The sequence below is a fragment of the Peribacillus sp. NPDC096540 genome, assembly GCF_050278525.1.
In the GTDB taxonomy this organism is placed as follows: domain Bacteria; phylum Bacillota; class Bacilli; order Bacillales; family DSM-1321; genus Peribacillus.
Genome location: NZ_JBNNTG010000011.1, coordinates 1 through 43,376 on the forward strand (window position 1 = coordinate 1; position 43,376 = coordinate 43,376).

The window sequence follows — 43,376 nt, forward strand, 5'->3', positions numbered from 1 at the left end:
TCAGTAAGATCTGTCTCGGTTACTTTTTCGCGAATATGGCCATAGCCTTTTTTAAGATTTCAACTTCTTGCTTTAACCGAAGGTTTTCCTTCTGTATGGCGGCTAATTCCTTTGGAGTCATAGACTCTTCCCCTATACCAATAGGGGTAAATTCTTTAACCCATTTATAAATGGTAACTTCTGATACGCCATATTCGCCGCTTAATTCTTTGACCGAATTACCCGAGTGATAAAGATCTACAATAGTCTTCTTGAATTCATTATTATATTTTTTACTTGTATTCTTACGTTCCAAGACGGACACATCCTCTCAAAAATTATTGTAAGGACTTAACTAAAATGTGTCCATGAAACTATACTAACTCCATTAATTAGATAACCTTACGGATTAAAGTTACTTCAGTAATCAAACTCATATGAGGAAATTGGTAATAAAAGTAGTCCAACAGATGGAAAACATGGAAAGAGTATGCCGTAAATAATGCAATGAATATCTTTGTGAAGGCGATCCAGCACGATCTAAGGTTTCCTTGAATATTTTATGAAGTCCACGTGTATTCAGTTGCTTATTATTTTTATTATAAAATATCGGTTTATAATGGTTTTGCTGTTCTTAAAGTCGTTGTCTGTAATACAATCGGGTGAAGGGGGAGGAGGCGTTCTTTTTTTCCTTTCCCTCGAACTAAAATCGTATTGTTGTCTAAATCGACTGCTCCCATAATAAATCTACTAATTCTTGTCGTCTCATTCCTGTTGTAGCTAATTTAAACATCAATTCATTACTTGCGGTCGTTAGTCTTGTTCCAATTAAGCAAATAATTTGTGCAGCATCTGTAATGCCATGTATTTGAATCGATCGGTCATTTTGCTTAAAAACTCACCGTAGATCTTTAAATCGAATGCGTAACTAGTTAAGGTGTTCACGGCATAATTTTTCTCAACTTCTAGGTACATGAGATAATTATCCGAAGCTTGAACGTAATTCATAATTATCAGACCTCCTGGGAATTATTCAGTCCAACCCAAGGAATTATGTTCGAAACCATTTATTATGAGAACTAACCGACTTATCGGAAGCAGCATTGAATATTATAGTCAACTTGAACCAAGTTAGGGGACAATAATGCGATCACTTGATACTATTATGTTTTATTCTAGTTTACATAATATATATTATAGGAAGTTATATTTTAATTATAAATACTGTCTCATATCTTAAGAATACTTAACTAAATGAGACAGAAACTCAGATTTTATAATTTAAAACTGTTTTAATGAATTTTTAGATATTATATGCTAGTTAGTAAAAAATCAAGGAAATATCTTATTTCATAATTTCGTTAAAATTTTAATCATTTATCATTTTATCTTATGTTATTTAATTTATCTTAAATTCAATAATTACCTGCTAATTTCATCTGCTGCTTACATAAATGATTTTTAATCTATATTTTTACCCGGATCTAATATTTATTTAATCAGTGGTTTTTTCAGATTTTTTCCCAAATTAAATCCAACTTTAATTATCAGAATGTTTGCTCACGATTTGTTTCTATAAAAGCTTTTGCGAATTCAGCAAATATATTGCTCTGTACTTGGTATTCTTCAGCGTTAAAGACTAAAAGAACTAAAACGAAGAATTTATTATTCTGATATATATAATTATCAGCAAAATGAGAAATATTTCGGGTTAACACCTCGGAAAAATTATATAACAATAATTTATATGCAAAAAAAACTAAAATTCCTTATGTGAATTGAATAAGTCCTTCAAAAATTACGAACTCAAATATCATAGGTTCCGCTTACTAATAAGAAATCATATGGTCTTCTCTCTCTACCCACATAATTCTCATAATACCGTTAATATGCTTTATTATTAGTTATCTATTTAATGCTAATGCTACTTAAACAAAGTTGTGCTTGAAGCTGTTAAAGCAACGATTAGATTAAATAACTATCAGAAATATGTTAATTAATATAAAACATTTTAATCAACTATTAAATCCGCTTATATGCAGATTAATGCTGACTTAATTGACCTTTCTTATTAAGCACACTGGGGAATATAGGAAATAACGATAGATAAAAACAAAGGGGTTCTGCCTTCATATGAGCAAACTTAAATACATAATAACGAAGATATTATGACTTATAATGTTTAACGTAACATAAAGTTTGAATATTTTTTCCACAATATAAAGCATAATAATGTTCAAATAGCTACTAAGTCATTTCAAGTAGTATTCTGTATTGTACTAAAAAATCACTAAAAAACATTTCGAGAAAAGGATTCGAAATTCAAATGTTCAGCATAAAAATAGCTTTAAGGTAAAATAAGTTACCGAATATGAAATCATTTTCAAACAAATAATAAGGACCACTTATTGTGGCCCCTTTTGTATCTGTTTTACTAAATAATCAATCCGTATCTTAGTTTCATTTAGGTCTTGTAGCTCTTATTTTCGCACTTTCACCTAGCTCACGAGAAAACTCTTCATTAACACGATCCGGTTCTATTTTTAAGTTTTTGGGAGTTTGAGGTAATGATTTTTTTCTGCTAGATGATTTTTGATTGATTGACCTTCCCATAATATTGCCTCCTAACGAATTTTTAATCTTTATTAGTATGGCTAGGAATCACAATAATATATCTTTAGACTTGCTCATGAACAAATAATTTTATCAACAGTTTTTAGGACACCTCCTTCTTATTTAATAAGGCTATGTTATAGTTCTTGGTTGATTTTGAATATATCGTAATCATTTGTGGTATCCTGATTGTAATTATTGACAAAAGGGGCAATTCAAATGACCCTGGCGAAGATATTAGCTGATATTTCTTCTTTGAGCATAGAGATAAAGAATATATCTTAGGGTTTCTTATACGCCAAGCTCATTTATTTAACTGTCATCTTTTTACTAAGCTTTGTTAAATAATATTGTTGATTTTAATGCAAATATAAGGGAACCCCGATATGATGAGGTTCCCTCCTTTGTTAAACTAACGCCCTCTTTAGTACACTAAGAAAAAGACGTTTATTTTGTAGTTTTCTCTTTTACATTGCGTTTTACTTGTAATTTATACAAGACAATTGTCCATATTAAAGTAAAAATGATCATAGGCGTAAGAAGTAAGAGAATGAAAAATGTATTTACGCTAGGCACTGAAAATGGGTGGCTATAATAATTAACAGGCAATTTAACTTCTTGATTTCGTTGGAATTGTCTTAGAAAGTATAAAAATCCGCCTAATAGCAAGGAAAATAGGGAAGGAATGATTAATACCCTATTTTTTTTGAAAAAGCAAATAAATAAACGATGACAAAGCTTAAAATGGCACAAATTAGACAGTAATAATGATTAACATAAAAGAGCTCCTACCATTTTTATATATATATTATATAAATAGAGGATTTATCTATGTAGATTAAGGAACTTATATTATTCCTTTAAAGCCATTCAAAGCAACTCTATTCGTAACTATTCATCTACATTATTATAGAACATAAATTCGCTTTAAAAATATCAACAGAGTTATTTAATATAGCTAAAAAAATGGCTTGTAAAATTTAAAAAGGCTGCCCCCAAGCTTCTTCAACTAACGCCCCCGATAGTTGAAGTAGATTTATTCATAAGATATTACTAAGGGACTAATCACAATACTTTTTGTATTTGTCTAAAATGATGAATATCGTGTTCTACTAACCCGGAAAGATAGCTAATGAGTGATATGTTATTTTTTCCAATGATAAAGTCCTGTGTCCATAACGTATCGGATAAATCATTCAATGTATTTATAAGCTTTTTCCTAATTGCTATAAATAATTTAATCGTTTCATCCTTTGACCTGTTCTTACTTTCAATAGATGCTTGGTGATTTATCAATTCAGCATTTGGGCTTATTGGTAATTGAGTAAGCAAGTATGGGCGCCGTTGATTCAAAACAAATTCATCCCAAGGTATCAAGTGTCCAATTATCTCAGCAATAGTCCATTTACCTTTATCTATTTGAGTTCTCCATTTCTCCTCAGATAAATTTGTTAAACTTTTCACCCAGCCAATAGATTTCTCATAGTGAGCTATTATTTGCTTCTTATCAATATACAACTATACCAACTCCATTAATTTATCTTTCAATCATTTATTCATTTCAAGATAAACACTATTAAGTCCTTCTTGAGCTAAACTAACTCGCTAATTTAAGTAAGCACCTTCACAATCCAGGATTTACTTTAACAAGATTATCCAATCATTTTTTTTAAAAATCGCGAACTTTAATTGAACGAGAATTAAGCCATCCTTTTATTCTTATAGAAAAGGATGGCAATTTTATGCTTTGGGTATTCCTTTATTCTAAAAATGCACATGGATATTCATCAACACCTGAAACAAGGTGCTTTTATTCCCCATAAAAATAGAATAGGAAAATCATATGCGTTTGCTTATTCTATATGAAGCTAGGTTGATCAAGTTCGAATCGATTCGACTCGATTTTGGATATATTCCAACGAACCTTTAGCTTCAAGAACGATTTGTTTAATAAGTTCATCAACTGTTTTGACTTCCTTAATTAAACCGACTGATTGACCGCATGACCAGATCTCTCCGTCTAAATTCCCTTCAAAATATACACCTTTACTTCTTTGTCCCGTTATTAGCGGGATTAATTCTTCTATAGTGGCTCCCTCATTTTCTAGTCTGTCTACCTCTTTACTAACAGTATTTAACGCTACACGCGAAGGACTTCCTATATTTCGCTGTATGACGATAGTATCCGATTCATTTGCTGAAACCATCCAGTTCTTTACGTTATCATGAATAGGGGCTTCTTTCGTGGCCATAAAGCGAGTTCCCATAACAATCCCTTCAGCGCCGAGTGCCAATGCACTGATAAGGCCTCTACCGTCTGAAAAGCCTCCGCCTGCTAGTACAGGTATTTTAACAGAATCAACCACTCTAGGGAGCATTACAAGCGTTCCTACATCCCCCATGCCTGGATGGCCCCCCGTTTCATTCCCTACGATAACAACCGCATCGACTCCTAATTTCTCTGCAGGCAGTCAGTTTTTGACACTTGCAACCTTATGAATGACAGTAAAACCATGCTCTTTAAGTTTGGCATTAAAACTTCCGGGCTTCGTCCACTGGTTTCAACAATTTTCACATCTTCCTCTACTAAAATATCAATAAATTCTTCATTTGGAGTAGCAGTTTGACTAGGAAATAGATTCAGATTGACAGCAAAGGGTTTCTTCGTTAATGCTTTTACTTTGCGTACTTCATCACGAAGACCTTCGGGTGTAATCTGTATTTTGGAGGTTATGATACCTAATCCACCTGCTTCAGATACTGCTGCTGCAAGTGGAGCTCGACCAACTTGAAACATTCCACCGCAAATAATCGGATATTTTATTCCTAATAATTCAGTAATTCTCGTTTTCATATGCCATACCCCTCTCTATCCTTATACATTCCGCTAAAAATAAATTAATCTTTTATTCCTTGAAATTTCACATCCTTGACTATAGACCATATTTATGAAGCCGCTTGTAAAATGTACTTCTAGGAATATCTATCAATTTTGCAGCTGCGGTGACATTTCCTTGTGTCCTTTGCAAAGCCTCTAGCATTAAATCTTTTTGTATTTTTTCTCGCGTAGTCAGGTCATTTCCTGTAATACAATTTTTATCAATTTCCTTTGCAGACTGGCAATCCGCTTGATGCGTAATCTCTAGGGAATGCATAGAATTTAATAATTGTTCATAATCTACTAGTCCATCTTGAAGCAAGATAGACAAGCGTTGCAGAGCATTTTGTAGTTCTCTTATGTTTCCTGGCCAATTGTAACCCTTTAAACTATCTAATAATTCTTCTGTTAATGGAATATTCCAGTTATTCACTTGACTAAGATAGCGGACAAGATACGGAATATCATCTTTCCTTTCCCTTAAAGGTGGTACAAATACAGGATAAACATTTAAACGATAATATAAATCTTGACGAAAGGATCCTTCATTTACAAGCTCTGCAAGATTACGATGTGTTGCTGTAATAATTCGAATGTCTAAAGAAATGCTTTTTGTACCACCAATCGGTACGATTTTTCTTTCCTGAAGTACACGCAATAAGGCCACTTGCATCGCATGTGAAATTTCACCAATTTCATCGAGAAAAATGGTCCCTCCTTTAGCCTGCTCAAATTTCCCTTTATGCCCTTGACGCTTAGCCCCTGTAAATGCGCCTTCGACATAACCAAATAATTCACTCTCCATTAAATCTTTTGGGATGGCCCCGCAATTTATGGTGATAAACGGTCCTTTTTTACGAGAACTATTTTCGTGAATAGACATAGCAACAAGCTCTTTTCCAACCCCTGTTTCACCAGATATATAAACATTAGCTTCTGTCGGTGCAACAAGCTTTACTTTATGTAAAGTGTTTTGAAACGCTTCACTAATACCAATTTCACCCTTGAAATTAAACACTTTAGATAGCGAAGAAGTTGGAAAAAGCCAATTTTGGGTATGACTAAGACCTTCTGATAAAAATAAACACTTTCCAGATACCCTTTTATCTTCTTCAGAAAAAAGAGGAGTTTCCTTTTCAATTTGGTATCCATAGTTTAAAAAATCAGACAGTCTCATTCCAATAGATTGAGAAATTTTTTGACGGACTTGTTTGCTGGCGGAAATGATGATTTCTTTATGATTACAAACAATAAAAGGGTGGTTTGGATAAGCTTCTGCTAGCTCAATAGATTGCTGAGTTAGTGCCAACTCTCTTTTATAGGAGCGAACCCCCATCTCCTGTTCTATCGTATACGCCAGAGTGGCAACCATACCTAGCATTGATGGATGAAAATAATCAACCGGACACGATATATCTAAAACGCCCATTAACATTCCATCTTCATTAAAAATAGGCATTGCAGAACAACTCCATTTATGTGAGGCAATAGAGTAATGTTCGGTGCCTTGTATCATTACTGCCTCCCCCGTTTTCAAAGCGGTTCCAATTGCGTTTGTTCCAACTTCCCCCTCCGTCCAGCGTACGCCTTCCACAAAATTTATTTTACCTGCTTCATCCAGAATTTTTTCGTTTCCTGAGAGGGAAAGAACATATCCATCAGGGTCCACTAATAAAGCCATCATTCCAGACTCTTTAATCGCTTGGTTCATCCTTGATAATTGGGGCGATGCTACATCTAGAAGTAAAGAGTTTTTTTCTCTTTGAAGGATCAATAAATCATTTGTTAACACATGCTTACCTTTATTTAGATACGGATTGACCTGTTCTTTTTTACAACGATGCCAAGATTCCTTAATTCGCTTGTCCAAACGATTTGAATCGAGAACCCCCTCACTAACAAAACGTTCCCATGTACGTAGATAACAACTAGTGGATAACATATAATCCTCCTCTAATCATCTTAAATATTTTCAACATTCATTTGAAAAATAAAAGCATGTCTTATCAATCAAGAGAAATAATACCGTGGAGTAATAAAAAGGATGTTAATCGAGGTCCACTTTATTATAGTAGATTATGTATACGCTTACAATATTTTGATTACTATTAACAAAAACTTCACAATAAAAGCTTCACATGATCATTCACGTGAAGCTTACTTATTAATCATTTATGCGTATTTCCTAGTCCTATATTGATTGTTTTTATGAAAAAATGACGCCTCCATCAATCATGATAGATTGTCCTGTCATATAGTCAGAATCTGGTGAGGCGAGATACGATGCAAACTTCGCAACATCTTCTGGGGTCTCAGGTCGTCCCAAGGTAATAGAATCCGAAAACTTTTTAAATGCCTCTCCTTTTCCCAGATTCATATATTGCCCCATTTTTTCATCGATAAGATCCCACATTTGTGTACCGACGATACCTGGACAGTATGCATTAACCGTAATTCCAAACTGAGCCAATTCTTGTGCTGCTGCTTGTGTAATGCCTCTAACAGCAAATTTAGTAGCTGAGTAAGTTCCTAGTAGGCTAAACCCTTTGTAACTAGCGATACTGGCAGCACTAATTATTTTCCCGCCTTCTTGCTTTTTCATTTGCTCAGCCGCCGCTTGCAGACAAAAAAGCACACCATTTACATTTATATTAAAAATCTGTTCAAGATCTTCCTGAGTCACTTCAAGCAATGGTTTAATTTGAGCAATTCCTGCATTTGAAACCATAACATCAAGTTGTCCAAACTGATCAACAACTTGATCAACCATATTGAATACTTCATTTCTTTTACTTACATCAGCTTTCACTGCAAAGCTTTCACGTCCAAGTTCCTTAATTTCGTTTACGACCGATTCGGCGCTATCCAAATTGACGTCGTTAATCACTACATTCAATCCATCTTGAGCTAGTCGTAAAGCAATGGCACGTCCAATTCCACGACCTGAACCAGTGACAATCGCTGTTCGATGACTAATAACCATACAAAATACCCCCTTTATTCAATAGGTTCAGTTCATTTAAGTATGCACTGCTTGGCCACTAACGCTTAATAATGCTTCATGTATGGACTCTGACAAGGATGGATGGGCTGATATTAGGTCTTCCATAATATCTGTCGTTATTTCTGCATGCAGTATGACCGTTCCTTGACCAATTAATTCTGTCGCGTGTGGGCCAACTATGGAAAATCCAAGAATCTCATTAAATTGAGGATCTACTACGACTTTGACCTTTCCAATCTGTTTGTTTGAAATGGCAGCTTTTCCATTTGCGGAAAAAGGAAATTCCCCAACTTTAATATCACCATATTTATTTCTAGCTTCTTTTTCCGTCAAGCCCACGCTGGCAATCTCAGGAGAGGTATAAATGCAGCGTGGTATTGCTCGGTAATTTACATTAATCACATGTCCACATGCATTCAGAGCAGCTACTCTTCCCTCATGAAAAGCTACATGGGCAAGTTGGATTCCACCAATCACATCACCACAAGCATAAATCGAAGAATTACTTGTTTGCATTTGATTATTTACAGAAATTCCATGTCTGGAAAAATCAATACCAATATTCTCTAGATCCATTCCGCTTACTCTCGGCTTTCTCCCTATTGAAACAAGTACGTAATCAGCACGAAATTCTTCAAAACTGCCATTACCTTTATCTAAAAATACCTTCTTATTATTAGTGTTCATGTCTTTGACAGATGTGGTGGTATGGATAATTACACCATAGCTTTCCAATTCTTTATGTAGGACTGCTGAGATTTCTTCATCTTCCCCTGGAAGCAGCTTTTCTCCCATCTCAACGATTGTGACCTTGGTGCCCATTCGACTATAAATACTTGCAAACTCGCATCCAATTACTCCGCCTCCGATAATAAAAAGTGAAGAAGGAATAGAGGGGAGTGACATGGCTTGACCACTATGGATAATCCAACTACCATCAAAAGGGGCAAATGGTAATGGAATCGGTTCGGAACCTGTAGAAATAATAACTTTATTAGCTTCAATCTCTTCATATTTATCTTCGTTCTCTATCCGAAGTCGGTAACTCGTTATAAAAGAAGCTCTTCCCTGAATTACTTTTATTTTATTTTTTTTCATTAAATATTGAATGCCTTGGACAAGTGTCGATACAATACCTTTCTTTCGTTTCTGCACCACCTCCCAATCGATTTCAATAGAGTTAGATGGAAAACGTATCCCTAATTCGCCTGCATTTTTCACCAATTCATACGTATCAGCACTTTCTAACAAGGTCTTCGTTGGCATGCATCCTTCGTTTAAACAGGTTCCACCAAGTGGTCCTTCGACAACCAGTGTCACTTCTTTTCCCTGCTGGGCAGCAGTAATAGCCGCTACATACCCAGCTGGACCTCCTCCGATAATAGCTATACGATTCAAAAGATTTCCTCCTTTTTCTATAAAAGCATGGTCATTGGCTCTTCTAAATACCTTTTTATTGTTTGTAAAAAGGCTGAAGCGGGAGCTCCATCTAAGACACGATGATCAAAGGTTAAACTGAGTGGCAAAATAGTTCTTCTTTCCAACGTATCTTCAATATAGAGCGGAGTATCATAAGCAGAGCCAATTCCAAGAATTCCTGTTTCCGGGGTATTTAAAATCGGTGTGAAGTGTTCTACACCGTATGCACCCAGGTTGCTAATAGTAAAAGTAGAACCATTCATTTCTTCAGAAGGCAATTGACCTTCACGAGCAAACTTAGCTAGTTCCTTACCTTTCTTCGATAACTGCCTTAGTGTACAGGCGTCCGCATTTCTTATAACTGGAACAACTAACCCCTTTTCCAAGGCAACAGCTAATCCCAGATGTACATGCTCAAACAAATGAATTTTATCTTCTACATATGCACTGTTCATTTTAGGGTGATCTTTTAATGAAAGGACAACAGCTTTTGCAACAAAGTCTGTGACCGTCAGTTTACCCTCATCATGTTTTTGGATAATTTCTGTAGCTTGTCTTTGCAATTTGATTAAATCGGTTACATCTGCTTTCATCGTAAGAGTCAATTGAGCACTACTTTGTAAGCTATCCTGCATACGTGTGGCAATAATTTTCCGCATTCCGTTTACAGGAATCTCCTGTGTTTTCTCTTTAGATTGCTCAGGGATTAAGATACTTTCTTCTTTATTTTCAGGCATTGATTCAGGTCTCTTAATTGCTTTCTGTACATCATCTTTAGTAATTCTTCCACCTGGTCCAGTGCCTTGAATTTTCTCAATATCAAGATTAGCTGCTTGTGCCATTTTACGTGCAACCGGGGTAATCATCACACGATCTCCATTTTTACTCATTGGCAAAAGAGGTGGCTCTATATTTTCCGTTGTTTCTTTTTTGTGGTTTTCCGGCTGGTTTTCTTCAGCAACAGGCTCATTAACCATTACGCTTTCATTGGGATTTCCGATATAACAGATAACTGTTCCAGGAGGGACGCCTTGTCCCTCTGGTACAGCTATGTTTAGTATTGTACCTTCTGACGGTGACTCGATATCCATTTCTATTTTCTCAGAATTAATGCTGGCTATTGCTTCGCCCTTTTCTACAGTATCGCCGACTCCCTTACTCCATTCCGAAACAGTACCTTCTTTCATTGCCATGCCTAATTTCGGCATTACTACTTCTACAGCCATATCTCTTTTCTCCCTTCAGCATTGTTTCTTTGCCTATCATTGGTTTCTTGCTTCAGGCTCCAGCTTTCGATGACAACCGCCAAAAAGGTGGAGCCTTTTTCATTTTTACTTACACCCCAAGATTAGATGGTTCTCCTAACAATTCTGATACAACTTTAATTACTTTCTCTGATGTAGGAAGATAGATATCTTCTAGTGGCGGAGAAAAAGGTACAGGCGTATGTGGTGCAGTAATCCTTTTTATTGGCGCATCAAGCGTATCAAACCCTTTATCCGCGACCAATGCTGCAATATCTGTGGCCATGCTGCACCTTGGATTTGCTTCATCTATCACAATAAGCCGATTTGTTTTCGCGACGGATGAAAGAATCGATTCTTCATCCAGCGGTGACAAGCTCCTTGGATCAACAATTTCAACTTCAATGCCTCTACCAGCAAGTTGTTCCGCAGCATCCATTGCGGTATGAACTTGTTTACCGAGAGCAACGATGGTTAAATCTGAGCCAGGCCGCTTTATTTCTGCTTTTCCGATTGGAATCGTATAATAACCTTCTGGAACCTCACCTACCATGTTATATAGCGTTTTATCTTCAAAAAAGATGACTGGATCATTATCCTCGATGGCTGAGAGTAACAGCCCTTTTGCATCATAAGGGGAAGATGGGACAACTACTTTCAGTCCCGGAATACTTGTAAACAAGGCATATAAGCTTTGTGAATGCTGAGCTGCTGCCCTAAATCCTGCACCATGCATCGTACGAATCGTAACAGGAACTTGCGCTTTTCCTCCAAACATATAACGGAACTTGGCCCCTTGATTTAAAACCTCGTCTAAACAACTACCAATAAAATCGTTAAACATTAACTCTGCAATAGGACGTAATCCCGTAGAAGCAGCTGCCATGGCTGCTCCCATATAACCTGCTTCGGCAATAGGAGTATCTAAAATGCGGTCACGACCAAATTCTTGCACTAATCCTTTTGTAACCCCCAAAACTCCACCCCATGCTTCATCATCTTGAAGGTGATCAACTTCTGCTCCACCGGCTACATCCTCTCCCATAAGAATGATATTTTCATCTTTTCTCATTGCGAGCGCCATTGCTTCATTTATTGCTTGTGACATACTGATTTTTCTACTCATCCCAAATTCCTCCTTTTATTGTTTAATAAGATACATAAACATCGTTTAATAAATCGGATGCCTCTGGATAAGGGCTTTCTTCACTAAACTTGACAGCTTGTTTAATTGCCTCTTCAACTGAATTCTCGAGGGAAACCAATTCCTTTTCAGCTATCAGATTCTGATTCAGTAAGTATTTTCTAAATTGAGCAATTGCATCTTTTTCTTGTTTATGTTCTTTCTTTTCTTGTTCTTTTTTATATTTCTGAGCATCGCCTTCAAAGTGTCCATAATTTCTATAGGTTACGCATTCTATTAAAGAAGGACCTTCTCCTCTGCGAGCTCTTTGAACTGCTTCTTCTGCTGCCTGGTAAACAGCTATTACATCTTTCCCGTCCACTCGAACTCCGGGGATATTGTAGCTTATTGCACGATCCGCTATCGTTTTACAACTAGAAGCATAGTTAAAAGGTGTCGCTTCACCGTAACCATTGTTTTCAGCAATAAAAACAACAGGTAGATTCCAAATAGCCGCAAGATTAATCCCTTCATGAAATGTGCCATGATTATTAGCACCATCTCCAAAAAAACATACACTTACATGATCCGTTTTTTTATACTTGGCAGTTAATGCTGCACCACAAGCAAGTGGAAAACCACCACCGACAATACCGTTTGCCCCTAACATTCCTTTATCTAAATCGGCTATATGCATGGAACCGCCTTTTCCTTTACACAGCCCTGTAACTTTCCCATAGATTTCAGCCATCATCCCATTAAGATCGCATTCTTTAGCAATACAGTGACCATGCCCCCGATGTGTGCTTGTAATGCTGTCCTTTTCATTAAGGTGAGCACACACTCCTACTGCCACCGCTTCCTCCCCAGCATACAAATGAACAAATCCTGGTAAAATTCCCTTAGCAAATGATTCATGAACTTGGTCTTCGAATTTTCTAATCTCTAGCATTTTTTTGTACATCCAATAAGCCTTGTCCTGTGATAATTGAATTTCTTTAGTTTGAATCGTTTCCATATTCCAGCCCCCAATCTTAATAATGAGTCAATAATATATAGTGCAATTTACATGCCAAAATGGAAGTTCGCTATACTAGGAATTTGTCCATTATCTTTAGAAACAAAACGAGACAAAATGAGATGGTTGTCTCGTTTTGTCTCGTTTTAAACAAAAAATTGATAAAGAGGGTTCTAGAATTTTTCATAAAGAATGTATTTATCATGATATAGCATGCGAAATTGATAGCTACTATTAAATAGTAGTTTAAAGACTAATAGAGATAGGGACAAAAGAAGACGGAGCCATTTTGCTCCGCCTATATTTGTATCTTTGTAATAAAGTTTGATTAAAAGTAGGTCACTAAACCTCATTTGGTAGCAAATACAAAGACTCCATTTTGAAAAAAGTTTGAACAAAATGGAGTAGCTTTTTAAGACTAAATATATGATTTCCATAAAAAAGTTTGATCAGTACTGTTGACCAGCTCCTAAGATTGAAGTAAAGGACCTTTTAGTGAAGAAGTCATCGCTTCCACTTATCTTATATAAATCACACATTATGAAATATATGTTTTTTACCATTCCATTCGATTATTAGTTCTTCTATACCTAAAATTGCTTGGCTTATGTTGTTTGTTCTTGAATCCATTCTTTGTCAGATAAAACTGAATTATTAAAGCCTTCGTAAGCTTTTTCAGGATAAGGATTTCTGGATATTGGAAAGAAATAAATACATATCGTTCTAACTCTTTGGTAAGAGGATGTGGCGATAACGGTTCCTTTAATAATTTGTCTATTAGCAGTAGGGCATCTACTATCATATTCAAATTGTCTTGTCAAATCATAGCAAATACTTAGTTCGTGGCTGTTCAAAAGTTGATATTTAATTGCTTGTTTAACATATTTCTCAGTAACGTTCAGATTCCTATAATAAGTAAATTCCATAGAATTACCTCCACTTATAAGAAAAAGTTGAGTAGCAACCCTGTAAATGAAGTAAATCCACCTGTTAGGTGGAAGATCGTTCTGATTAACGTGCAGTACAAAATTACAGATAAGGCCCCGTTTGTTTAAGTAAGTCGATAGCTGGCATAATAATCTTTATTATTTATTACTAAAGTATTTAACTTTAAAACTATTTGTTTAGATATCTAAATATATTCCGCTTGCTTATGTTTATTAAATTTGCTAATATAACTGACGAACGTTCGTTAAAATTTGAGGTGATATTATTGAAAAGTAATGAAATTAAGGAAGCCGCTCTAAAATTTTTCACGATTCATGGTTATGAAGGTGCGTCCCTTTCTCTAATAGCTGAAGAAGTCGGTATGAAAAAGCAATCCATTTACGCCCATTTTAAAGGCAAGGATGATCTTTTTCTGCAAGTTTTACGTGATGCGAAAGAGACGGAGCTATCTTCAAAACTCCAATATTTTAGTGAAATTGATTCACAAAGTCCCGAAAAAGATTTATACGGATTTCTACAATTGGTAATCGATCTTTTCCAAAAAAATGAGCAGTTAAAGTTTTGGTTACGTATGTCTTTTTTTCCGCCAGCACATCTTGCGAAAGCAATCGAAAAGGAAGTAATCGATATCGAAGAAAAGGTGCAGGCGATACTCGAAAGTAAATTCCAGGATTGGATCAATGCCAAATTAATCGTCGAAGATGCAGCCATAACGCCGACCTATGCTTTCTTGGGAGTAGTGGATTCCATTCTGCTGGAGCTTGTATACGGCAATGATGAGAAACGGCTGAAGGATAAATTAACAGCCTCTTGGAAAGTGTTTTGGAGAGGTATTTCACAAAAATGATTCACAAGAAAGTGGTGTTACTACATGAATAAACCAATTAAAGAACAAAAGGCGGTATTAATTATTCTTCTAAGCAATATATTCATTGCTTTTCTGGGAATTGGACTAATCATCCCCGTTATGCCGTCATTTATGAATATCATGCATTTATCAGGAAGTACGATGGGCTATCTTGTTGCTGTATTTGCGGTATCACAGCTTGTTATGTCACCATTCGCGGGTCGTTGGGTTGACCGTTACGGCAGAAAGAAAATCATCATTATCGGCTTATTCCTTTTTGGTGTTTCAGAACTTATCTTTGGTGTAGGCACGAACGTATCCGTGTTTTATTTATCAAGGATCCTAGGGGGAATCAGTGCCGCCTTTATTATGCCAGGTGTTACTGCATATGTTGCAGATATTACATCTGTTCAAGAAAGGCCAAAAGCAATGGGCTATATTTCAGCCGCCATTAGCTTGGGCTTTATAATAGGACCTGGGATCGGTGGCTTTATTGCAGAATTTGGTATACGCTTACCCTTCTTCCTTGCAGCGGCCATTGCTTTTTTAGCATGCCTTTCATCAATATTCATCTTAAAAGAGCCGATGACAAAGGAACAGCTTGCAAAAGTTTCTGCTAATACAAAGCAAACAAACTTTATTGGCGATTTAAAAAGATCACTTAATCCACTTTACTTTATTGCGTTCATCATTGTATTTGTACTCGCTTTTGGTTTATCAGCCTATGAAACTGTTTTTAGCCTATTTTCTGATCATAAATTCGGCTTCACGCCGAAGGATATTGCAATTATCATTACAATAAGCTCTATTTTCGGAGTTGTTGTGCAAGTATTTATGTTTGGAAAACTGGTAGATATCCTCGGCGAAAAAAAGCTTATCCAATTATGTTTAATCGTCGGTGCAATTTTTGCGGTAGCGTCCACTATGATCTCTAGCTTTTTGGCAGTTCTTGTGGTAACTTGCTTCATCTTCCTTGCATTTGACTTGCTTCGTCCGGCATTGACGACATTTTTATCAAAAGCTGCCGGGAAAGAGCAAGGATTTGTAGCTGGAATGAACTCAACCTATACGAGCTTAGGTAATATCTTCGGGCCAGCGATGGGCGGAATACTATTTGATATAAACATCCACTATCCTTATCTTTTTGCTGCTGTCATTATAGTCATTGGCCTCGGTATTACAGTCATGTGGAAAGAAAAACAGTTGGAAGAAAACTTAGCAAATAATAATTAGAAAAGCGTAGGGCGCCTTTGAACAATCAAAAAACCAGGTTGTTCCTTCGATGATCATACAAAGTAGCTTTCCTTATGGAGATAGACACTTTTTCTAACTCGAAAAGTTATACTTTCTTATCTTTGTATCTAAACCCTTTGTCCATATTGAACAAGGGGTTTAGATTTTCTCTACTAATAAATTTCCGTTGAGTCGGAATGTTAGATTTTAAACGTGTTTTAGGTAATTCTTTACCCTTTTAGCTTCTTCCGCTCTCGAGCCAACCAAGCCATTTTTTAAATATAAAATCCTTCTGCGTCATCTTCATTTAATAATCTCAAAGAGACTTCTTCATCAAACTTATGTATAAACAAGTTTTTCTCCTCCTTTGCTTCTCTCCTCCTTCGTCTTCTAAGAAAAAAGTTACTTCACATTTTTTTCACCAAGCTGCTACTTTCTATAAATAAAAAATATCCTGCATTAAACAGGATATCTTATCAAACCACTCTTCGTCGGAACTTTTTTTTAAACATCGTGACTTTATTTTAAAGACACTGTATTCCTAGAATATTTTTTCCTCATTTAATTCTAATGCTAATTCTTTGAAAAATTGAAGCGATTCAGGATTACCCATTGAGTCTGGATTCACTACCTTATCAAACTCAAACCCTAATAGTACTTTGCGAATTGGCACTTCCATTTTCTTTCCGTTCAATGTTTTTGGTATTTGTTCAACGGCATAGATTTGGTCTGGGATAAAACGAGGAGAAACATTCCCTCTAATTTGTTCCTTAATTTTTGCTTTCAGGGAAGGATCTAAACTATTTCCAGACTTAAGAACAACAAACATCAGCAACGAAGAACCACGCCCAAGCACTTCTCTATCAATCACAAGACTTTCCATTACCTCGTCAATCGCTTCAACGACCCGGTAAATATCACTTGTTCCCATACGTACTCCAGAACGATTAATCGTCGAATCTGATCGTCCATAAATGATACAACTGCCTTTGTCGTCGATTTTTATCCAATCACCATGTTTCCATATACCAGGATACGTATCGAAATAACTCTCGTAGTATCTTTTCCCATCTTTGTCATTCCAGAAATAAAGCGGCATGGATGGCATTGGTTTAGTAATGACCAATTCTCCGACATCATTAATTAAAGATTGGCCTTGTTCATCAAAGGCTTCAACATGAACACCTAATGCCCGCCCCTGTATTTCGCCAATTCTAACTGGTAATGTAGGAACACCTCCTACAAATCCAGCACAGACATCTGTTCCGCCACTCGATGAACTGAGCCAGATATCCTTTTTAACATTCTTATACACCCACTTGTATCCGTCACCTGATAATGGAGCTCCTGTAGAAAAAAGAGCTTTCAATTTCGATAGATTATATTTCTCCATTGGCTTGATTCCTAATTTCATAGAATTCGTTAGAAAAGGGGCACTTGTGCCAAAGAATGTCATGCCTGTATCTTCAGCCAATTCCCAAAGAGTATCCATGCTAGGGAAGGACGGACTACCGTCATAAAGAACTATTGTCGCTCCATTAAGCAAACCACCCATTAGCAGGTTCCACATCATCCAACCAGTCGTTGTGAACCAGAAAACTTTATCTTCGGAAGTCATACTTTGATGCAATCGTGTGGATTTAAAATGCTCTAATAAAATGCCCCCATGCCCTTGTACTATTGGTTTTGGCATTCCGGTTGTACCTGATGAATAGAGGATCCAAAGTGGGTGATCGAATGGAACACTTTCAAAAGATAGTTCCGCTGTTTCGTTTATAAGGGTTGACCATGGTATTATTTCCTTCAGGGTTACCTCAAAGTTCGTTTTATCTATGTACGGAATCAACACTGTATGCTTGATAGTGGCTATTTCCTTTTGCAGCTGCGAAACCACTGAGGTTTTATCATAGACGTTCCCATTATACTGATACCCGTCAACAGCCAGTAAAACAACCGGTTCAATCTGCTTGAAGCGGTCTATGACACTTCTTGCCCCGAAGTCAGGTGAACAACTCGACCAGATGGCACCTATACTTGATGTTGCCAAGAAAGCTATGACGGTTTCAGGGATATTTGGCATATAGGCCACGACACGGTCACCTGATTTCACACCAAGTTTCCTTAATGAGTGGACGACAGAGGCAACTTTTTCTTTCAGTTCTTTCCAACTTACCTCTTGCTTCTTGATATGCTCGGAACGGAAAAATATCGCCGTTTTTTCTTCTTGAGCATTCGATAATGCATTCTCTGCATAATTGAGTCTCGATCCTTCAAACCACTTTGTACCCGGCATCATATTATCCGCTAAAACCCTGTCATATTTTCTTGCAGCTTTTATTTCGCAAAAATCCCATATTGATGCCCAGAAGTTCTCTAGCTCCTTAACTGACCATTTCCATAGCTCATGATAATTATGAAACGCTAAACCTTTCTTTTCCTTTAACCAATCTACGTATTGAGTCATTACCGTTTGCTCGATTTGTTCTTTTGTCGGTTCCCAAATGATTTGTCCACCTGCAAGCGTTTTCATTATAATCATCTCCCTATGGCATCAAATATTTTATTGAATTATTTCATATAATTGGTAGTTTAATTAAATGATAAAGTATTCTGTCAAAACCGTCAATTCACTCAAACTTAGGATGGATTAATTCTTTTATGTATCAATTTCGTTTCTATGAATAGGAAGTGTAATACAAAAGCAAGTTCCTTTCCCTTTCACACTTGACACACTGATAGTCCCATTCATATTTTTGATAGTACTATAAGTAACCATCATACCTAGTCCTGTTCCTTTTTCTTTTGTCGTAAAATAAGGTTCACCTAAGCGGCTTATTTGTTCCTTTGTCATGCCAACACCTTTATCTTGAATCTTAATTTGGAGAGTAGTGGAGTGAAGGAATAAATGTATGTATAGTTCGCCATTAACTGGCATCGATTCGATGCCATTTTTAAAAACATTAAACAAGCTCTGTTGAAATTTTTTGCTATCCCCTATGATATAATAAGCGTCATCTTCCAATAGAGATAATTTTAAGTCTATTCCTTTCATGTTTGCCAAGGGCTTAATAATATTTACCGCATCCTGAATCTCCTTGGACACTCTTAAGTGTTCATTATTTTCAGGTGTTGTTGCTGCAAACGTTAAATAATCATTTATGACTTCTGTAGCTCGATCTAATTCCTGCAAAGCGATACTTGCATACTTTACCTTTGTTTGCGAAGATACGTCCTCTTGTAACATTTGAATATATCCTCTAGTTACAGTAAGGGGATTACGAACTTCATGTGAAATACTTGCAGCAAGGTGACTTACGATTTCTAACTTTTCTGCTTTCACTATTTTTTCCAGAATCTGAAAATTCGTAAGTATTACCTCCCACAGAATAATCACAACAACAATGCCAACGACTTGGATTATAAAGTATTGTTTCCATAGACTGATACCTATATTGATTCCAAATACTTGTGTTGAAATAAACTGTGTAAGAACTTGAAAAATAAAGATTAATAATATACTGACGATATTTTTTTTTAATAAAGACATTTTTAAATAATATTTAGAAATAAAAAATGATGAAATACCAATTAACGGAAAAGTGATGCACGAAATATAAAATCCATTTTCTCCCCCCGTTAAATAACGAATAATCAGTGTGATGGCTATTAATAAAAAACCTAATCGATAACCTCCATATAAACTACCTATAAGAAAAGGAATCCATCGAAGATCCCAAACAAAGTGTTCTTCGACAACCACTGGAAATAACATACATAGAACAAGTGAAAGAATAGGAAAAATGGCTAAAAACCAACCTTTTAATGCATCTAAACGGTACACGTATTTCACTAGATACACCATTTGCAATAAAAAGATGGGAAGAAGGATTAATAAAAAGTTAACCAGTAAATCTTTGGTCATAAGATTCATATTCACACCGAACTTTCAATGTTTTGCGAAAATTTTGAAATGCATATAAATCATAACAAGATAGGGAATTTTAAGCTAGTATAATAATTGAGTAATTTTCTATAAAGATATATGTAATTCACTGAGGTACATCACTGAATACGAAACAAAAAGCGGTCGATTTTGTCTGAAAAATGAATAGGGGAGAACTCCTTCTAAAAAGACAAAAAAAGCACTGAAACAAATTAGTACTTAGTCATGTCAGTGCCTCCAGATATAATTCTTAATAAAGAGCTGTTTTCGCGAGCATAGTAATCGTTGCATCGTCCATTGGAGGATTGTGAAGTCCCGCACGTACATCTCTGTAATAACGTTGCAATGGATTCATCCTTTGTAAGCTTTTGGCCCCAACTACCCTCATCGCTTTATCGACAATGGATATTGATTTGTTTACGACAGATAACTTAACTGCACCCAACTCTTTCGATAATTCATCATGATTTTCAGCTTGTGTTTCCCATTTTCCCGCGACAGAATAGAGGAAATGGCGTGCTTCAATTAATTCCAGTTCAATTTCTCCAATCATTCTTTGAACATTTGGAAGATCTCGAATTGGTCCTGGCAAGCTATTTGGTGAATAAGTCTTCGCAAATTCGACTGCATAATTTCTCGCTGCCATTGCTATTCCTAAATAGCAAGCTGGGATATGTAACAGCCAGGATTCAGGATTCTTTTTGCCAGGTTTGCTTTGCATGACATAATACTTATCTGGAAGGATGACTTCATTTAACACTAAATCATGACTTCCTGTACCCTGCATAGAAATCATATCCCATGTTTCTTCTATACTTATCCCTTTTATGTTTCGATGAACCAAAAAGGTGCCAAGTTGCTCATCCTGAGGTACCCAGGCTGTAACAAGGAAAATATCCAGGACAGGTGATAGGGTCGTAAAGGTTTTTTTGCCATTCAATACCCATTGATTACCTTTTTTGATAGCTGTCGTTTCCGGACGTCCTCCACGGGTCGGACTCCCTGTTCCTACCTCTGATGCAGCCGTGTTGATGAGAGCACCTTTGGACACCTCATCAAACAATTCGTCCATGACCTCTTTTTCCCATGGTCTTTTTTCAGTCAGAGAAAGTACCGTTCCGACATGCCAGCCAATTCCTAAAGCAGTTGGACCACAATACTCGGCTATTTTTTCCTGGCTAAGGAGGAAATCATACAAGGAACCACCATTACCTCCATACTCTTTTCCTAGCGTTAATTTAGGATACCCGAAATCCTTTAACTCCTGAATATTTTCAAAAGGAAAGCCTTTTGATTCATCAAGATTTTCAGATCTTCCGGAAAAAGGCTTAATCACTGCCTCTAATCTTTGTATATATTCCTTTTGCTCTGCTGATTGAAAAAACGACATGAAAATCATCCCTTCTATATATGTAAAACAAAATCCTATACCATCTAGCAGTGTAAACAGCATCTGCTAAAACTCAGCTTTATCATATCACTTTAGTGGTGATTACTTTTTGAATTTGCCCCATTAAGAGTCGATGTCTTCATTTTTATATTGTTTATTAGCATTCTTATAAGCTTCTTTCGCTTGATTCATATCTTTATTTTCTATGAAATATGCAATGGCAGCTTGACCGATACCATAAGTAACAGCTCCCGCTACGGCACCTGAAACAGCAAGACCAGCGCCTGGAATAAATCGAACTGCAGCCCGAACACCTTCCCTGACAAGCAGACCAATTCCGACGTTAATTCCTAAAGCTGTGATGAATTCACTTGCAGTTTTCGTATTGATATCTTTATCTGCGATAAAACCAATCACAACAATCATCAGGCCTTGGATACCAGTCAATATTGGAAAATCAGCAAAAGGGATGGGCTCGGCACCGATTAGACTGGCAATGGCTGTAAACGTACCCACGATTGTCCGCGCAAATTTCTTCTTAACGAATTGGCTCTGTATCGCCTTTGCTGTCTTTAGTTTCGCTTCACTGGGTAAGGCCTCAATTAAGTAATCAGAAAGCAAATCGATGTTCCAGCGCATGTCATATTCAATATTTCCCTTTTCATCAAAATCAATATATGAACAAATTGGAATGATGTTCAATAGTGGGATATCACTTTCTTTAAACCGCTTAGACATTAAACCGATGGCCTCATCAATATGCTGTTTTTTCTTCGGATGGGCATCAAAAGGTACTTGCTTATAATGTGGCGGATCTAATTCATCAACTTGGGTGATAACACAGATTACTGGCACATCATAATGATGTTTATCTTTCACAATTTTCCGCAATTTACTTAACTCTTGTAAATCCTCTTCAATCCGAGAATCCGTTTCTTTTGCTTTGATTAAGAAAAGAAACACATCCGGCTGTTCCTCAGTGACCGCTTTAATTAATTCATCCATTGGTGTCACTTCTTCATAGTCTTCCGTAGGAGTCTCACTCTCACCCAATCCACGAGAGTCCAGCAGACGAATTTTAGGTTGGGAATCACTCGGATACCAAAGCCATTTACCCTTACCAGTTCCTGATTTAACGGAGCTAACGTATTGCCGTTCCTGGCCAAACATTGCATTAATTAGTGACGACTTACCTGAACCGCGCCTCCCAACAAGAGCAATTCGCGGTTCCCTGGCATCAACCGTCATCGTTTTAAGCCTCAAAAGCTGATCGAGCATTTTGTTCTTTTTCGATTCTGAAATAGGTAATTTATCGACCTGACCTTTAATAAACGTAAACAAACTGCCCATTTCATCGTGTTTCTCTACCATGTGTATTCCCCCTTGATAAGAACTGTTTTATATAATATTCACCCCTGATTGGTTCAACTTAAGCATGTTCATCGAACCATCCCTTCAGCTTAAGGGGATATACTGTTCTTCAGGAATCTAGAACTGGATCAAATCGTTCGTTTTTGTCAGGATTTTTCTTTTAGAAACATAACCACACTGGCCATGTATTTTTGAATCTCCTGTACTTGATAAGCGGCTGAATCAGCAATCTGTTTGTAATGATGTTGTCCTTCATCAGTAATTCGTAAATAACGTTTTGTACGTTTTTCACTTTCCCATCTGCCAACAAGCAGACCGGTCTCTTCCATCTCATGAGATAAATCGTATAAATACCCGTTAGAAGCAATCCAACCGAACTGATTTTTAAGCAGGTCCCCAATTTCCCCCATATAAATGGGCTTCTTTTTGAAAGCCGCCTTCAATGTGACATAACGGACTAAGTCCTTTACGGATATTATTTTCGAGAAATAAGATCGGTATTCCTCAGGAAGTTCGTTCACAACAGGAGGGTTTTCACCTGAACCTTTTAAATCGAACATGAAGCGGTCAATGACATTTTTCACTTCAGAAAAGCGTTCTAGAAAATTCTCCTGGTACCATTTATAAAGCTCTTTCCCTTTGTCCGTAATTTGATAAAAATTTCTTCCTTTGTTCGTGTATAATGATAAATGGCCGGATTCAACAAGAGTATTAGAAATCTTACATAAGTAGTCATAGCTATGCACTTTTCCAGTAAACAAATTTTTCAGGTCCTGATGAATCGCCCTTGGATAATTCGTTTTTACTGTTAAAGAATGGAGTAAAAAAATCGTTAAAAATTCTCTTTGGCTTAAACCAACCGATTCTACCGTTGTAGACAGTTTTTCCCCTTTCTTCACTGTCAAAACCTCCTTTATATTGTGTATCAGTTAACTCGTTAGAATAAATATTTCTTCGTCCTCCCCTTATTATCCTGCGCTACCACATAATAGTAAAGTTTTTAATATCTAATCCACTTAGTACTAGAGTTAGGAATTTTATCTATTATCGATTAATAGAATTCTGAATATTCTGTCGATGTCTTTCCTCGAATAAATAGTTATATGGAAGACATTAAAAAAGCAACGACCCATTAATAGGCCGTTGCTTTTTTAAATACTTTTATTGTTCCGTTAAAATAATCGGAGCTTCTTTTGTAATAACAAGAGTATGTTCATATTGAGCGGAAAGTTTGCCGTCCGTTGTTCTAGCGGTCCAGCCGTCTTGGTCCATTTTCATATGCCATGTTCCTGCATTCAACATTGGCTCGATTGTGATGACCATTCCTTCTTTCAGACGGGCACCTTTACCTGGTTTACCATAATGTAAAACGGTAGGGTCTTCATGCATTGTTTTACCAATGCCGTGTCCTGTGAAATCACGGACAACAGAAAATTTTTCGCCTTCTGCATAAGATTGGATCGCATGCCCAATGTCGCCAAGGCGATTGCCTGCCCGGGCAACTTCAATACCTCTATAAAGTGCATTTTTAGTTACATCCATCAAACGTTGAGCTTCCTCGGAAACCTCACCAACTGCATATGTCCACGCTGAATCCGCCAATCCACCATTAAGATTCACGACCATATCAATCGTTACGATGTCTCCCTCTTTCAAGGCTTTCTTCTGCGGGAAACCGTGGCAAATTACATCATTCACAGATGCACAAGTTGCATATTTGTAGCCATTATAGCCCTTTTGTTCCGGCGTTGCACCGTGCTCAGCTAGATATTTGTCGACAAACTCTTCAATTTCCCAAGTTGTAATGCCAGGCTTAATCATTTTAGCGATTTCTCTATGCGTCGCAGCAAGAAGCTTGCCTGCTTCATGCATCAAATGTATTTCTCGTTCACTTTTTATTGTAATCATTTAAAATCCTCTTTCGTTTATTATCTTTTCTGATTGAGACTCCTTATTTATCATATGCCTTTTTTTATATAAAAAGCAACCAAAAACCCGGTAAAATTACCTGGTTTATAATTTGATCGCTTTTTCTGTATCCGTAATCGGCTGGTAACAAACATGATTCTCACAAATATAAATCGTCGTATCATCGATTAGACTTTAATTACTTCATAAAAGCGCCCTTTTCTTGAATAAAGCTCAAGGATTAAAATATTTACAAAAACTGGGTAAAGGGATAATAAAACTAAAACAATAATAGTTACATATTTTAAAAATCTTTTTGCTTTCAAGAGTTTTATTTAATAGGCTCTGTTACATTTCATTGCTGATTTTTATAACCATGAAAAAAAGACCGAAAATTCGGTCTTTGTACTAAACATTCAAATCTCTTTTTTTATAATAAACATAGGTTACGACCAAAAGTGATAGAATCAATATTAGTGAAATTACTACAAAGATTACATCCAAACCGCCGCCATACATCACATTTTTCGATTCAAAATATTTAAATGGGGTAAAATATCTTAAGCCTTCAATGTTCTCATTCAAATCAATAACGATTGATAACATATACGTAAGTAAAAGGATTCCAGTAGCTGCTGACGCAGCCGTTTTTGGTTTCTTTTTTACAGCAGCGAGTGCGCTGCCGATAACCATAAACAAGACCTGCAAAAAGAACATTGCCGCCATTAATATGGCGATTTCACCATTAACCTCCTCACCATCGCTGTATTTCCCTAAAAGAATAATGGACGAAACGAATGTTGCGAGATTAAAGATCACGATATTTGTGAATGCTGCCAATAGCTTAGTTGTAATGACTTTACTTCTAGATACTGGTTTTACAAATAAAAACTCAGATGTTTTATCCCGTTCTTCTTTGGCAATAATGGTTGCTCCGAGCATTACTGCATGAATGGTTGCCATTAATAATAAATAGAGAAAAAGCATACCATAGTAGCCGCTGGCCTTCGTTAAATCTAAATCACTAAAACCCAATACAGCCCGCAGCGATTTTGGAATATCTGCCATCAAATCATTTATCGATTGGCCCGATGACGAATACGCTTCATATTTAGTCATTCCTGATGCCACCATAAGGAAGACACCGATGCTCCAAAATATGAGCGATTTTCGATGATACTTCAATTCTTTTAAAAATATATTCATGACCAATCCCCTCCATTTAGCTTCCCACAAGGAAAGCTAGCATTCTTAAACAGCATGTATATCCTTCTTGTTATAGACGACATAACTAGCTGCAATGGCAAGAATAATAATAACTGCACCAACAATCAAAAATGTTGCTTCATAGCTGGAATGTTTAATGATATAGGCGGTGTCGAAATATTTAAACGGCGAAAAATAACGTTTCACTTCATCACCTGTGGTATCACTGAACATTCCCACAAAGTAGAAAACAAAGACGGTAGCAAGCGAGACGGTCAACACGGATTTGATCTTTTGGAAAATAACGGAAATTATGATTCCTAAGGCTAAGAATATCAGTTGAATGAAAAAAATTGTAAGCGACAGCAAAAAGAAAATTTTCAAGCTAAAATCATCAGTCTTGACTTGTAATGTCACAAAGCTAGCTGCAGCGAAATAAACGATATTTGTCATGACAATCGAAACCAAAGCTGCCAATAACTTGGCTGTCAAAATTTTAGTACGGGAAAGAGGCTTCGTTAGCAAAAAGTCCGCTGTTTTTTCACGGGCTTCCTTGCTGACAATGGAAGTGCCTAGATTCATTGCCTGGATTGCTGCGCAAAGAGTAATAAACGATAATGGGAAGCTATAGAATCCTATAATAGTAAAGAAATTTTCTTGATTAAACCCGAGTGCATTTCTTAACGCCTCTGGATAATTTTCCAATATTTTAATAAAATCCTCTGCATCCTCAGCAAATGAAGAATACATCGACATAAAAATAACGATTATCACAATTAACGATAGCGACCATATGATCGTAGACTTTCGATAAGCCTTCAATTCATGCATAAAGATATTCATTGTTTCTTAGGCCTCCTTTTCGTAATAATGCATAAAGATCTCCTCAAGGTCTGGCTCTTCGATCCACAGATTCGCGATATCAATTTCAGAGATTCTTTTCATCACTGTATTGATATTACCTCTAAATAAAAAGCTGATTACGTTATTGTTAACCTCTAATTTATTGACCCCGCCGATTTGAAAGTAATTCTTGTCTAGGGCTGATTTCGTCTCAATTTTAAACTTTTTATAGTTGCTTTCTTGTAACGTACTAATCTTTTCTACCGTTACGATTTTACCTTCTTTAATGATGGCAACTCGATTACATAATCTTTGAACCTCGCTAAGGATGTGCGACGAAAATAGAATCGTAGCACCTTTTTTATTCTCTTTCTCTAATTGTTCAAAGAATTTTTGCTGCATTAATGGGTCGAGCCCGCTCGTGGGTTCATCCAAAATAATGAGTTTAGGTTCATGGAGCAGCCCTTGAACAATCCCGAGCTTCTTCTTGTTTCCTAAAGAAAGGTCATCAATTTTTTTATTGAGATCCAAGTCCATAATTTCTGCTAACTCTTTGATTCTCTTACTACAATCCTTTTTATAAAAGCTGGCTGAGTATTTTAAAAGTTCCTTTACTTTCATATTGTCATAGTAAAAAACTTCTGATGGTAAATAGCCAATTTCCTTTTTTATTTCTGGAGCAAATCGAATACAGTCTTTCCCAAAAATCGTGGCGCTGCCGCTCGTTGGGTAAATGAGCGATAATAATGTGCGAATCGTTGTCGACTTCCCAGCACCATTAGGTCCAATAAACCCGAAAATTTCACCCTGTTCAACATTAAAACTAATATCGGATATTCCTCTTGATTTGCCGTAAGTTTTGGTTAGATTTTTAATTTCTATTGCGTTCATCTATAATACCTCCCTTTTTTCTCCTCAGTCAGTTATGCGGCATGACCAATTTTTATTCGTATAAAGAATTCCTTAGTATTTCCAGGTATTCTTCCATTTCTGCCATTGTCTCCTCGCTATCGATTTGCTCTAGGGATAGGGACAATGCTTTTTCTTGCATTTGATAGGCAAACCCTTCCAATGTCCAATTAATAATGTTGATCGCCTTTTTGATATCAACCCCTTTTTTAAATTTAGAAAGATCAATATCGAAAAATAATTTATTAAAGGCACTTTCGAACAATTCCTTCGCCCTGCAGTTTATATCAATTTTCACTGCAGGTGATGAGTCTTTATAGATTGACTTAATGAAATTTAACATTTCAGGATAAATTTCATATATTTCAATTTTCAGCAATGCGATTTGCCGATAGCGGACAAAAATGTCTTTTTCTTCCCAATTTATTTTTTTCATAATTTTTTCCATTAGAATATCAATCATATGTTCATACAAGAATAAATATAATTGCTTTTTATTTTGGAAATAATGGAATAACAACCCCTTTGATATTCCCGCTTCCTTAACGATTTCATTGGTCGATGCCTTATCATATCCCTTCTGGGCAAATTCCTTTATCGCAGCATTTATTATGCGGTCTTGTTTTTCCTTATCCAAGTTCAAAAATTTTGAAAACATAGGGGCGGCCCTCTTTTCTTTCATTCTAAAAAATTACGGTTGACCACATCAGTCAATACAATTGTACTCTCGCTGACCTCTCTGGTCAATGGTGTTCAAGCTATATTTTTTAAAAAAAAATGAAATTTTTGTATTTGTAACTCCGGAATAATGTTTGCTCAAATTGATACTATTAACCTTGATAAACGAACAAAAAGAAAGAGCGTGTTTTGAAAAAGATTTTGATCAAAAACGCGCTCTTAATATATTCATTTGAATTATTCATTTATAAAATTTCTGTGTACCTTCCTCCATTAAAGCGCTCGTTAATTGAATAAGGATCTTAACGTTTAGATTTTCAAGAAATGCTACACCAATTGTGTATCCAAGATAAGAAAGGATAAGCCCAACACCAAAGGTGGTTACTGTATTTATTTATAGTGCGACTGAAATTAATAAAAAGATGGTTTTACAGTAAATCATATAGACCCATGATTTGTAATTGGGTACAGGTTCCCATTTAAGGCAAATGAAACTCTACCTGTTTCCTCAGATACTACCAGTACAAGAGCATCACTTCGTTCAGTTAAACCTAAAGCAGCACGATGGCGTGTTCCAAGCTTTTTACCCCCTGATGATCTGTCTGAAAGTGGAAGGACATTTGCTGCGGAATCAATATGATTAAGAGTAACCAGTACAGCACCATCATGTAGTGGATTTCCAGGAAAAAAAATTGATTCCAATAAAGAATGGGTTAATTCTGCTCCAATTGAAATTCCTGGTTGAATCAAAGATTCAAGAGAATCTTCCCGTTGAATCACAATTAAGCCACCATGTCTCAGATTCGACATATTTTGTACGCAAATTGATAATTCGGGATATTTGTCCGTAAACGGAGACAAATAACAGTTTAAATAAAAAGTTGCAGCTTTCATATCAATGTATACAAAATTCTCTTTGATTTTTTCAAAATTCCCAAGAAGACAATAGTTTTCATTATCCATTGCTTCTAAGTTATTCTGTAATGCAGTTATCACTTGGCGAATATCCTCTTTTAATATTTGTTTCATTGGTGAAAAATCGCAATTGCTATTATTCACTGACGCGCACCTCCCTACTATTATTTCACTTATTTTTTTTGCAATAATCCATCATTGAACGCAAAAAGCTCAGTCTATGTTTTCATACTATTTTTTATCAATTTACAGCTTTTTCAATCTATATATTAATGTACTTAAGTTTGTCTTCGTGAGAATTATTTATTCATTTAATGAAAAAAGCATGTTAAGCAAAACCAGTTTCTATTTCTCTTCATTCATCTTTGACACAAATCAGGAATGACTTTACATTTTTTTATGTCATAAGGGCAAGGTAAGACAATAAATATGTTAAGAAGATATTATATATATGAGGTGGTATAAAATGCCTTACGTAACTGTATTTGACCGAGGAACTTTTGAAGTTGAAATGGGTAAAAAGTTAGTATTAGCACTGGAAGAAAACGACATTAATATTCTCCATCGATGTGGAGGGAAAGCAAAATGTGCGACTTGCAGAGTAGAAATATTGGCAGGTGATTTTTTTGAGGTAACACATAAAGAAAAAAAGGCCTTTGAGGATAAAGGAATTGAAGATCATTTGCGTTTATCCTGTCAAATTTTCGTGAATGGAGACATAACCATTCGACCGATCATGACTGTAGAAAACTCTGGAATTGCCGCTGGACCAAGGCCAGCTGACTAAATTGGACCAATATTTTATGTGAAATAAGTCTGCAAAGTTCGCTGGCATTTCTGGAGATGAAAATAAAAACAGAATCAGTTCTAACGAAAACATTACACCCTTTCAAGAGGTATATGAGGTAAAGGAGGTAATTGTATTCTAACCGGGTCTCCGGGGTGAACCTCACCACTCTCCATAACTATGCTCATTATTCCTGCTTTCCGTATCAAATGCCCCTGCTTATCACGGTCTAAAACTGCTTTCATAAGACCTGATTTAAATTGATCTATTTGGACACATGGATTTCGTAAGCCTGTTACTTTAATAACTGCTGTTTCCCCAATATATAGAAACGTATCCCTTGGTAATCCAAGCAGATCGATACCTTGTGTGGTGATATTTTCACCCATTTGTCCAGCTGTAACATTAAAGCTATCTTTCAACTCATCTAATAATTCTGAGTGGATTAGATGAACTTGTCGCAGGTTAGGTTGATTTGGGTTACTTGCTACACGTGAACGATGCTTAACTGTTTTACCTAAATGGGCATCTCCTTCGACTCCCAAACCTTTCAACAGTTTTATACTACTGCAATTTTCCTTACTAAATGTGTGTTTATCACTTTTACTTACAGCTATTACTATTCCACTAGCCGAGCCAATTTTTTCGTAATTCATTATCATTCAACTCCTTATAATACTTATATTTGACATATTTATTAAAGTATCCTGCCCTTTTAGTTGAAGATTAAGGAAAATTAGTATCTAATTCAATTAATGGCGCTTTTCCGCAATAAAAAAAGGATCTTCAATCCGAAGATCCTTTTATACTGCTGCTTCAATGAAACCAATTATCTCTTTGGATGAAGCGATTTTAAAAAAGGATTTAAAAAATTTTTTCAACTAGACGAAATTTATTCGGAGTCATGCCAAATGCAGCTTTAAACTTTTCGATAAAATAGCTAGTACTTGAAAAACCTACTTCTAATGAGATTTCTGTAATCGAACTTTTTGTTCGAACTAATAGCTCTTTACTTCTATCTAAGCGGTAAGACAATAAATATTGAAAAGGCGTTCGGCCCAGATGCTTTTTGAAAAGCCGATTGGTTTCAGCTCTACTTAAAAAAGCAACATTCGCGACATCATCTAGTGTGATTTTACTTCCATAATGATGATGCATATATCGCAATATTTCTTTTACTCTTGGATCGTAAACTACTTTTTTCTGTCCATGATTAGGTGCGATGTTCGTGACCAGACGTTCAATACAGAAAAGGTACTGTTGTGTAATCACTAATTCATATCCAAAAGATTTGTTCTCATACGAGACAAATCCGTTTTTGATTGCTTCAATAATGTCATTTTGCCAATCGATACTTGGAGAAAAAGGAATAAAAGGAACTTTTTCATTTTGAATAAGGAACCCTATATACTTCTTTTCAATATACGAACTGGCTTTATGCACACCTATATTCCAACAAATATATCGGCCATCATATGAATCGGCATGTACTTCATGAATTACTCCTGAATTAATAAAAATCCCTTCTCCTTCATTTAAGTTAATTTCTTCACCATTAATTTGAAAACATACATGACCTCCTGTTACAACCACAAACTGTAACTCCTCATGCCAATGAAGTGGGATGTAACCAACAATATTTTTCCGAATATTAGTATGATAGAAAATGACAGGCCAGTGTGAGTCTTTGTATTGTACAAGTTCTTGGTACTCTGAATTAATAGAAATGTTGTAGATTTGCATTTTATCACCTCAATATTCTTATATTTTTAGAGATTAATTCGCTATTTATACACTTTAATATTCTATATATTGATTATATCTTAATATTGATAGGTGATTATATGAATAAACAAAATCGTTTAATAGGAATATTCTTTGTCATTTTTGGAGCTAGTTTTTGGGGGATTGGTGGGACAGTCGCGCAGCATCTGTTTCAATCAGGTAATATCGATGTGGATTGGTTTGTGACTACACGACTGTTAATCGGGGGGATTCTCTTGCTAAGTAGCCAATTAGTGAGCAGTAATCGTAAGCAACTTTTTCAAATTTGGAGGGAAACGACCAGTCGGAATCGGTTAATCATCTTTAGTCTTTTCGGCATGTTACTTGTTCAATATTCTTACATGGCTTCCATCGCTCTCGGCAATGCTGCAGTAGCTACATTGCTACAATACTTAGCACCGATTTTTATCATTTTTTATTTCATTGTAAAAGGGATTCAAAAATTAACTCATTCCGACCTTTTGGCCATTAGTTTGACACTCCTTGGTACTTTTTTATTATTAACGAATGGATCGTTTCATAATTTATCTGTACCCTATACAGCTGTTATTTGGGGAGTTATTTCAGGACTATCATTAGCTTTTTACACACTCTATGCACGTTCGTTATTGGAGTCCTTTTCATCCGTAATTGTTGTTGGCTGGGCTATGTTACTTGCCGGAATTGTGATGAATTTTGTTCATCCTATTTGGGCAAACGAAGCTATAAATTGGTCCACTTCCATTTACATAGCGTTAGGGTTTACAATCCTCTTTGGCACAGCACTCGCTTTTTGGATGTTTATCAAAAGCTTAGAATACTTAACAGCAAAGGAAACGACTTTACTTGGCACAGTTGAGCCTTTAACAGCTGTTGTCAGTAGTATTCTTTGGTTGCAGTTACCATTTGGATTATGGCAGATTGTTGGTGGACTCCTTATTTTAATATTAGTTGTTTATCTATCTCTACAAAATAAGAAAAAATAGAAAAATCCAAATTCCTTTAACAGAGGAATTTGTCTACAGTTTTTTTAAGGGTTTTAATAATTCGAACGTTGATTGGGCGGGGCACTCGCTTTCCTCGGGCGGTCCGGGAGCCTCCTGGCGCCTTTGCGCCTATGGGGTCTCCCTTGGACGCGCTTTTCCCGCAGGAGTCTCACACCTTCCGTTCCAATCTACTTTATTAGATATAAGCTTTTGCCTACAGACTTTTTTGTTTTAATGTAGCTTTAGAATAAAGTTTGATCAAATTAATACTAATAACCTTGATAAACAAACAAAACACGCTCTTAATAATTTTATAGAATCATTTTTTAATAAAAAAGTTTGATCATTTCTATGATATTTCCTCCATTAAAGCGCCCGTTAATTCAATAAGGGGTACCACCAGCAAAACGCGAATTTGCAACGTTAAGGAAAGTCCAAAATGAAAACCAACTGCAAGAACCCAAGACATGGCTTAAACAGTGTGATCCATGCTCCTGTGCGATTGTCAATTATGGCAGCACTCGCATCTGAGGCGAAACTGACTTTCATTTTCTCCGTGATACCATTGAAGTTAGTGATTCCCTTTTATCCAAACATATCAGCACATTGGAATCTCCCGGATTTGTAGAAGTCATCAAAGGTTATGTTAGAAAGCCCCCCTGCACCTGGTATACATTGACGGAAAAGGGAAGTTCGGCATATAGGGATTATCGGAGAACGCTTAAACAAATTGTTGAAAATGAAACAGCTGATTGACATTTAAAATTTTAATTTGACACCCTACTACAAATATACACATAAATAAAATGACACTAATGAATACAAATGGCCCGGCTTCAAGCTGGGTTTGGTTTTATCACTTTCCTAATTCCGTTAAATGGCCCGATTGTTGAATAGAATGACTCGCATTTTTTTAACAACTTTATTACTTTTTAATCGACTTTTTTGTAAATTAAACAACTTAAATGTCACTTAACTGTTGAGCTTGCTCATTAAGCGATAAACCTTTATTAACAATGAAAAATCCCCTCAAAGTAATAGTGTAATATCCATGTATATACATGGATGTTACACTGTCTACTTAAAGAGGATAATCCAACAGGGAGCCCTTATTTATGTCTACTCTATAGGGTCTATTTCAAGTTCTGAAGAGACTTTCCATTCACATAATCAGTATTATCGTAAGTCAATGTTGTCTCTAGTTTGGATTCGACTTTTGTATAGCTGATGAAATTTGATGAAAGAGATAATTCTCCAAGGTAAGATATATCCTAGTGCTACAGTCATAAATAGTGATGCTTCTGTTTCTGGACCTAGCCATTTTAAATAATCACGAAGCAAAAACCGGAAAATAAGTACGATGAGAAAAGTAATGATAAAGCTTTTGCTTTTTACAGCATAAATATGCTGATCAGATCGGAGTTCATAGTTAGTGGTCCAAATAAGTGGAATTGACAAAAGGAACCCAAAGATACCTGCACAAACCCATTCCCAACCAGCGACATGTGCTTTTGGATTTAAAATGACGGGAATACAGGGTAATAACAAAAATAGTATGGGTAAGAGAATGCTGATCCCGTTTCCCTTAATAGGACGATACATTGCTCTGGTTCTACGCCATAAGACCAATACAGCAATTATGATCACAATATAATAAAACGAGGAAGATTCCATAAATTCACCTCTATACATAGTGTATTTCAATTATATGGGAAATATAGATGGTTTAGTAGTGGTATTTGTAGAAAGAAGCAGCCGTTACTTAAGACGGCTGCCTTTTTGTTCTGTTATTCACTAATTTTAATAAGTCTGTTTAATTTAAAGAGAAAAAATGATAGATAAATAAACTAATGGGTTAGCATCAAGAAAATGCTGAACTACCGTTTAATTTGTAAATGAATTGGTGTAAGTCTTTGCCATACCATACGTGACAAGTACTGCATCAAGACCATTTTCAATCATCTTTGGTAATTCGGCAATAGTACCATCAATGCCTCTGGTATTCGTCGAGAAGTAAAAGCCATCAAGCGCTAGTGTGATTGACTTCCCATCTTCTGCAAATATGTTTGCCATTCTCCTTGTTTTTGGCATGTATTCTCCCCATTTCTATATAATGAACAACAAAAAATCCCCACAAAGAATCGACAGCTATCTGTCAACTTTTGTGGGGATTCGCTTAGTCACATACCCAATTGGTCATGCTATTTTGTTGTCCATTTTATGATAACTCAATCATATGGGAATTTAAGTTTTCTGTTAAGGATATTTTTGTATCCGTTTTCCTTCGTATTCGATTTACTTTTTTTCCATAACCGCAAAGTAATTTTCTTCATTATCAGCAAAGTTAAATACTCTACCAAAAGGCATACTTACAAGTTCTCCGACTGTGATATTTTTATCAGACAAGTCTTTATATAATTTATCGAGATTTTCAGAGTAAAACATTAACGACGGTGTATTAAGATTTAATTCAGGCTGCATTTTTGCAATTAATTCTTTATTGTGGAGAATGATGCTCGTTTCTGCTTCCTTAGTTGGAGCAATTTCAATCCATCTCATTTGGCCGTTATTTTCTTCAGAAACCACGGTAAACCCTACTTTTTCTGTCCAAAATTTCAATGTCTCATCTTGGTTATTTACATATAACATAATTTGACCGACTTTATTAATCATTTGCTTCACTCCATTTCTACTAGTTAGGTTAATATTGATTTTTTTTCGTAAATCTTTTGCTTTTAAAACATGTATGATTATACCATAGGTTCGAAAGTAAAGTGATGGAATGAAAAAAGCAATGACCAGGCATGCAATCCACCACTGCCTGATCATTGTTTTTTATTATATGAACTATTTTGTCATTGTTTGGGCCGTAATATCTACTAAGGGTTCATTATAGTCGCTATGCTTCTTCTCGCTCTTATCAACAACGGCAGCCCCCACGATATCACCGGTGACGTTACATGTTGTAAAGACCATATCCGTGAGAACGTTCACTCCTGCAGTCAGGCCGACAATCTCAATTGGCAGGCCAGCCTGAGTAAAGACGATGGACATGCCGATCAGCCCGGCACCAGGTACACCAGCAGTTCCAACGGCAGCGAGTGTTCCTGTTAAAATGATGCCAATGATCATCCCGAGGCTTAAATCGTAACCGACTATATCTGCGGCAAATACAACGCCTACACCAAAATGAATGGCTGAGCCGTTCATGTTAACAGTTGCGCCAACGGGCAAGGTAAAATTTGCTACCCGATCGCTAATCTTGGCTTTTTTGGCGGCTTTGAGAGTAACAGGAAGAGTACCAAGGCTGCTGCACGTGACGAAAGCGGTTATCATAGCTTCGCTAATATTTTTGAAAAATTGCAGGACAGGCACTTTAAACACCAACAAAATCAGTGGAAAAATAATAAACATTTGAATGCCGACACCGAGAAAAGAAGCAGCGACGTATTTTCCTAAAGATAGCAGTGTATCAAACCCTTGATTTCCGATAGAAGTAGCCGTAATGCCTAACACCCCAATCGGAGCATATTGAAGAATACCATTTAATATTCGGAATGTTACTTCACTTCCAGCTTCTGAAAAGTTTAATAACAACTCACCTTTGTCTCTCATTCCGTTCTCCTTGGAATGCCTCATGAATGAAATAGAAAAGCCAACAACAAGCGCTAGAAACACTACACTCAAAATATCACCATTAGCTAGCGACTGGAAAATATTTGACGGTACAATATTAAGTAAAACATCTAACGCTGATGGGGCATCGGGAACTTCAAAATCCGCATCTCCTGGCATATTTAACCCTATCCCTGGTTTAATCAGTTTTGCGATCCAGATACCCAACATCAGTGCAAAAGCTGTTGTCAATAAATAATAGGGGAATATCTTTCCGCCAATCCTGCCCAGCTCTTTCGGGTTGGAATTGTTGACGGATACGATTAAAGTTAACAAAATAAGTGGCACGACAATCATTTTAAGAAGCTTAAGGAAAAGCGTCCCAAAAGGTTCCAATACACCGGCCGACTGACCGAATATTAATCCAATAATGACACCGAGAATAAAGCCAGTCGTGATTTTTAATATAAATGATTTCTCTTTATACCAACTCCATAGTTGAAACATTAAATCCCCCCTATATTAAATTGAATGAAGATAGTAGTTCATTCTTGTTCAGTGTGATTCGGACAGAAACTCACCATAAAAGAAGCTATCCTTATATCCACATTTTTCCGGACTCTTGAGTATGGTTACATCAGCTTCATTTCCAGCTTCTTAGCACAATTATTTAACTAATTATCGTATTTTTTTTCATATTTTTATAGTTCCATAACTTTACGCAAGACTTAAAGTGAATGGTGAGGATATATATCGATAATACAAGATTTGGATTAAAAGCCAGCTACCCTTCGGGGGAAAACCGGCTTTTACATTTTTGAGGTGTAAGAATTAAGGACTCTAGGTGAAAACTAAGGAGTTATATTATCTTTAAAATATCAATATGTCTGAGTTCCAGAGGGTTTCCCCAACAGAAATCGCTTCTATATACAAGAGTAATTATTTTGGCTTTCTATGCTTTTTGCATCGACTTTTCTCTGATAGAGTCAATGGTTGATTGTACAGAAATCTGCTGCGGGTTTGTCATGATTTCAATAAGTGTTACTCCTTTAGAAAGAAGTGCACGCTCAAGGGAATATTTAAATTCTTTGTGCGTGGTTACTCTAAAACCTTGCGCACCCAGGGCAGTCCCGAGAGATGAAAAATTCACATCACTTAACTCAGTGCCGATAACTCTCTTTGGATAATGCAATTCTTGATGCATACGAATCGTTCCATACATACTATTGTTAAATACAAGTGCAATCACCGGAATATTGTAACGGACTGCCGTTTCTAACTCTTGTGCCGTCATCATAAAACCACCATCACCTGATAATGAAACTACTGTTTTATCCGGCTTTGCCAGTTTGGCACCTACAGCCGCGGGTAAACCATAACCCATCGCACCAGATGTTGGACCAATATATGTTTTGGAACGTTTAAAGGAATAAAAATTGTGTAACCAACTTGCAAAATTACCGGCATCATTTGTAATAATTGCATCCTCTGGGATTGTATCCTGAAGAATACGAATAATTTCCTTGTTATCTACACTATGCTCCTTCTCCGCATCTACTCTGTCTCCGGCATGTTTATAAATTTCATGCCTTTCGTTTGACCATTTAGACCAGTTTCTATCCACCTTCATATCAAGCAATTCTTCTAGTGCTTCTCTCGCATCGGCAACAATACCAACATGTGGACTATACACCTTACCGAGTGTCTTCTCGTCAATATCGATATGAACCAATTTCTGTTCCGGGTTTAAAATGCTATAATCCTGAGTTGTAATCTCCGATAAACGAGTGCCAATTGCCAACACCAGGTCAGCTTTACGAAGAGTATCGAGTATAGGCACGAAAGTGCCAAGTCCAGAGTGACCGACATACAACGCATGGTCATTAGGAAACACATCATGACGACGGAATGACGACATTACTGGAATCTCGAATTTTTCTGCCAGTTTACGTAACGCCCGTTCTCCATTTGCTGCAGTCACACCGCCTCCAGCAAGAATAACTGGACGTTCTGATTGTTCCAGCAATCGTTGAACGAATACGATCTCTTGAGTGCCTGGACGTGGTGCCGGAACTAGAGTAACAGGTCGAAAGCTCATTTCCGCTTCTGCTACGAGAACGTCTTCCGGAAGAGCAATTACAACTGGTCCCGGACGCCCGCTCTTTGCAATGCGGAACGCCCGCTGCACTAGTTCTGGCATACGTTCTACGTCTTTAATTTCCACGGTCCATTTGGCAAGGTGACCGAAAAAACGATCCAAGTCTACCTCTTGAAACCCTTCTCTGCCCCGGAATTTGCTATGGACCTGGCCTAAGAAAACAACCATGGGCGTGGAATCCTGGTAAGCAGTATGAATACCAATAGCTAAGTTGGCACCGCCTACCGCCCGCGTCGCCATGGCGACACCCGGTTTACGTGTCGCTTTGCCGTATGCCTCAGCCATAAAAGCGGCACCGCCTTCATGACGTGTAGAAATCAATTGAATGCTTTCCGTTTCATAAATGCTATCCATTAAAGGCAAATAACTTTCTCCAGGAACACAGAAAACATGCTCAACTCCTTCTAGCTTCAAACATTCTACAATAGCACGTGCTCCATTCATCGCTTTTCCCATTGTTTTCCCCCTCCTATAATTCCAATATTCGAAATAATATTTCATAAATCACAGAACTACACGGTAATTGTTATTTTTGTTTTGATACGATGAATTGCTTCATACAATCTTTCAGTCGGCACGGATAAAGAGATTCTAAAATATCCCTCTCCGTATTCTCCAAATGCTACTCCCGGCGTTACAATTACACCGGCTTCTTCAAGTACCTTGTTTGCAAATTCACTAGAATTGTATCCTTTTGGTACAGATGCCCAGATAAAAAAACTTCCTTTCGGTGTATCGGATTCAATTCCTATTTCCCGAAGTGCCGCAAGCATTCCTTCCATCCGCCCTCTATATATATGATTGTATTCTTTTACGCAATGTTGTTCAGACACTAGTGCAGTGACAGCAGCTTTTTGAATGGGAAGGAACTGGCTTGTATCCATATTACCCTTCACAACAGATAGTGATTGAAGAGCTTCTTTGTTTCCTACTGCGTACCCAATTCTCCATCCTGTCATGCTATATGTCTTTGAAAGAGAACCAAACTCAACGGCAATCTCCTTTGCGCCTTCTACTTGCAGAATGCTTGGAGCTGTATATTCGTTAAATGTAACCATTTGATATGCAGCATCATGTGCAATTACCATGTGATTACGCTGAGCAAAATCCACAGCTTCCTGGAAAAATGCTAAATCCGCTACAGCGGCCGTTGGATTTCCCGGATAATTCAAAAACATTAGCTTCGCTTTTTCGACTTCTTGCACGGGAATTGATGTAAAATCTGGTAAAAATCCATTTTCCTTTAATAGCGGCATACTATAAGGAATGCCATTGGCCAGATAAGTAGCCGTTCGATATATGGGATATCCTGGGTCTGGAAGCAATACAGCATCACCTGGATCAATCGATGCAGTAATAAAATGAGCGATTCCCTCTTTTGAACCGATTAGCGCAAGAATTTCCGTTTCTGGGTCCAAGTCGACATTAAAACGATTTTTATAAAATTGGGCCACCGCTTTTCGGAGTTCTAGACAACCACTGTAACCAGGATATTTAAAATTTTTCTGGTCTTTCATTTCCTCGATTAATCGATCTACAATATGCTGTGGAGTGGGCAGATCTGGACAACCAATGCCTAAATCAATTATATTTACTCCTTGCTCAAGTAAATATTGTTTCTTTTTGTTAATCTCATCAAACAAATAAGGAGGGACATTCTTAACACGCTTCGGTTTTATAAACATTTTTTCTCCTTTCTGTGCAATCCCTGTTCCATATTCATAAGGGTATTTTATATTTCATTGAATTTTCCAAAAAAAAGAATGGATTAATGACCCGAGTTGTTCATTGCATAACATGTGGCTAGCCTTATGTGTAATCATTAACTTTGGTTTAACCTCCATAGCCACAGTCTCTGGTTTAACACCACAAGCCCCAAAACAGGCACTTCCCCTTCTCTTATAGTAATTGGACGCATGCTTACTGTTAACGGCCTTCAAATATTCCTGCTTTCCTACATGAATATTTGTTTTAGATACAAGAGTGTTGCAGTCAATATGACGAATAGGAATGTTGTTACTTAATAAAGCATGTTCGAACGTAAAACTGCAACCTAGAAGAAAAGCAACCATATCATCATCCCAATATTGGAAAATATAAGTGGCCGCCTTGCCATAATAGCTTTAGATTATCATTGCTGCGCTGCTTGTTTTAGATTTCCCCCTCACTGAAAACCCTTTCATTCGGACCTGGAAATATCCGCACAAGACGTGGTGTTTTTTAATCAGGTATATCTTCTGGCCGTAATTTTCTTCCTGATACACAGTTGGATCCAAATCACGATGCTCAAACATGAATACTGTAACCGTTCTTAAGTGCCTAACATTTTATTCCTCCAAACCAGTCTTCTTCAGTTCGCTTCTCAAATAACGAGTATCACCTATGGTCACAAATACTATCTCCTGTTAATATCAATCAATTCTCCATCTATAACACGAAAAATCTACAGAAGAAACGGTCCATCTATTCGGATCGCCTGCATGAAATCCACAAGATATGTTTGCAGAAGTAATCAATTTGATTACATCCTCACCCATTCCTAGCCTATAAACTCCAAAGCTTTCTCCTATATCACAGTTTAAATCATTACGCTTCATAACCACCTCTATTCCATTTCAAATACTGAAATGGTATTTCTTTTTTATCTATAAACTTATTTTAAAACAAAAAAACTAAATATTCAAACATTTTTAAAAATAATGCTATGTATTTTTTGTACTTTACACTTCAATCATTATTAACAAAATTATTTTTATCCTATTTATAAAAAATAATATTCATTTCTATATTTGAAACACCGTTTAAAATATGATTAAATATTTGATAAGGATAGACCGTTTGGGGGGAAAACATGAACCAAAGTGTAATTAAAGCACTCAGGTTGCTGGATTTTTTCTTAGAAGAAAAAAAAGAGTTAACACTTAGTGAAATAGCAACGAAATCTAATATGCCAAAGCCATCAGCCTATCGATTCCTCACATCTCTGGAGGTCAGTGGTTTTTTAGTAAAAATAAAGAATACCGAACAAGATGTTCGCTACCGTTTGGGTCTAAAGCTGCTTGAATTAGGTAACATAGTCTCAGAACAATTAGATTTGCGTACCATTGCTTTACCCTGGATGAGAGAACTTTGTGCTGACATTAATGAAGCTGTGCACCTGGTTATACTCGATGGAGATGAAGCTGTATACATTGAAAAAGTAGAAAGCAGCCAAGCGGTACGGCTGCATACCAGGGTTGGGAAGCGTTCTGAGTTATATGTCGGTTCCGGTCCCAAATTGTTGCTTGCTTATTTGCCTGAGACAGATCGGGAAACACTTCTGGAAAAAATGGCTTTTACTAAACTGACGCAGTATACAATAAAAAATAAAGAAATTCTGTATAAGGAAATTGAACAAATACGGTGTAATGGATATTCCATTAGTAAGGGTGAGCAGGATGAAGAAACAATAGGTATTTCCTATCCTGTACTTGACTATACTCACAAGGTTATCGCTGCGCTTACTGTAAGTGGTCCGAATACAAGAATGCAGGAGAAAGTTGAAGAAACTATTCGTAAGAAAACAAAAGAAACAGCCAGTCAAATTTCAAATGAACTAGGATATATAGAAACTAACGTTCTATAGAAATTCTGTAAACGACAGGGATTTCAGCCGCAACTATATCGATCATTAAAAGAAGAGCAAACCCAGTAAAAGGTTTGCTCCCAGTTATATCGAAACTAAAAAAATCGATCCAGCAAAATCTATAAAACTAATAAGTTTAACCATTATTAATGGTTTTGTTCACCCTAACGCACCTAATGAGGTTTTTATATGAAAGTAATTTTCTTCTTTTGGTAAATTCAACCTTATCTTTTGAGCTTCTCATTCCAATATCTTCTGTGCACCAATTGTAAATTCACTTTACCAAACCGTTGCGAGTGCCTTAATTACAACCTGCGTTCAGCCATTTCTGGAGCCATTTTTATGCTTTTCAACGATACACTTGGTCGGACAATCAATTCTCCATATGAAACACCTGTTGCGGCGATTGTTGCGATGATGGGTTACCTTCTACCGTTAATCGTACGAAAAGGGGGCAAATTAGTAGGTCCTAGAAATCAATTATTTATCCCCGTCGCCATTCAAATTGGTGATGGCTAATATTACTTGCAGACACCATCGGACGTAATTTAGTTGATCCGGATGGTATTCCAGCAGGGATTTTAGTCGCATTAATTTGTGCACCCCACTTTATATATTCACTTTTGAAAAAATAAGAATCAATATGGTCTTAATGTTGATAGAATCCCTTAGGACTACATTTATTCTTAAGGGATTCTGTAAGATTGTCTGATCCAAATTCCTATAGACTACACTCATGCTCTGGTCGTAGATTATCACGATTATTTATGACCATTACGATGGTACTGGTTTCGATTCTTACCACTGTGTTAGTTCTTTTTCTTCTGTTTGTCCTTGTCACTCTGTTTGTTCTTTTTCTTCTGTTTGTCCTTGTCATTCTGTTTGTCTTTGTCACTCTGTTTGTTCTTTTTCTTCTGTTTGTCTTTGTCACTCTGTTTGTTCTTTTTCTTCTGTTTGTCCATGTCACTCTGT

37 protein-coding genes and 4 pseudogenes are annotated in these 43,376 nt (G+C 36.6%); 7 read left to right on the top strand and 34 right to left on the bottom strand.

What is annotated here, in order from left to right:
- The 13 genes and pseudogenes from ACQKMR_RS11710 to ACQKMR_RS11770 all read right to left on the bottom strand — a co-directional run.
- Positions 1-295: pseudogene (locus tag ACQKMR_RS11710) on the bottom strand (transposase); the annotation flags it as partial.
- Positions 296-807: 512 nt separating this feature from the next.
- Complete coding sequence (locus tag ACQKMR_RS11715; RefSeq protein ID WP_427697457.1) at positions 808-987, bottom strand: site-specific integrase; 180 nt, start codon at positions 985-987, stop codon at positions 808-810.
- Between the two features lie 1,452 nt (positions 988-2,439).
- Positions 2,440-2,592: a YfhD family protein gene (locus tag ACQKMR_RS11720; protein ID WP_427697458.1), complete on the bottom strand. Its 153-nt coding sequence runs from the start codon at positions 2,590-2,592 to the stop codon at positions 2,440-2,442.
- A 1,065-nt stretch (positions 2,593-3,657) separates the two neighbouring features.
- Positions 3,658-4,110 (bottom strand): DinB family protein, encoded by a 453-nt coding sequence (locus ACQKMR_RS11725; RefSeq protein WP_427697459.1) that lies wholly within the window; start codon positions 4,108-4,110, stop codon positions 3,658-3,660.
- Positions 4,111-4,469: 359 nt separating this feature from the next.
- Positions 4,470-5,063: an NAD(P)H-dependent flavin oxidoreductase gene (locus tag ACQKMR_RS11730; RefSeq protein ID WP_427697561.1), complete on the bottom strand. Its 594-nt coding sequence runs from the start codon at positions 5,061-5,063 to the stop codon at positions 4,470-4,472.
- Positions 5,045-5,446, bottom strand: coding sequence for an NAD(P)H-dependent flavin oxidoreductase (locus tag ACQKMR_RS11735; RefSeq protein WP_427697460.1), 402 nt, complete (start codon positions 5,444-5,446; stop codon positions 5,045-5,047). The genes ACQKMR_RS11730 and ACQKMR_RS11735 overlap by 19 nt, the downstream gene beginning before the upstream one ends.
- Positions 5,447-5,525: 79 nt before the next feature.
- Positions 5,526-7,412, bottom strand: coding sequence for a sigma-54-dependent Fis family transcriptional regulator (locus tag ACQKMR_RS11740; protein WP_427697461.1), 1,887 nt, complete (start codon positions 7,410-7,412; stop codon positions 5,526-5,528).
- A 264-nt stretch (positions 7,413-7,676) separates the two neighbouring features.
- Positions 7,677-8,453 (bottom strand): acetoin reductase, encoded by a 777-nt coding sequence (locus ACQKMR_RS11745; RefSeq protein WP_427697462.1) that lies wholly within the window; start codon positions 8,451-8,453, stop codon positions 7,677-7,679.
- 36 nt (positions 8,454-8,489) lie between these two features.
- Positions 8,490-9,872 carry a dihydrolipoyl dehydrogenase gene (lpdA, locus tag ACQKMR_RS11750; protein WP_427697463.1) on the bottom strand — a complete coding sequence of 461 codons (1,383 nt, stop codon included), beginning with the start codon at positions 9,870-9,872 and terminating at the stop codon, positions 8,490-8,492.
- 17 nt (positions 9,873-9,889) lie between these two features.
- Positions 9,890-11,119: a dihydrolipoamide acetyltransferase family protein gene (locus ACQKMR_RS11755; protein ID WP_427697464.1), complete on the bottom strand. Its 1,230-nt coding sequence runs from the start codon at positions 11,117-11,119 to the stop codon at positions 9,890-9,892.
- Between the two features lie 109 nt (positions 11,120-11,228).
- On the bottom strand, positions 11,229-12,263 hold the full coding sequence (locus tag ACQKMR_RS11760; RefSeq protein WP_427697465.1) for an alpha-ketoacid dehydrogenase subunit beta: 1,035 nt from the start codon (positions 12,261-12,263) through the stop codon (positions 11,229-11,231).
- A gap of 22 nt (positions 12,264-12,285) precedes the next feature.
- Positions 12,286-13,278: a thiamine pyrophosphate-dependent dehydrogenase E1 component subunit alpha gene (locus ACQKMR_RS11765; RefSeq protein ID WP_427617191.1), complete on the bottom strand. Its 993-nt coding sequence runs from the start codon at positions 13,276-13,278 to the stop codon at positions 12,286-12,288.
- Positions 13,279-13,883: 605 nt separating this feature from the next.
- Entirely contained in the window at positions 13,884-14,204 is a 321-nt protein-coding gene (locus ACQKMR_RS11770; protein WP_427697466.1) for a hypothetical protein, read from the bottom strand.
- Positions 14,205-14,491: 287 nt separating this feature from the next.
- Here ACQKMR_RS11770 and ACQKMR_RS11775 point away from each other — a divergent pair, with 287 nt between their 5' ends.
- The gene (locus tag ACQKMR_RS11775; protein WP_427697467.1) at positions 14,492-15,073 is read left to right on the top strand and encodes a TetR/AcrR family transcriptional regulator; all 582 of its coding nucleotides are present in this window, start codon (positions 14,492-14,494) and stop codon (positions 15,071-15,073) included.
- A gap of 24 nt (positions 15,074-15,097) precedes the next feature.
- Complete coding sequence (locus tag ACQKMR_RS11780) at positions 15,098-16,306, top strand: MFS transporter (RefSeq protein ID WP_427697468.1); 1,209 nt, start codon at positions 15,098-15,100, stop codon at positions 16,304-16,306.
- A 541-nt stretch (positions 16,307-16,847) separates the two neighbouring features.
- Here the strand turns inward: ACQKMR_RS11780 and ACQKMR_RS11785 are convergent.
- From ACQKMR_RS11785 to cdaS, 11 genes are all read right to left on the bottom strand, one after another.
- Positions 16,848-18,836, bottom strand: a complete 1,989-nt coding sequence (locus ACQKMR_RS11785) for an acetoacetate--CoA ligase (protein ID WP_427697469.1) — start codon at positions 18,834-18,836, stop codon at positions 16,848-16,850.
- 126 nt (positions 18,837-18,962) lie between these two features.
- Positions 18,963-20,156 carry an ATP-binding protein gene (locus ACQKMR_RS11790; RefSeq protein ID WP_427697470.1) on the bottom strand — a complete coding sequence of 398 codons (1,194 nt, stop codon included), beginning with the start codon at positions 20,154-20,156 and terminating at the stop codon, positions 18,963-18,965.
- 343 nt (positions 20,157-20,499) lie between these two features.
- Positions 20,500-21,639 carry an acyl-CoA dehydrogenase family protein gene (locus tag ACQKMR_RS11795; protein ID WP_427697471.1) on the bottom strand — a complete coding sequence of 380 codons (1,140 nt, stop codon included), beginning with the start codon at positions 21,637-21,639 and terminating at the stop codon, positions 20,500-20,502.
- Between the two features lie 123 nt (positions 21,640-21,762).
- Positions 21,763-23,010, bottom strand: coding sequence for a GTPase (locus ACQKMR_RS11800; RefSeq protein ID WP_427697472.1), 1,248 nt, complete (start codon positions 23,008-23,010; stop codon positions 21,763-21,765).
- Positions 23,011-23,156: 146 nt separating this feature from the next.
- Positions 23,157-23,909 carry a helix-turn-helix transcriptional regulator gene (locus ACQKMR_RS11805; protein WP_427697473.1) on the bottom strand — a complete coding sequence of 251 codons (753 nt, stop codon included), beginning with the start codon at positions 23,907-23,909 and terminating at the stop codon, positions 23,157-23,159.
- Positions 23,910-24,171: 262 nt separating this feature from the next.
- Complete coding sequence (gene map / locus ACQKMR_RS11810; RefSeq protein ID WP_057215668.1) at positions 24,172-24,918, bottom strand: type I methionyl aminopeptidase; 747 nt, start codon at positions 24,916-24,918, stop codon at positions 24,172-24,174.
- Between the two features lie 408 nt (positions 24,919-25,326).
- Positions 25,327-26,124, bottom strand: coding sequence for an ABC transporter permease subunit (locus tag ACQKMR_RS11815; RefSeq protein ID WP_427697474.1), 798 nt, complete (start codon positions 26,122-26,124; stop codon positions 25,327-25,329).
- Between the two features lie 45 nt (positions 26,125-26,169).
- Positions 26,170-26,967: an ABC transporter permease subunit gene (locus ACQKMR_RS11820; protein WP_427697475.1), complete on the bottom strand. Its 798-nt coding sequence runs from the start codon at positions 26,965-26,967 to the stop codon at positions 26,170-26,172.
- A 6-nt stretch (positions 26,968-26,973) separates the two neighbouring features.
- Complete coding sequence (locus ACQKMR_RS11825; RefSeq protein ID WP_427697476.1) at positions 26,974-27,858, bottom strand: ABC transporter ATP-binding protein; 885 nt, start codon at positions 27,856-27,858, stop codon at positions 26,974-26,976.
- 52 nt (positions 27,859-27,910) lie between these two features.
- Positions 27,911-28,534, bottom strand: coding sequence for a TetR/AcrR family transcriptional regulator (locus ACQKMR_RS11830; protein WP_427697477.1), 624 nt, complete (start codon positions 28,532-28,534; stop codon positions 27,911-27,913).
- Positions 28,535-28,992: 458 nt separating this feature from the next.
- On the bottom strand, positions 28,993-29,613 hold the full coding sequence (gene cdaS / locus ACQKMR_RS11835) for a sporulation-specific diadenylate cyclase CdaS (RefSeq protein ID WP_427697478.1): 621 nt from the start codon (positions 29,611-29,613) through the stop codon (positions 28,993-28,995).
- A 322-nt stretch (positions 29,614-29,935) separates the two neighbouring features.
- Between cdaS and ACQKMR_RS11840 the strand changes: the two genes are divergently transcribed.
- Complete coding sequence (locus ACQKMR_RS11840; RefSeq protein WP_427697479.1) at positions 29,936-30,256, top strand: 2Fe-2S iron-sulfur cluster-binding protein; 321 nt, start codon at positions 29,936-29,938, stop codon at positions 30,254-30,256.
- Positions 30,257-30,348: 92 nt separating this feature from the next.
- Here the strand turns inward: ACQKMR_RS11840 and ACQKMR_RS11845 are convergent, their stop codons facing one another.
- Together ACQKMR_RS11845 and ACQKMR_RS11850 are read right to left on the bottom strand one after the other, a co-directional pair.
- Positions 30,349-30,912: an MOSC domain-containing protein gene (locus tag ACQKMR_RS11845; RefSeq protein ID WP_427697480.1), complete on the bottom strand. Its 564-nt coding sequence runs from the start codon at positions 30,910-30,912 to the stop codon at positions 30,349-30,351.
- A 208-nt stretch (positions 30,913-31,120) separates the two neighbouring features.
- Entirely contained in the window at positions 31,121-31,999 is an 879-nt protein-coding gene (locus ACQKMR_RS11850; protein WP_427697481.1) for an AraC family transcriptional regulator, read from the bottom strand.
- 101 nt (positions 32,000-32,100) lie between these two features.
- Here ACQKMR_RS11850 and ACQKMR_RS11855 point away from each other — a divergent pair, with 101 nt between their 5' ends.
- A complete protein-coding gene (locus tag ACQKMR_RS11855) occupies positions 32,101-33,006 on the top strand; it encodes a DMT family transporter (protein ID WP_427697482.1) in 906 nt (301 codons plus the stop codon).
- Positions 33,007-33,552: 546 nt separating this feature from the next.
- Positions 33,553-33,762, top strand: a pseudogene (locus ACQKMR_RS11860) (transcriptional regulator); the annotation flags it as partial.
- A gap of 420 nt (positions 33,763-34,182) precedes the next feature.
- Here the strand turns inward: ACQKMR_RS11860 and ACQKMR_RS11865 are convergent.
- The 8 genes and pseudogenes from ACQKMR_RS11865 to ACQKMR_RS11900 form a co-directional block, all read right to left on the bottom strand.
- Positions 34,183-34,680, bottom strand: a complete 498-nt coding sequence (locus ACQKMR_RS11865; RefSeq protein WP_427697483.1) for a CcdC protein domain-containing protein — start codon at positions 34,678-34,680, stop codon at positions 34,183-34,185.
- A gap of 210 nt (positions 34,681-34,890) precedes the next feature.
- Entirely contained in the window at positions 34,891-35,097 is a 207-nt protein-coding gene (locus tag ACQKMR_RS11870; RefSeq protein WP_427697484.1) for a hypothetical protein, read from the bottom strand.
- A 204-nt stretch (positions 35,098-35,301) separates the two neighbouring features.
- On the bottom strand, positions 35,302-35,679 hold the full coding sequence (locus ACQKMR_RS11875) for a VOC family protein (RefSeq protein ID WP_427697485.1): 378 nt from the start codon (positions 35,677-35,679) through the stop codon (positions 35,302-35,304).
- Between the two features lie 174 nt (positions 35,680-35,853).
- On the bottom strand, positions 35,854-37,128 hold the full coding sequence (locus tag ACQKMR_RS11880; protein ID WP_427697486.1) for a dicarboxylate/amino acid:cation symporter: 1,275 nt from the start codon (positions 37,126-37,128) through the stop codon (positions 35,854-35,856).
- 445 nt (positions 37,129-37,573) lie between these two features.
- A complete protein-coding gene (locus ACQKMR_RS11885) occupies positions 37,574-39,235 on the bottom strand; it encodes a thiamine pyrophosphate-dependent enzyme (protein WP_427697487.1) in 1,662 nt (553 codons plus the stop codon).
- A gap of 56 nt (positions 39,236-39,291) precedes the next feature.
- Positions 39,292-40,464 (bottom strand): LL-diaminopimelate aminotransferase, encoded by a 1,173-nt coding sequence (locus ACQKMR_RS11890; protein ID WP_427697488.1) that lies wholly within the window; start codon positions 40,462-40,464, stop codon positions 39,292-39,294.
- Between the two features lie 54 nt (positions 40,465-40,518).
- Positions 40,519-40,851, bottom strand: coding sequence for a D-glutamate cyclase family protein (locus ACQKMR_RS11895; protein ID WP_427697489.1), 333 nt, complete (start codon positions 40,849-40,851; stop codon positions 40,519-40,521).
- Positions 40,852-41,247: 396 nt separating this feature from the next.
- Positions 41,248-41,376, bottom strand: a pseudogene (locus tag ACQKMR_RS11900) (LamB/YcsF family protein); the annotation flags it as partial.
- 254 nt (positions 41,377-41,630) lie between these two features.
- Here ACQKMR_RS11900 and ACQKMR_RS11905 point away from each other — a divergent pair.
- A complete protein-coding gene (locus ACQKMR_RS11905; RefSeq protein WP_427697490.1) occupies positions 41,631-42,404 on the top strand; it encodes an IclR family transcriptional regulator in 774 nt (257 codons plus the stop codon).
- A 318-nt stretch (positions 42,405-42,722) separates the two neighbouring features.
- Positions 42,723-43,039 (top strand): annotated as a pseudogene (locus tag ACQKMR_RS11910) (iron chelate uptake ABC transporter family permease subunit); the annotation flags it as partial.
- Positions 43,040-43,376 lie beyond the last annotated feature (337 nt).

Coding starts and splice junctions, on each gene's coding strand:
- ACQKMR_RS11715 (WP_427697457.1), bottom strand. CDS start 987: ATGAATTACGTTCAAGCTTCGGATAATTATCTCATGTACCTAGAAGTT.
- ACQKMR_RS11720 (WP_427697458.1), bottom strand. CDS start 2,592: ATGGGAAGGTCAATCAATCAAAAATCATCTAGCAGAAAAAAATCATTA.
- ACQKMR_RS11735 (WP_427697460.1), bottom strand. CDS start 5,446: ATGAAAACGAGAATTACTGAATTATTAGGAATAAAATATCCGATTATT.
- ACQKMR_RS11740 (WP_427697461.1), bottom strand. CDS start 7,412: ATGTTATCCACTAGTTGTTATCTACGTACATGGGAACGTTTTGTTAGT.
- ACQKMR_RS11745 (WP_427697462.1), bottom strand. CDS start 8,453: ATGGTTATTAGTCATCGAACAGCGATTGTCACTGGTTCAGGTCGTGGA.
- ACQKMR_RS11755 (WP_427697464.1), bottom strand. CDS start 11,119: ATGGCTGTAGAAGTAGTAATGCCGAAATTAGGCATGGCAATGAAAGAA.
- ACQKMR_RS11760 (WP_427697465.1), bottom strand. CDS start 12,263: ATGAGTAGAAAAATCAGTATGTCACAAGCAATAAATGAAGCAATGGCG.
- ACQKMR_RS11765 (WP_427617191.1), bottom strand. CDS start 13,278: ATGGAAACGATTCAAACTAAAGAAATTCAATTATCACAGGACAAGGCT.
- ACQKMR_RS11770 (WP_427697466.1), bottom strand. CDS start 14,204: ATGGAATTTACTTATTATAGGAATCTGAACGTTACTGAGAAATATGTT.
- ACQKMR_RS11780 (WP_427697468.1), top strand. CDS start 15,098: ATGAATAAACCAATTAAAGAACAAAAGGCGGTATTAATTATTCTTCTA.
- ACQKMR_RS11785 (WP_427697469.1), bottom strand. CDS start 18,836: ATGAAAACGCTTGCAGGTGGACAAATCATTTGGGAACCGACAAAAGAA.
- ACQKMR_RS11795 (WP_427697471.1), bottom strand. CDS start 21,639: ATGTCGTTTTTTCAATCAGCAGAGCAAAAGGAATATATACAAAGATTA.
- ACQKMR_RS11800 (WP_427697472.1), bottom strand. CDS start 23,010: ATGGTAGAGAAACACGATGAAATGGGCAGTTTGTTTACGTTTATTAAA.
- map (WP_057215668.1), bottom strand. CDS start 24,918: ATGATTACAATAAAAAGTGAACGAGAAATACATTTGATGCATGAAGCA.
- ACQKMR_RS11815 (WP_427697474.1), bottom strand. CDS start 26,124: ATGAATATATTTTTAAAAGAATTGAAGTATCATCGAAAATCGCTCATA.
- ACQKMR_RS11820 (WP_427697475.1), bottom strand. CDS start 26,967: ATGAATATCTTTATGCATGAATTGAAGGCTTATCGAAAGTCTACGATC.
- ACQKMR_RS11825 (WP_427697476.1), bottom strand. CDS start 27,858: ATGAACGCAATAGAAATTAAAAATCTAACCAAAACTTACGGCAAATCA.
- ACQKMR_RS11830 (WP_427697477.1), bottom strand. CDS start 28,534: ATGTTTTCAAAATTTTTGAACTTGGATAAGGAAAAACAAGACCGCATA.
- ACQKMR_RS11840 (WP_427697479.1), top strand. CDS start 29,936: ATGCCTTACGTAACTGTATTTGACCGAGGAACTTTTGAAGTTGAAATG.
- ACQKMR_RS11845 (WP_427697480.1), bottom strand. CDS start 30,912: ATGAATTACGAAAAAATTGGCTCGGCTAGTGGAATAGTAATAGCTGTA.
- ACQKMR_RS11850 (WP_427697481.1), bottom strand. CDS start 31,999: ATGCAAATCTACAACATTTCTATTAATTCAGAGTACCAAGAACTTGTA.
- ACQKMR_RS11855 (WP_427697482.1), top strand. CDS start 32,101: ATGAATAAACAAAATCGTTTAATAGGAATATTCTTTGTCATTTTTGGA.
- ACQKMR_RS11865 (WP_427697483.1), bottom strand. CDS start 34,680: ATGGAATCTTCCTCGTTTTATTATATTGTGATCATAATTGCTGTATTG.
- ACQKMR_RS11870 (WP_427697484.1), bottom strand. CDS start 35,097: ATGCCAAAAACAAGGAGAATGGCAAACATATTTGCAGAAGATGGGAAG.
- ACQKMR_RS11875 (WP_427697485.1), bottom strand. CDS start 35,679: ATGATTAATAAAGTCGGTCAAATTATGTTATATGTAAATAACCAAGAT.
- ACQKMR_RS11880 (WP_427697486.1), bottom strand. CDS start 37,128: ATGTTTCAACTATGGAGTTGGTATAAAGAGAAATCATTTATATTAAAA.
- ACQKMR_RS11885 (WP_427697487.1), bottom strand. CDS start 39,235: ATGGGAAAAGCGATGAATGGAGCACGTGCTATTGTAGAATGTTTGAAG.
- ACQKMR_RS11890 (WP_427697488.1), bottom strand. CDS start 40,464: ATGTTTATAAAACCGAAGCGTGTTAAGAATGTCCCTCCTTATTTGTTT.
- ACQKMR_RS11895 (WP_427697489.1), bottom strand. CDS start 40,851: ATGGTTGCTTTTCTTCTAGGTTGCAGTTTTACGTTCGAACATGCTTTA.
- ACQKMR_RS11905 (WP_427697490.1), top strand. CDS start 41,631: ATGAACCAAAGTGTAATTAAAGCACTCAGGTTGCTGGATTTTTTCTTA.